The 57,671-nt window shown below is 40.2% G+C and carries 54 protein-coding genes (1 of these 54 running past the window's edge); 29 read left to right on the top strand and 25 right to left on the bottom strand.

The features are described from left to right. On the top strand, window positions 1–441 hold the 3' portion of the coding sequence (locus CYJ36_RS12135; protein WP_101567545.1) for an ROK family transcriptional regulator. The gene continues 720 nt to the left of window position 1, outside the view; only the last 441 of its 1,161 coding nucleotides appear in the window; the start codon falls outside the window, past its left edge; its stop codon occupies window positions 439–441. Between the two features lie 36 nt (window positions 442–477). Further along, a complete protein-coding gene (locus CYJ36_RS12130) occupies window positions 478–1,359 on the top strand; it encodes a sugar phosphate isomerase/epimerase family protein (protein ID WP_101567544.1) in 882 nt (293 codons plus the stop codon). A gap of 242 nt (window positions 1,360–1,601) precedes the next feature. Here CYJ36_RS12130 and yhfH read toward each other — a convergent pair whose 3' ends face one another. Next, window positions 1,602–1,736, bottom strand: coding sequence for a protein YhfH (gene yhfH / locus CYJ36_RS12125; RefSeq protein ID WP_070879296.1), 135 nt, complete (start codon window positions 1,734–1,736; stop codon window positions 1,602–1,604). Between the two features lie 151 nt (window positions 1,737–1,887). On the opposite strand from yhfH, the gene CYJ36_RS12120 reads away from it, so the two are divergent. The 3 genes from CYJ36_RS12120 (at window position 1,888) to CYJ36_RS12110 (ending at window position 4,096) form a co-directional block, all read left to right on the top strand. Further along, window positions 1,888–2,628: an MBL fold metallo-hydrolase gene (locus CYJ36_RS12120; protein WP_101567543.1), complete on the top strand. Its 741-nt coding sequence runs from the start codon at window positions 1,888–1,890 to the stop codon at window positions 2,626–2,628. Window positions 2,629–2,640: 12 nt separating this feature from the next. Next, a complete protein-coding gene (locus CYJ36_RS12115) occupies window positions 2,641–3,630 on the top strand; it encodes a lipoate--protein ligase (RefSeq protein WP_101567542.1) in 990 nt (329 codons plus the stop codon). A gap of 274 nt (window positions 3,631–3,904) precedes the next feature. After that, entirely contained in the window at window positions 3,905–4,096 is a 192-nt protein-coding gene (locus CYJ36_RS12110) for a hypothetical protein (protein WP_257962465.1), read from the top strand. Between the two features lie 367 nt (window positions 4,097–4,463). Here CYJ36_RS12110 and CYJ36_RS12105 read toward each other — a convergent pair whose 3' ends face one another. The 4 genes from CYJ36_RS12105 to CYJ36_RS12090 form a co-directional block, all read right to left on the bottom strand. Beyond that, window positions 4,464–4,562 (bottom strand): YjcZ family sporulation protein, encoded by a 99-nt coding sequence (locus CYJ36_RS12105; RefSeq protein WP_101567541.1) that lies wholly within the window; start codon window positions 4,560–4,562, stop codon window positions 4,464–4,466. A gap of 63 nt (window positions 4,563–4,625) precedes the next feature. After that, window positions 4,626–4,733 (bottom strand): YjcZ family sporulation protein, encoded by a 108-nt coding sequence (locus tag CYJ36_RS12100; RefSeq protein WP_101567540.1) that lies wholly within the window; start codon window positions 4,731–4,733, stop codon window positions 4,626–4,628. Between the two features lie 853 nt (window positions 4,734–5,586). Continuing rightward, window positions 5,587–5,892 carry a YqfQ family protein gene (locus tag CYJ36_RS12095; protein ID WP_219621093.1) on the bottom strand — a complete coding sequence of 102 codons (306 nt, stop codon included), beginning with the start codon at window positions 5,890–5,892 and terminating at the stop codon, window positions 5,587–5,589. A 236-nt stretch (window positions 5,893–6,128) separates the two neighbouring features. After that, window positions 6,129–6,620 (bottom strand): hypothetical protein, encoded by a 492-nt coding sequence (locus CYJ36_RS12090; RefSeq protein ID WP_101567538.1) that lies wholly within the window; start codon window positions 6,618–6,620, stop codon window positions 6,129–6,131. 384 nt (window positions 6,621–7,004) lie between these two features. Here CYJ36_RS12090 and CYJ36_RS24075 point away from each other — a divergent pair, with 384 nt between their 5' ends. The 4 genes from CYJ36_RS24075 to CYJ36_RS12075 all read left to right on the top strand — a co-directional run bounded on the left by CYJ36_RS24075 (window position 7,005) and on the right by CYJ36_RS12075 (window position 10,114). Continuing rightward, a complete protein-coding gene (locus tag CYJ36_RS24075; protein WP_219621092.1) occupies window positions 7,005–7,178 on the top strand; it encodes a hypothetical protein in 174 nt (57 codons plus the stop codon). 114 nt (window positions 7,179–7,292) lie between these two features. Next, window positions 7,293–7,511 (top strand): spore germination protein, encoded by a 219-nt coding sequence (locus tag CYJ36_RS12085; RefSeq protein ID WP_101567537.1) that lies wholly within the window; start codon window positions 7,293–7,295, stop codon window positions 7,509–7,511. 270 nt (window positions 7,512–7,781) lie between these two features. After that, window positions 7,782–9,326, top strand: coding sequence for a fatty acid--CoA ligase family protein (locus CYJ36_RS12080; RefSeq protein ID WP_101567536.1), 1,545 nt, complete (start codon window positions 7,782–7,784; stop codon window positions 9,324–9,326). A 17-nt stretch (window positions 9,327–9,343) separates the two neighbouring features. Further along, window positions 9,344–10,114 (top strand): enoyl-CoA hydratase-related protein, encoded by a 771-nt coding sequence (locus CYJ36_RS12075; RefSeq protein ID WP_101567535.1) that lies wholly within the window; start codon window positions 9,344–9,346, stop codon window positions 10,112–10,114. A 29-nt stretch (window positions 10,115–10,143) separates the two neighbouring features. On the opposite strand, the gene CYJ36_RS12070 is transcribed toward CYJ36_RS12075, so the two are convergent. Next, window positions 10,144–10,683: a short-chain dehydrogenase gene (locus tag CYJ36_RS12070; protein WP_101567534.1), complete on the bottom strand. Its 540-nt coding sequence runs from the start codon at window positions 10,681–10,683 to the stop codon at window positions 10,144–10,146. 162 nt (window positions 10,684–10,845) lie between these two features. Between CYJ36_RS12070 and CYJ36_RS12065 the strand changes: the two genes are divergently transcribed. From CYJ36_RS12065 to aceA, 5 genes are all read left to right on the top strand, one after another. After that, entirely contained in the window at window positions 10,846–11,397 is a 552-nt protein-coding gene (locus CYJ36_RS12065) for a helix-turn-helix domain-containing protein (protein WP_101567533.1), read from the top strand. A gap of 19 nt (window positions 11,398–11,416) precedes the next feature. After that, a complete protein-coding gene (locus tag CYJ36_RS12060) occupies window positions 11,417–12,136 on the top strand; it encodes an AzlC family ABC transporter permease (RefSeq protein WP_101567532.1) in 720 nt (239 codons plus the stop codon). Beyond that, window positions 12,126–12,431, top strand: coding sequence for an AzlD domain-containing protein (locus CYJ36_RS12055; RefSeq protein WP_101567531.1), 306 nt, complete (start codon window positions 12,126–12,128; stop codon window positions 12,429–12,431). The genes CYJ36_RS12060 and CYJ36_RS12055 overlap by 11 nt, the downstream gene beginning before the upstream one ends. Before the next feature lie 74 nt (window positions 12,432–12,505). Next, complete coding sequence (locus CYJ36_RS12050) at window positions 12,506–13,774, top strand: M48 family metallopeptidase (RefSeq protein ID WP_101567530.1); 1,269 nt, start codon at window positions 12,506–12,508, stop codon at window positions 13,772–13,774. A gap of 570 nt (window positions 13,775–14,344) precedes the next feature. Further along, window positions 14,345–15,628: an isocitrate lyase gene (aceA, locus tag CYJ36_RS12040; RefSeq protein WP_101567528.1), complete on the top strand. Its 1,284-nt coding sequence runs from the start codon at window positions 14,345–14,347 to the stop codon at window positions 15,626–15,628. 85 nt (window positions 15,629–15,713) lie between these two features. Here aceA and CYJ36_RS12035 read toward each other — a convergent pair whose 3' ends face one another. Continuing rightward, window positions 15,714–15,947 carry an IDEAL domain-containing protein gene (locus CYJ36_RS12035; protein ID WP_101567527.1) on the bottom strand — a complete coding sequence of 78 codons (234 nt, stop codon included), beginning with the start codon at window positions 15,945–15,947 and terminating at the stop codon, window positions 15,714–15,716. Between the two features lie 564 nt (window positions 15,948–16,511). On the opposite strand from CYJ36_RS12035, the gene CYJ36_RS12030 reads away from it, so the two are divergent. Then, on the top strand, window positions 16,512–17,084 hold the full coding sequence (locus CYJ36_RS12030) for a competence protein ComK (protein ID WP_257962464.1): 573 nt from the start codon (window positions 16,512–16,514) through the stop codon (window positions 17,082–17,084). Here the strand turns inward: CYJ36_RS12030 and CYJ36_RS12025 are convergent. Then, a complete protein-coding gene (locus tag CYJ36_RS12025; RefSeq protein ID WP_101567526.1) occupies window positions 17,081–17,443 on the bottom strand; it encodes a hypothetical protein in 363 nt (120 codons plus the stop codon). The two genes, CYJ36_RS12030 and CYJ36_RS12025, sit on opposite strands and share 4 nt — an antisense overlap. Window positions 17,444–17,622: 179 nt before the next feature. Between CYJ36_RS12025 and CYJ36_RS12020 the strand changes: the two genes are divergently transcribed. After that, window positions 17,623–18,240 (top strand): TVP38/TMEM64 family protein, encoded by a 618-nt coding sequence (locus CYJ36_RS12020; protein WP_101567525.1) that lies wholly within the window; start codon window positions 17,623–17,625, stop codon window positions 18,238–18,240. An 18-nt stretch (window positions 18,241–18,258) separates the two neighbouring features. Next, complete coding sequence (gene lepB / locus CYJ36_RS12015; protein WP_101567524.1) at window positions 18,259–18,762, top strand: signal peptidase I; 504 nt, start codon at window positions 18,259–18,261, stop codon at window positions 18,760–18,762. A 2-nt stretch (window positions 18,763–18,764) separates the two neighbouring features. Here the strand turns inward: lepB and CYJ36_RS12010 are convergent, their stop codons facing one another. Both CYJ36_RS12010 and CYJ36_RS24070 read right to left on the bottom strand, forming a co-directional pair. Then, window positions 18,765–19,877 carry an MFS transporter gene (locus CYJ36_RS12010; protein WP_101567523.1) on the bottom strand — a complete coding sequence of 371 codons (1,113 nt, stop codon included), beginning with the start codon at window positions 19,875–19,877 and terminating at the stop codon, window positions 18,765–18,767. Further along, window positions 19,870–20,055 (bottom strand): hypothetical protein, encoded by a 186-nt coding sequence (locus CYJ36_RS24070; protein WP_101567522.1) that lies wholly within the window; start codon window positions 20,053–20,055, stop codon window positions 19,870–19,872. The genes CYJ36_RS12010 and CYJ36_RS24070 overlap by 8 nt, the downstream gene beginning before the upstream one ends. Before the next feature lie 41 nt (window positions 20,056–20,096). On the opposite strand from CYJ36_RS24070, the gene addB reads away from it, so the two are divergent. The 4 genes from addB (at window position 20,097) to CYJ36_RS11985 (ending at window position 31,982) form a co-directional block, all read left to right on the top strand. After that, on the top strand, window positions 20,097–23,609 hold the full coding sequence (gene addB, locus CYJ36_RS12000; RefSeq protein WP_101567521.1) for a helicase-exonuclease AddAB subunit AddB: 3,513 nt from the start codon (window positions 20,097–20,099) through the stop codon (window positions 23,607–23,609). Further along, window positions 23,590–27,294, top strand: a complete 3,705-nt coding sequence (addA, locus tag CYJ36_RS11995; protein WP_101567520.1) for a helicase-exonuclease AddAB subunit AddA — start codon at window positions 23,590–23,592, stop codon at window positions 27,292–27,294. The genes addB and addA overlap by 20 nt, the downstream gene beginning before the upstream one ends. A 150-nt stretch (window positions 27,295–27,444) precedes the next feature. Further along, window positions 27,445–28,626: an exonuclease SbcCD subunit D gene (locus tag CYJ36_RS11990; protein WP_101567519.1), complete on the top strand. Its 1,182-nt coding sequence runs from the start codon at window positions 27,445–27,447 to the stop codon at window positions 28,624–28,626. Next, entirely contained in the window at window positions 28,623–31,982 is a 3,360-nt protein-coding gene (locus tag CYJ36_RS11985; protein ID WP_101567518.1) for an SbcC/MukB-like Walker B domain-containing protein, read from the top strand. The genes CYJ36_RS11990 and CYJ36_RS11985 overlap by 4 nt, the downstream gene beginning before the upstream one ends. Window positions 31,983–32,274: 292 nt before the next feature. Here the strand turns inward: CYJ36_RS11985 and CYJ36_RS11980 are convergent, their stop codons facing one another. The 9 genes from CYJ36_RS11980 to CYJ36_RS11940 form a co-directional block, all read right to left on the bottom strand. Then, a complete protein-coding gene (locus CYJ36_RS11980; RefSeq protein WP_101567517.1) occupies window positions 32,275–32,493 on the bottom strand; it encodes a spore germination protein in 219 nt (72 codons plus the stop codon). Window positions 32,494–32,543: 50 nt separating this feature from the next. Further along, a complete protein-coding gene (locus tag CYJ36_RS11975) occupies window positions 32,544–32,924 on the bottom strand; it encodes a spore germination protein GerPE (protein WP_101567516.1) in 381 nt (126 codons plus the stop codon). 1 nt (window position 32,925) lies between these two features. Continuing rightward, window positions 32,926–33,102 (bottom strand): spore gernimation protein GerPD, encoded by a 177-nt coding sequence (locus tag CYJ36_RS11970; RefSeq protein ID WP_101567515.1) that lies wholly within the window; start codon window positions 33,100–33,102, stop codon window positions 32,926–32,928. Further along, window positions 33,099–33,716: a spore germination protein GerPC gene (gene gerPC / locus CYJ36_RS11965; protein ID WP_101567514.1), complete on the bottom strand. Its 618-nt coding sequence runs from the start codon at window positions 33,714–33,716 to the stop codon at window positions 33,099–33,101. Before gerPC ends, CYJ36_RS11970 begins: the two co-directional genes overlap by 4 nt. A gap of 82 nt (window positions 33,717–33,798) precedes the next feature. Further along, the gene (locus CYJ36_RS11960) at window positions 33,799–34,020 is read right to left on the bottom strand and encodes a spore germination protein GerPB (protein ID WP_101567513.1); all 222 of its coding nucleotides are present in this window, start codon (window positions 34,018–34,020) and stop codon (window positions 33,799–33,801) included. A gap of 14 nt (window positions 34,021–34,034) precedes the next feature. After that, a complete protein-coding gene (locus CYJ36_RS11955) occupies window positions 34,035–34,256 on the bottom strand; it encodes a spore germination protein (RefSeq protein ID WP_101567512.1) in 222 nt (73 codons plus the stop codon). 201 nt (window positions 34,257–34,457) lie between these two features. Then, window positions 34,458–35,312 carry a carbohydrate ABC transporter permease gene (locus CYJ36_RS11950; protein WP_101567511.1) on the bottom strand — a complete coding sequence of 285 codons (855 nt, stop codon included), beginning with the start codon at window positions 35,310–35,312 and terminating at the stop codon, window positions 34,458–34,460. A gap of 19 nt (window positions 35,313–35,331) precedes the next feature. Then, window positions 35,332–36,219 carry a carbohydrate ABC transporter permease gene (locus CYJ36_RS11945; RefSeq protein WP_101567510.1) on the bottom strand — a complete coding sequence of 296 codons (888 nt, stop codon included), beginning with the start codon at window positions 36,217–36,219 and terminating at the stop codon, window positions 35,332–35,334. Between the two features lie 77 nt (window positions 36,220–36,296). After that, entirely contained in the window at window positions 36,297–37,538 is a 1,242-nt protein-coding gene (locus CYJ36_RS11940) for a sugar ABC transporter substrate-binding protein (protein WP_101567791.1), read from the bottom strand. A 490-nt stretch (window positions 37,539–38,028) separates the two neighbouring features. On the opposite strand from CYJ36_RS11940, the gene bglX reads away from it, so the two are divergent. From bglX to CYJ36_RS11920, 4 genes are all read left to right on the top strand, one after another. Further along, window positions 38,029–40,215, top strand: a complete 2,187-nt coding sequence (gene bglX / locus CYJ36_RS11935; RefSeq protein ID WP_101567509.1) for a beta-glucosidase BglX — start codon at window positions 38,029–38,031, stop codon at window positions 40,213–40,215. After that, complete coding sequence (locus CYJ36_RS11930) at window positions 40,199–43,546, top strand: GH36-type glycosyl hydrolase domain-containing protein (RefSeq protein WP_101567508.1); 3,348 nt, start codon at window positions 40,199–40,201, stop codon at window positions 43,544–43,546. Before bglX ends, CYJ36_RS11930 begins: the two co-directional genes overlap by 17 nt. A 121-nt stretch (window positions 43,547–43,667) precedes the next feature. Further along, the gene (locus CYJ36_RS11925) at window positions 43,668–44,633 is read left to right on the top strand and encodes a LacI family DNA-binding transcriptional regulator (protein ID WP_101567507.1); all 966 of its coding nucleotides are present in this window, start codon (window positions 43,668–43,670) and stop codon (window positions 44,631–44,633) included. A gap of 278 nt (window positions 44,634–44,911) precedes the next feature. Then, entirely contained in the window at window positions 44,912–47,035 is a 2,124-nt protein-coding gene (locus CYJ36_RS11920; RefSeq protein WP_101567506.1) for a type IA DNA topoisomerase, read from the top strand. 652 nt (window positions 47,036–47,687) lie between these two features. Here CYJ36_RS11920 and CYJ36_RS11915 read toward each other — a convergent pair. Continuing rightward, a complete protein-coding gene (locus tag CYJ36_RS11915) occupies window positions 47,688–48,530 on the bottom strand; it encodes an alpha/beta fold hydrolase (RefSeq protein WP_101567505.1) in 843 nt (280 codons plus the stop codon). A gap of 449 nt (window positions 48,531–48,979) precedes the next feature. Between CYJ36_RS11915 and CYJ36_RS11910 the strand changes: the two genes are divergently transcribed. Together CYJ36_RS11910 and CYJ36_RS11905 are read left to right on the top strand one after the other, a co-directional pair. Beyond that, window positions 48,980–50,539 carry an alpha/beta hydrolase family protein gene (locus CYJ36_RS11910; protein ID WP_101567504.1) on the top strand — a complete coding sequence of 520 codons (1,560 nt, stop codon included), beginning with the start codon at window positions 48,980–48,982 and terminating at the stop codon, window positions 50,537–50,539. 89 nt (window positions 50,540–50,628) lie between these two features. After that, complete coding sequence (locus tag CYJ36_RS11905; RefSeq protein WP_101567503.1) at window positions 50,629–51,081, top strand: ASCH domain-containing protein; 453 nt, start codon at window positions 50,629–50,631, stop codon at window positions 51,079–51,081. Between the two features lie 400 nt (window positions 51,082–51,481). Here the strand turns inward: CYJ36_RS11905 and CYJ36_RS11900 are convergent, their stop codons facing one another. The 4 genes from CYJ36_RS11900 to CYJ36_RS11885 are packed head-to-tail and all read right to left on the bottom strand — an operon-like array spanning window position 51,482 to window position 54,931. Next, on the bottom strand, window positions 51,482–52,168 hold the full coding sequence (locus tag CYJ36_RS11900; RefSeq protein ID WP_101567502.1) for an ABC transporter permease: 687 nt from the start codon (window positions 52,166–52,168) through the stop codon (window positions 51,482–51,484). Between the two features lie 18 nt (window positions 52,169–52,186). Continuing rightward, the gene (locus tag CYJ36_RS11895; protein WP_374702807.1) at window positions 52,187–53,080 is read right to left on the bottom strand and encodes an osmoprotectant ABC transporter substrate-binding protein; all 894 of its coding nucleotides are present in this window, start codon (window positions 53,078–53,080) and stop codon (window positions 52,187–52,189) included. Between the two features lie 37 nt (window positions 53,081–53,117). Then, window positions 53,118–53,771 (bottom strand): ABC transporter permease, encoded by a 654-nt coding sequence (locus CYJ36_RS11890; RefSeq protein ID WP_101567500.1) that lies wholly within the window; start codon window positions 53,769–53,771, stop codon window positions 53,118–53,120. A 17-nt stretch (window positions 53,772–53,788) separates the two neighbouring features. Continuing rightward, window positions 53,789–54,931 (bottom strand): betaine/proline/choline family ABC transporter ATP-binding protein, encoded by a 1,143-nt coding sequence (locus tag CYJ36_RS11885; protein ID WP_101567499.1) that lies wholly within the window; start codon window positions 54,929–54,931, stop codon window positions 53,789–53,791. A 453-nt stretch (window positions 54,932–55,384) separates the two neighbouring features. Here CYJ36_RS11885 and CYJ36_RS11880 point away from each other — a divergent pair, with 453 nt between their 5' ends. Further along, the gene (locus tag CYJ36_RS11880; protein ID WP_101567498.1) at window positions 55,385–55,927 is read left to right on the top strand and encodes a GbsR/MarR family transcriptional regulator; all 543 of its coding nucleotides are present in this window, start codon (window positions 55,385–55,387) and stop codon (window positions 55,925–55,927) included. Between the two features lie 145 nt (window positions 55,928–56,072). Then, complete coding sequence (locus CYJ36_RS11875) at window positions 56,073–57,236, top strand: DUF418 domain-containing protein (protein WP_101567497.1); 1,164 nt, start codon at window positions 56,073–56,075, stop codon at window positions 57,234–57,236. On the opposite strand, the gene CYJ36_RS11870 is transcribed toward CYJ36_RS11875, so the two are convergent. Next, window positions 57,233–57,436, bottom strand: a complete 204-nt coding sequence (locus tag CYJ36_RS11870; RefSeq protein WP_219621091.1) for an aspartyl-phosphate phosphatase Spo0E family protein — start codon at window positions 57,434–57,436, stop codon at window positions 57,233–57,235. The two genes, CYJ36_RS11875 and CYJ36_RS11870, sit on opposite strands and share 4 nt — an antisense overlap. Between the last annotated feature and the right edge of the window lie 235 nt (window positions 57,437–57,671).

The raw sequence follows: 57,671 nt of genomic DNA, 5'->3' as shown, positions 1-57,671 counted from the left end.
TTAGAATTTGGACATATGACTTACGAGCCAGGCGGGATTCCATGTTGGTGCGGAAATTCTGGATGTATAGAAAGGTATGCTTCAGAGCAAGCGATACTCTCTAAATTAGATATGCTTTCTATTGAACAAGTAATGGAAAATGCTGAAAATCAGGATGAGATAGCTATACAAACTGTAAAAACAGCCGGGAGCCAAATTGGAGTTGTATTGACATCATTTTCGAATATGTTTCATGTCCAAAAAATAATCATTGGAGGCAAATTGGCGACTGAAGATTTGCCTCTCATCCAAAAAATCCGTGATCATGTGAATACGCATTCGTTCCTGGCAAAGCAAAGAAACATTGGTATTGAAGGTTCTGTATTAAAAGATCAAATAGGAATAGTAGGAGCAGCCAGTATAGCTATTTTGTTTGGCGTTATCCAAAATAATGATAGCTGAATTGTAAATTCAGAGTGTCAACAAAGGATGAGGAACGTGAAATTTGGATTTTTAACAAACGCTTTAGTAAATAATGGACATACAGATATTCATTCCATCATCGAATGGGCGAAGCAGGAAGGCTTTGACACGTTAGAAGCAGGACCATCTATCCACTTGCTGGATTTAGAAAGTGCTTTAGAAGCAACAGGAATGAATGTATCAGCTTTAACCTATTGTCGAAATTTTCTTTCTGAAGATCTTGAAATGAGGGAAATGCACCAGAAAGAGCTGTTTTCAAGAATTGAAGCTGCAGGTCGGCTTGGAATTCCTTTAGTTGTGACGTCGACAGGGATCAATTCTTCTTCGTTGGCTGATTCTTATGATGCGTATGATGCTATTCGTTCAAAACCGGCCAATAGTTTGAAAGATATCGTTTCTTTTTTTTCATATGCAGGAGAGCTTGCAGAAAAGGCAAATGTCAAAATTGCATTTGAAAATTGTCCCCTTATGGGAAATACGGCTATTTCTCCTGAAATATGGAGCCGATTATTTGATCAGCTTGATTCTTCTTGTTTTGGACTTGCATATGATCCTTCCCATCTAATTTGGCAAGGAATCGATCCGTACATTCCGGTGAATGAGTTTGCTGATCGCATTTTCCATGTTCATGCAAAAGATACTGAGATTGATTACGATCGATTAAACAGAACAGGAATTTTGACTGATTTTTCATGGTGGCGCTATCGATTACCGGGATTGGGTGACTTAGATTGGTCCAAGTTTATTCAGGAATTAATCAAAATCGGCTATAATGGAGCTGTAAGTATAGAACATGAAGACCCTGTCTGGGAGGGGAGCCTTCAAAAAATCAAAGACGGACTTCTGCTTGGCAAAGACCATATCAAAACATCTTTATCTGCTGCACTCACAAAATAATGGCTGAAGCTATGTAAAAGACCAAATTCTATTGGTCTTTTTTCATGCTCTTTTTAAGATAATTGTTGTTTTTAATTTTAATATTGAAATGGCAAATTCTTATTCTCGCAGTAGAAAAGAACATGTAGTACTTTAAATGTAAATCTATTAGGTATTTCAAGTATCTGTGCAATAAACAAAAAAAAGAGAAAGAACGAGTGGTTCTTTCTCCAATTAATAGGTATTGGTAGGATGGACAGTGGTTAAATGTGATTGATTTTCATGCATTTATCGCATGTATTGCCATAACACTCATGCTGTTCTTCAATTTTGTCCCCGCACTCCAAGCATTTCTTTGCAGGCAGGTTTTTGAAAAATTCAGTCATTTTAACTAACATTGGTATCCCCTCCAAGTTGTTGTTAATGTCATTGTATTATAACAGATAGCACTATGTCAACATCTGTTTTGTAACAATATCATAAAACATGCAATTTTTTATAAATATGGGTATATTGAAAGATAGGAAATGCAGAAGAGGGAGGAAGCACATGAAGATTACGGTTGTTGGTTTTTGGGGCGGTTTTCCCGCTGTCAATGAAGCTTCTTCGGGTTACTTAATTGAGTCTGAGGGATTCCGCCTGCTGGTTGATTGCGGAAGTGCTGTTCTATCACAGATGCAAAATTATATAAAGCCTGAGGAATTAGATGCTGTTGTGCTTTCCCATTATCACCACGATCATGTCGCAGATATCGGTCCGCTTCAATTTGCAAGGCTGATTGCATCATATCTTAAGAAGACGGATCGTGTATTGCCCATCTATGGACATGCATTTGATCAGAGTGAATTCGCAGGACTTACATATAAAGATGTAACAAAGGGAATTGCCTATAATCCGAATCAGCCGATTCAACTCGGTCCTTTTACAATCGGATTCTTAAAAACGAAGCACCCGGTCCCATGCTTTGCGATGAAAATTTCTGACGGAGCTTCAACCGTTGTGTATACAGCTGATTCTAGTTATTTGGAGGAATTCATTCCTTTTTCTCAAAATGCGGACTTGCTCATATGCGAGTGCAACTTTTACGGAGAGATGGACGGATCTGGTGCAGGTCATATGAATAGTTATGATGCAGCTAACATTGCGAACCGTGCTTGTGTAAAGGAACTGATGCTGACTCATTTACCGCATTTCGGAAATCATCAAGATTTACTTGCAGAAGCTCAGTCAATTTATAAAGGACCTGTCCGCCTTGCTGCTTCTGGTTTAGAATGGACACAGGATAATTAGGAGGAACGAAAGATGCTATTTATCGATAATAAAGGAATTACAGATCCAAGAATCAATCTTGCAATAGAAGAATATTGCCTTAAAAATTTAGACCCTGAACAAACTTACTTGCTTTTCTATATTAATGAACCTTCCATCATCATCGGAAAAAATCAAAATACAATCGAGGAAATTAATACGAAATATGTAGAAGATAAAGGACTTCACGTTGTGCGCAGGCTATCTGGCGGGGGAGCTGTTTATCATGACTTGGGCAATTTGAATTTTAGTTTTATCACGAAGGATGACGGTGACAGCTTTCACAACTTTAAAAAATTCACTGAGCCGGTTACACGTGCATTGAAACGCCTTAATATTGATGCAGAGCTGAGCGGCAGAAATGATATTTTAGCGGAAGGAAGAAAAATATCAGGCAATGCACAGTTCTCAACGAGAGGCAGAATGTTCAGCCACGGCACGCTGCTGTTTGATTCAGAAATGGAAAATATCGTTTCTGCATTAAACGTTAAAAAAGATAAGATTGAATCCAAAGGCATAAAATCGATCCGCAGCCGTGTGGCAAACATTAGCGAGTTTCTTGAAGAAAAAATGACGATTGAACAATTCAGAGAGATGCTGCTTCGCTATATTTTTGATACAGAAGGCGAGGTACCTCAGTATAATCTGACAGAAGCTGATTGGGAAAAAATCAATCAGTTATCTAAAGAGCGCTATCAAAACTGGAACTGGAATTACGGCAAATCGCCAACCTTTAACCTTCAGCATTCACACCGCTTCCCTATTGGCCAAATTGATGTCCGTTTGGAGGTTCATAAAGGAATCATTGACAACTGTAAAATCTTCGGTGACTTCTTCGGTGTTGGAGATGTTGCAGAAATTGAAAACCGTTTACAAGGGCTGCAGTATGATCGCACGACGATTGAAATAGCACTCAGAGACCTTGATATTAAGCATTATTTTGGGAATGTGGAAAAAGAACAATTTATTGATCTGCTGTACTAAGAAAGCGATTGGATTTTTTCCAATTGCTTTTTTTTGAGAATATTTCATATTTAGGAGCCAGCCAATGATAGAAAATAGAAAATCACAAAACACAGTATTATGTCTAACTGGGGTACAGACAACATTTCGGAAATTTTGTACGTTAGCACTTCCCAATAAGGGACAAGGACTCTAATTTTGGCACTTTCTTATTGGGAATGAGTTTTGGTGCTAATTTTAGTGGTATTTAAGGTATGAACCTTTGTAGAAAATAAAGAACCGAAAAGGGTCGTTTATGGGGCTATCCCTAGCAGCGGTTGGTCATACGTTAATCATGAATCCAGACTGGGTAGAAAAGGTTCAGAATGGAAAAGAAGCTAGAATTGAGACAACAATTAAGACTTCAAAAGTAAGCGAGCTTGAGCTTCCAGAAAAACTTTGGAATATAATTCAAGATTCAGGTCCGTGGTTTAAGATCGAAGAATAAATCGTAATAGAAAAGTTTACGGTTCTTTTAACGGAATAAGGCATTGTCAATAATAACTTGAACAATTATCTGAATAGCGAAACTTAAAGTTTAATTCTCCGTATAAACATTAAAGATGTTCCTTTGAAGGAGGTATAGATGTGTTGAGTGAAATTACAAAAGTAACAACATTGCTAATGGGCGTAGACTCTGTTAGACATGGGAGGGTTGACCTCCATGAGACATGTGGACCTCCACCAGTGCAACCATACTTTTACTATGTAACCACTTTTTGGAAAGGGTTGGTTAGGCAGTTATAGTACGAAGTTTTAAATAAAGGACAGATCACTGGAATCTGTCCTTTACATTCAGGATTTTTGTCGTGGAATTAGTACCCTCCGCTATACGAACATCCTACAATAACAAGTAGAACGAAAATAACCACTACAAACGCAAACACTCTTCCAGAGCCATAACCTTCAGACATGTTCTGCACCTCCTTTGTACTTGTTTAAAATACCTGTTTTAAATATATATTTGGCGTTATTATTTAAAAACAGAATGCTGCACCTACGATAATTAAAAGAATGAACAACACAATGATCAACGCAAAACCGCCGCCGTAGCCTCCGCCACAACCTCCGCCGTATCCGTACATGTTCTCACCTCTCTTTTTTGTTTAGAGCTTATTCGCTTTCTCTAATAATGTATGTATTAAGAAGAAGTTGGCTTAGACAAATGTTCAATTTAAAAGAAATTGTATGGTTGTCTATGAGAGTTATTTATCACTATGATATTAATGCCTATATTTAGAGATATTGTTGCAACAAACGACAGCATTCATCTATAAAAATACAGTCAAAAATCAACGTTCAACAAAAATTACATGATTTTTCTGTTATAATACCTCACAACAAAGCGAATAAAATAGATAAAAGCATATGTATCAAACATATGCTTTTACCTTTGTAAGTGAAAAAGAGGTTCATTATGAGTTACGGAGGAACCATAGATACTTGCGTTGGCTTACTATAAAATACGGCATAAAACTAAAAAGGATTGGACGATTATTGAGGAAATAGCGGATATTTGAAAAGATAAGCAGAGTTAATCAAGAACATATAACTATAAATTATCTAGACTTATTCTGGGTTCCAAAATAAGGTAAGGATGTTTCGGTTTTACAATATATGTTAAATTCCATTGGTATTTAAACTGGTTATAATACGTCATATAACTTCTTATTTCCTTACCTTATGGTTTCGCCTTGCCTCCTTATTCTTTGAGCTTGGGTTGTCCCTTTTAAAGCAGAAGCGCTGATGCTCCCCATTTGCAAGGAGAACGAAAAACACGTATAGGCAATCGGTCACGAGGATTTCCTAAATTGAATGGCAGCTAGCCAAGAAAAAGAGAGAAAAAAGAAAAAGGAACATTCAAAATCACAAAATGGAAAATGGAATTAGAAGCCATTTTTGAAGTCGTACGAAACATCTCCCATTCATGTATTTCGATTATATATATAGCAAAGGAACATTGGTATTCGCTTTTTTGTTTTTAGAGGTTTCAGTACTGTTAATTGTATTTTCGTGTATTCCCTTTTCATCATTTGCCTGCATTCCTTTATATAATGCCAAAAGTGCAGGCAAATTACGGACAAGAGGTGCATATTGCTGAATTGTTGGAGCAAATTGTTTAGCTTTTTCTAATGCGTTTTGAGAATTGGTAAGGAAAAAAGAAATGGCATCTGGGTCCTTAAAGGATGAAAAAATAGAACCATTATCATTCAATTTTCCCATTTTAGTATCGTTATTTTTCATTAAGTTAGGAAAAATACCGCTATTTGATCTTTGTTCTATATGCTTTCTACTTCCGAAAAGGTTTAACCCTTTACCCTGTATTACACCTGTATGGTTTAATCTACGCACGTTATTTAAACACCTCCTGTTTCCAAAGAAATTCTTCATGAATTTCTTGGCCTCACTTAACCTTACTGCCTAGATATATTTAGGATTGTTTTATCATACTTGAAGATTTAAGTTTATAATTCTTTTCACTATTTTGCTTTTTTGCTACCTTCCTTGGCCTTAAACTTATTAACTACTTGTTTAACTAATGGTGAAATGTCATTTATTATCGGTTTATATATATTAATTGTTTCAATCAAAGTATCAATGGTTGCCATGAGCTCAATAACATTCTTATTGCTCATAATATCTCCAACAGGATTGGGGGAGATCTCATTACGCTCAGCATCGTTACTAAATAAATCATGATTCAATTTGGTATCTAAAGATTCATGATTCGTAATTAACTTCTGTGAATCATTCACTTCTTCCGTTTTGGTCTTACTGCTCTTAGAATTCCCAAACATGAATTGTGAGAACTTGTCAATATCCCCATCATCATTCTGTTTCAGAATACGATCACTATTTCTTCTTCTGTTGAAAAACCAATCATTATTCCGATTTGAATTGCCACTCGGTAAGGAACCTTCTGTTGTTGTGCTACCTTGGGAAGTTTCATTAAAGTCAATATTATCTTCCACTATTATCCTCCCTTTCTTTTTAGTGTATCCTATGATTTTTCATGTTGCCAAGTTTGGACATTTCAAAGTTTTGATTAGTTTTGTTTAGATTTCAATAATTGGTGATATCCTCAGTACAACATAGGCACTTGTGCCAGCCTTAAGAAATAGGCCATTTGTGGAAGTTAAGCATTTCATTTGGTCATATTAAGAAAACTATACACTCTGATTGTATTAAAAAAGGCAGAAAGTAATGGTACCCCTTTGTTGCATAAGAAGTAGCAAAGTAAAAGGCAAATAGCTCTAATCAAATTGAAGTAACGTATGACCAGCAAACCGATCTCGAATGTCATCAAATATAAGAGATTTACAGGATTAGAAATAATTTAGATCGACCGTCTGACATTGCGACTGTTGCAAGCAAGAGATGAAATGATGCTCCTTCCGACAAATAGTCTTACACCTGATATGGTAAGAATCACATCTGTTGGAAATACAAGAACATGGTTTGTAATGATTTTTAACGTGAACACTACTCCAGGTATTCAATATACGGTGCTGCCATGCTTTGTTACCTAGAAGGTAGAATGGGATAATTTCTATTATATAAGAGTTGTATTGGGTGTTTTTAATAGACAAAAACTTTAGACCTGAATAAGATAGCTATATAATTAGCGGAAGAGGAATGAGACTATGCCTTCAATTTTAGGTACTATTAATATCAATCATGTATCTGGCGGGGTTATGAATTTTGGAGATTCTTTTAATATCTCCCCTAAAAATGTGTCTAAAACGATTTCTGGTTCCGGCGGAGGTAATTCAGGAAATCTTATTTTAGTTAGTAATGGTATTAGCAAAACCAATAGTGTAGATCCTGATGTGAATGATCAGAACGCAGCAGTAAGTATTTAATATTTTAAACATCACGAATTTCTAATAATCCGAAATGATAAACGCTATTAAAAACGATATCAGAACTAATATCATATAAAGATCCTTCGAGAAGTTTTGGACTAAATTGAAACAATAGACCGGATCCTTATATTCGGTTTTTTAATTTTTCGAAAAACTAAATAGAGCCGTTTGTTGAGAAATTTTCATCCATAAAATATAATAGACTTATAGTTTTAAATTTTTTGAAAATGAATGGCTATTCATTCATTTTCTACAAGGGGTGGGAGAATGAATTTATCTTCACAGCTGTCTTTATCCGCAAAAACGTATAGAGACAAGCCGGCATTTATCTTTGAGGGGAAAGAAACATCCTATGGGGAACTGGATGTTTTAATCAACAAGTTTGCAGATGGTCTTCAGCAGCTTGGAGTGAAAAAAGGAGATCACCTTGCATTAGTGCTTGGAAATTCACCTTATTTTGTTATAGCACTATATGGAGCGATGCGGGCTGGCGCTACTGTCATTCCTGTCAATCCAATATACACACCGGATGAAATCGGGTATATTTTGAACAATGGTGATGTAAAAACAATCGTGACATTTGATTTGCTGCTGCCGTTAATTGAAAAAATGAATCCTGCTTTGCCTGGAGTGGAGCATATTATTTCATGCGAGACGCCTGAATCTAAATTGGATGCTTCAGCACTTTCAATCAGCACAAAATTGAAATCGTTTACAAATTTAATTTCATCTTCTGTTTCCGAGCCAGTGCCGGTTGAATTGGACGAGGAAGATGTTGCCGTTATTTTATATACTTCCGGTACTACCGGAAAACCTAAGGGCGCAATGCTCACTCACAAAAACCTTTTCAGCAATGCGAGTGATGTAGGTTCTTATTTGAAAATGAATAATACGGATAAAGTGGTTGCTACTTTACCGATGTTCCATGTTTTCTGTTTAACAGTTTCATTAAATGCTCCATTAATCAGCGGGGCAACGCTTTTAATCGTGCCGCGCTTTAGTCCTGCGGAAATTTTTAAGCTGGTCAAAACTTATGAAGCTACTTTATTTGCCGGAGTGCCGACGATGTACAATTTCCTCCTTCAGCATGAGGGGGGGAATGTAGAGGACCTGGAATCTCTCAGACTTTGCATTTCAGGCGGAGCTTCAATGCCAGTTGCTTTATTAAAAGGGTTTGAGCAGAAGTTCCAGGTTGTTGTTTCAGAGGGATACGGGTTATCTGAAGCTTCTCCTGTTACAAGCTTCAATCCGCTTGATCGTCCGCGTAAAGCTGGATCAATCGGCACTAACATTCTTAACGTTGAAAATAAAGTTGTTAATGAACTTGGAGAAGAGGTTCCGTGCGGACAAGTTGGCGAGCTGATTGTAAAAGGGCCAAATGTGATGAAAGGGTATTATAAAATGCCAGAGGAAACGGCCCACACGATTCGGGACGGCTGGCTTTATACAGGAGATTTAGCGACGATGGATGAGGAAGGCTACTTTACGATTGTTGACCGCAAAAAAGACATGGTCATTGTCGGCGGCTACAATGTTTATCCGCGCGAAGTCGAGGAAGTGCTTTACAATCATCCTGGTGTTGTTGAAGTTGCAGTTGTAGGGGTTCCGGATCCAAACCAGGGAGAAGCTGTGAAATGTTTTGTTGTTTTGAAAGATCAATCACTGACAGAAGAAGGATTAAAAGAATACTGCCGCGAACATTTAGCTAAGTACAAGGTTCCAAGTACGATTGAGTTTTTGGAAGAGCTCCCTAAAAATACAACAGGGAAAATTTTGCGCAGAGCCTTAAAAGATCAAGTCCTTCAAAAATAGTCAGGAGGAATTTTGTTTTGAACAGCATTTTATACACAGTGGAAAAGAATCTGGCGGTTGTCACGATAAATCGCCCGGAAGTGTTTAACTGCTTTAACTATGAAACACTGCTTGAACTTGAAGCAGCAGTTGAAGACATTCGTACGAACAGGGAAGTGCGAGCGGTTATTTTTACAGGTGCAGGAGAAAAAGCATTTTGCGCAGGGGCCGACTTAAAAGAGAGAAAGACACTTACAGATGAACAAGTAAAGCGTAATCTTTATAAAATCGGAGAGGTGTTCACAAAGATAGACACCCTCCCGCAGCCGACGATTGCAGCGATAAATGGATATGCATTCGGAGGAGGCATGGAGCTTGCTTTGTCTTGTGATTTTCGGCTGATTGCTGAAGGAACGTCAGTGGGATTGACGGAAACCGGACTTGGGATTATTCCAGGTGCTGGCGGAACACAGCGTCTTCCCCGTATCATAGGCGAGGCAAAAGCAATGGAGCTTATTTTAACTGCGCGTAAAGTCACATCTCAGCAAGCACTTGAGTATGGACTTGTTTCGAACGTAGTCCATGATGTGATGGAAGCTGCAGCAGGACTGGCAGAAGAAATGCTGCAAAATGGTCCAATCGCCCTTCAGCAGGCGAAATTTGCCATAAAACAAGGTATGAACGCAGACCTTCAAACCGGCCTGCATATTGAGCGGAAGGCATATGAAGTCACGATTCCGACTGAGGATCGCGTAGAAGCTTTAACAGCCTTCGGCGAAAAACGAAAACCTGTTTTTAAAGGGAAATGATGAAAAGCGGCCTAAACGGGCCGCTTTTTCTATGGTCTTTTATCCCATGGCTCTACAATGCCAACCACTGCTTTTTCGGAATCTTGCTTGATGCTTTCAATGACTCCTTCACAAATTTCTTTATGTGTAAGCCACCTTGCTTGGCCTCCTTCTATCAAATACCCCAAAATGATAGACCGGTATAAGCAGTTTGCTCCTATTGGAAAATATAATTCTCTAGAATTGCTGCTTCCTTGAATATGGAACAGCCGCCAGTGAGGAGCTGCCTTTGACACTTCTTCATCAATAATTGTTAATGCATCAGATGCATAGGAATGAATCCAGCTGACAACAAGAGTAATGGGGCCGTATTGTTCAATTGCTTTCATCATTTGATTTCTTAACTCATTGCCATCTTTATAATCGAATATCAGACTGTTAACATTTTTCATCCTAGCATTAAGTTTATGATGCCGATTTTCCTGTCTTCCTATAACAGATACCATGTCGGCATGCTGTCCAAGCCAGACAGATACATCCGCAAGCATGCCTGTGCCCCCAACAACTAATCCATGAGAATTCATGTTCATTTAAAGCACCCCTTTCATAATTGTACTCTTCTTTAAAAACGAAAAAATCATGATATTGAATGAGTATCTCTTGGGCTTTAGTCTTAGAAATATTAAAATTTTCATATTGTTCAAAATATAATACAAATGTATACTATATAAAACAAATAAAAGGGAGGACCTATGAAATCATTACAGGAACAAATCGGGATGAATTTAAAGAACGTTCGTAAAATGCGGCAATACAGCCTTGATCAGCTGTCAGCTGTTACCGGAGTCAGCAAGGGAATGCTTGCGCAAATTGAAAAAGGCCAATCAAGTCCAACAGTCAATACGCTATGGAAAATTGCAAATGGACTAGGGGTATCTTTTTCTTCCCTAGTAGAAGAAGAGCAAACGAGTGTTTCGATTGTACGCAGGACAGATAAGACGGCTGTATCAGATCTTAACGAATTATATAATGTCTTTTCTTACTTTCCTTATGATCAGCAAAAAAGATTTGAAATTTTTTTGCTTGAGCTGCTGCCTGGATGCAGGCATGTTTCCGAACAGCATCTCAGCGGGGTAGAAGAGTATTTATTTGTGAATGAAGGAGAGATGGCTGTATCTATCGGTGCAGAGCATTATGAATTAAAGAAAGGAGATTCCATCAAATTTGTTGCCAATCGCGAGCATGTGTATGAAAACAAAGCTGATCAGGCAGCAACTTGTTTTTTGCTGATTTATTATCCGTAATGAGAAAGGGGCCAAGAGGATGGCAACGACAGCATTTTTGAATAAGCAGTCACATTTTTCAGGAGGAATGGCAGCTGGCCTTAGCATTGCTATTGGGTATATGCCTGTTGCTCTTACATTTGGTCTGCTTGCAAATGATACCGGTCTTACTCTTTCAGAAACGGTATTAATGAGTATTTTCGTTTTTGCAGGTGCAGCCCAATACATATCGCTCAGTCTCATCGCAGCAGGCACGGGAGCTTTTGAAATTGTGTTTACCACCTTTATTGTAAATATAAGGCATTTTCTAATGTCAGCTTCTTTGAATGAAAAGGTTGAAGAAGACAGCCTGTGGAAAAAAGCACTGTATTCATTTGGGATTACAGACGAAACATTTTCGGTTGCTTCTGTAAAAGAAGGGCATGTTTCTGCTGGATATATGTTTGGCCTTATTTTTATTTCCTATTCAAGCTGGGTTGTGTTTTCAGGAGTAGGGCATCTTATAGGAGCCAATTTGCCTGAAACGCTGCAGGAAAGCATGTCTGTTGCTTTATATGCGATGTTTATCGGTCTTTTAGTTCCTTCCATGAAAAAACAGCGAAAAGTTGTATTCTTAGCAGGTGCTGCTGCTATTTTTAATTCCTTATTTTACTTAACGGGACTGCTTTCGACAGGCTGGTCAATCGTTTTGGCAACCTTGTTGTCAGCTGTTTTAATTGAGCTTGTGTATGCAAAGGAGGAAAAGCGGAATGTTCAGTAATACGATGATGATGATCATCGGCATGGCTGCCGTCACTTATTTGCCGAGAATGATTCCGCTTGTTGCTCTAAGCGGAATTGAATTGCCTGTTTTTGTTCAAAATGTATTAAGAAATGTTCCATATGCGACACTTGGGGCTTTGATCGTTCCTGGCGTTTTTTTCATTCAAGAGGATATTTGGTTCGGAATCATCGGTGCAATCGCCGCATTTGCCGTCGCTTATTTAGGGTTGAATGTCATTGTTGTTGTGATGGGTTCCATCCTTACGCTGCTCGGTTACGGTCTCTTATTTTAACTTGAATTTCATGTTCTATCTCTCTTTGTTTAGAACTAAACTAATACAAAGAGCTTGTTCGAGGGGGCATCATCATGCGCAAATGGCTTACTGTATCAGTCCTGATTTACTTTTTATATGGCCTGTTCGTTTATTGGTACATCTATATGGGTGCCGATTCTACTCTGCCTGCCCAGTTTAAGGGAGGCTCAGCAGATCCCAATACGTTTATGAACAGCCGGGAGCTTAGGCTTACGGGAGAATATTCGCAGCTTCGGGATTTTTTCTTTTTTATTACCGCTCCGTTTGAATGGTTTTTATTTTTCATCATTCTTGTGATTGGCTTTTCAAAAAAAATTCAGCATTGGTCTGAAGGCATTTCCCGTTATTTTATCATTCAGACAGCTGTTTATGTGTTCTGGCTTTCTTTTATTGTCACCCTGTTTTCTTTTCCGATTGAATGGCTGCGTTATAGAATTTCGCTTTCTTATCATATTACAACGCAAACCTTTGGGAGCTGGATGAAAGACCAATTGATCGATTTCTGGGTCAATTATGCATTCATGATCTTAATTGTAGCTGTTATCTATTGGCTCATCCGCAAGTTTTCAAAAAAGTGGTGGCTTTATGCCTGGGTGCTGTCCATTCCGTTCAGCCTGTTCTTAATGTTTATTCAGCCTGTTTTAATAGATCCTCTGTATAATGATTTCACACCGCTTAAAAACAAGGAGCTCGAGACGAAAATTCTCGCGATAGCCGAGAAAGCAAACATTCCTGCCGAGCATGTATTTGAAGTGAATATGTCTGAAAAAACAAATGCTTTAAATGCATATGTAACAGGTATTGGTGAAAACTCCAGAATCGTTCTCTGGGATACAACCTTAAACAAGCTTAGCGAAGAAGAAATCCTGTTTATTATGGCACATGAAATGGGACATTACGTTATGAAGCATATCTATGTCGGAATTGCAGGCTATCTCGTCCTGACACTGCTCGGTTTATATTTAATCAATCGATTAATGAATTTTTCAATCAGACGTTTTGGCCACATTTTGAATATCAGCGAAAAACAGCAGCTTGCATCATTGCCATTGTTCCTGATGCTCCTTGGAATGCTGACCTTTGCTTCAGATCCCTTTTCAAATATCATATCGCGCCATCAGGAAAAAGATGCTGATATCTATGCGATCGAAATGACAGAAAACCAGGAAGCTGCTGTCCATACGTTTCAAGAACTGGCGAAAGCAGGCTTAAGCCAGGTGAATCCGCCAGGCCTGGTGAAAATTTTCAGATACAGCCATCCGACCATGCTCGAGAGAATCACATATCTTGAGGAATGGGGCAGCGGGGAGCCTGAAAACTAAGCGCAATTAAACGGCTAAAGGCAGCTGGAAAAGAGACATTTTTCCGTTTCTAGTATGAATGCAATTGTTTGTTTTATTAACTTAAACAGGGTTTTTGCCATTCAGATAGGCAGAAGCTCATTTCCGATTAAAAAGCACAGGTTCCAGATAATAAGATGGCATAGAGAGAGGCCAATTTTCGATAGAAAACTAAGAAACAGCGCTGCTTCCTTATGGAGCAGCGCTGTTTTATATGTTTCAGCACAGAGGTTTCCTGCAAAAAGTGATTTACTTTCCAAAATGAATCTGTTGCTTTCCAGATTGCCTCGCTTACTTGCAAAAACCATACAATTACTTCTGTTTTACTCAAAATACTTTCTTTTTTCAAAATAAATCCAAGTCCAAAGTAAACTTTTTTAAATTAGACCAACCAAAAACCCTCATCTATCAGGCATCTAACCTCCTAATCTAAAAATATTCAAAAAATTTAAAAGAAAAAGATTCCATTTTCAATTAATCTGTTATATATTAATACTATAAAATTCAATCTGTATTATAACAAATAATACAAACCACTGGAGGGATAAGGAAATGAGTAACGAAAGAGTGCAAAAATTAGAAGAAAGCTGGGCAATGGATCCAAGATGGAATGGAGTTGAACGTCCGTATTCAGCTGAGGAAGTTATTCGTTTACGCGGATCAATTGATATTGAACATACTCTTGCACGCAGAGGATCGGAGAAATTCTGGAACCTGCTGCAGACAGAAGATTTTATACATGCACTGGGTGCACTTACAGGAAACCAAGCTGTTCAGCAAGTAAAGGCAGGATTGAAAGCGATTTATTTAAGCGGATGGCAAGTAGCAGCAGATGCGAATCTTTCCGGACATATGTACCCGGATCAAAGTCTGTATCCGGCAAACAGCGTTCCTGCAGTAGTGAAACGCATCAACCAGGCGCTTCAGCGTGCCGATCAAATTCAGCATCTTGAAGGAGAAGGAAACATCGACTGGTTCGCCCCGATTATCGCAGATGCAGAAGCTGGCTTCGGCGGACAGCTGAATGTATTTGAACTTATGAAAGGCATGATCGAAGCTGGAGCAGCAGCAGTCCATTTCGAAGATCAATTATCTTCTGAAAAAAAATGCGGACACCTTGGAGGAAAGGTATTGCTTCCAACCCAAACAGCTGTTAAAAACTTAATCTCTGCTCGTCTTGCAGCTGACGTAATGGGAGTGCCAACATTAATCATTGCTAGAACAGATGCAGATGCAGCTGATTTAATTACAAGTGATGTAGATCCGTCAGATCAGGCATTTATCACAGGTGAGCGTACACCGGAAGGATTCTTCCGCACTGCAGCAGGCATTGATCAGGCAATCGCACGAGGTTTAGCCTATGCTCCTTATGCAGACTTAGTATGGTGTGAAACATCCGAACCAAACTTAGAGCAAGCAAAGAAATTCGCTGAAGCTATTCATGCTAAATTCCCTGGCAAGCTGCTTGCTTACAACTGTTCGCCATCTTTCAACTGGAAGAAAAAATTAGATGAAAGCACGATTGCCCAGTTCCAAAGAGAAATTGCAAAAATGGGCTACAAATTCCAATTCGTTACACTTGCAGGCTTCCATGCACTAAACTACGGCATGTTCGAGCTAGCCAGAAAATATCGTGACCATGGCATGGCTGCATACTCAGAGCTTCAGCAGGCTGAATTCGCAAGCGAACAATATGGCTACACAGCAACAAGACATCAGCGTGAAGTCGGCACTGGCTACTTTGATGAAGTTTCACAAATTATCACAGGCGGAACTTCTTCTACAACCGCTTTAAAAGGATCAACAGAAGCAGAACAATTTACTGCTAATCATTAATTGTAAAAAGCCACCGCATAAAACGGTGGCTTTTTAATAGGCACTTAAAACATAAAAGCAAGCCCTTTTTAAGGAGGGCTTGCTTTTAAATGATTAAACGCAATTCAGCATATTCTTTGGCTAACTTTAAAAATAACGGTTTGTCGTTTCGGTCCAAGGACTCATCGATCTTTTCCTGAAGGAGGGACAGTTTCCGGGTTAACACAGCTTCATCCAACACCATTTGAATGTAAATATCAAGTACGGTTTCCTGCTTCTTTTCCATCTTGAATGTGTTGCGGGACTTCATGATCTCGGTATACGTTTTCCTGTTTTTCACGAAAGATCACCCCTGATGCCTTTTTTTAATTATATGGATAAAAGGCCTTTAAATCAACTAAATTATTTAAATTTTTAGAAAATTAATTTCTGCAAATTCTGCACCCTTTTAATCACGCCTGCAAGAGGTAATATGTTGATCTATTAAGGCAACAAATGCCCGAATATTCTCGGACTTATGGTAAGAATGCGGCGTGATAGGATAAAACCGGTTATTTGATGTTCATTCCAAGTTTCCGTTTTGCCACTATATAATTTATCAATGAATTAATGAGTTTTATCAGTGTAAAAAGCAAATTTATCAGTATTAACAAAAAAATGAAACAGAGTTGATGGCTGCGCCTATCTTTACTATCGCTCCACTTTCAATAGTTATATCTGGCTGCGTTGATTGATTCCAGCGGCTGATTGCCAATAGACTAACGGACAGTAAAACCCCGCTTATTGAAGTTTCACTTTATTATTTTCAAGTTGTTAAAATATTGTAAAATTGTAGAAAAATAAGGATAAATATGCTAGATTTAATATGGTTCTATATTCCTATTAAACTAAAGAGGTGAATTGTTTGGGAACTGATTATGGAGATTTTTTAGATCATTATGTGGCTAATCGCTTTACGATGGCGATCTTGCCTCTAGTAAAGAATGGGAAGCTGTTTTCCAGGGTCATTGAAGCTGAGAAAGAAGTGATTGTGAAGCTAAGCCCTCAGGAAGTTGTGAACCGCAGCTGTTCTTATTTTGGATCAAGCTATGAAGGCAGAAAAGCAGGGACGCGGGATTTGATGGGGATTACGCATAAGCCGCCAATTGTTGTTGATCCGGGTAATTATATGTTTTTCTTTCCTACGGCATCTTCCACGCGGCAGCAGTGTGCATGGATTTCACATGCTTATATTCAGCAATATTCAGCTGCTGATTTTGATAATACGGAGGTAATGTTCACAAGCGGTAAATGTGAAACGATTCCCGTTTCTGCAACCTCTTTTGAAAACCAGCTGTATCGGACTGCTCAGCTTCGGACAATTATTTCTGCGAGGATTGAAGAAGAGCATCGAAAAATGAATTTGCTGCTGTTTCCAAAGGAAAAGCAGACAAACCTCATCTACGAGCAAATTATCCGGGAACTGGGCAAACCTTAATTTTTCATCACCTTAAATAAATATTCTTCCATCAGCTCGCAAACTTTATTGCGTATCCTCGGATTGAAATAATTATGCTGTTCCTCATAGCCTTTAAAGATAAAAGAATACATGGTGAATGCCTCATCTCTTTGTACCTGACTGACTTTGATGCTGTTTTTTTTCAGTTCGCGGCGAACAACAGTCAGATCCTTCTGGGCAAGCTTTAATGATTCTTCCACAATGTGAAGGTAAGGCTGCTTCAGCTTGAATGGACTTTGTTCAATGATTGATAAATCACGGTTGAAAATAGAAATGGTCATCGGCAGGTAAATGGACATTTCAATTGCATCTCGAAGATCTGATGGAATTCTCGTCATCAAAAAAACCTCGCTTTAACATAATGAAAAGAACGTATGTTCGATTTTTATTTTACTTTATCAGTATATGAATTGCAAGCCTGCTTTATGTATGCTCCTGCAAAATGTCCCGATGTTTAAAGTTATAGCACAAACGTGTAAAATAATAGCATAGATAAAGATATTAAGGAGCTTACCGTATGGAACTCGAGGCATTTCTGGATTATTTTACAATTGAAAGAATGATGGAATTTTTTAAAGATTACCGCTCGTTTGGTCCGCTGCTCGGCATAGGACTGCCACTGCTTGAAGCGTTTCTGCCATTTTTGCCATTAGTTGTTTTTGTTGTAGCAAACGCCAATTCATATGGTTTATGGTTCGGATTTATCTATTCATGGATTGGAAGCAGTCTTGGCGCAATTATTCTTTTCCTGCTCATTCGAAAGTACGGGCAAGAGAGGTTCTTCAGGGTTTTCAGCCGAAATGCTACTGTGCAAAGAATGATGGGCTGGATTGAGAGGCACGGATTTGGACCGCTGTTCTTATTGCTCTGTTTTCCATTTACGCCATCTGCTGCTGTAAATGTAGTTGCAGGTTTATCAAAAGTCAGCATTTGGCAGTTCTGTTTGGCTGTACTGTCCGGAAAGCTTGTGATGATTTTTTTAATCAGTTTTATCGGCTATGATTTGCGCGCGATGATAACCCAGCCTGAGAGAACTGTCATTGCAGTGGTCGTCATCTTTTTACTATGGTTGATAGGCAAGCAATTGGAGAAGCGATTAAATGTTAAAATGCTTGAAAAGAAAAGGGATCATTAGACAGATGGAGGAGTCAGGATGAGAAAAAGATACTGGTTTTTTACAACTGTGTTCACGTTCTTGCTCATTATTTCCATTAAAAATCTGATATTTGTTGATTACAGGGTAGAAGGCGGTTCGATGCAGCCTACGCTTGAAGAAGGACATGAGCTTTCAATTAATAAGGTCAATCATTTTCTTTTTGACATAAAGCGTTTTGATATTGTTGTATTTAATGGGCCAGGGGGTAAGGACGCTTATATTAAAAGAGTCATCGGTTTGCCCGGAGACGAGCTCTACTATAAAAATGATCAGCTTTTTATTAACGGTAAGGCTATTGATGAGCCGTATTTAAAAACCTTGAAAAAGGCTGTTCCTTTTGGAAGATTAACAGGTGATTTCACATTGAAGGAAACGACTGGGAAGGAGACAATTCCGAAAGATTTCCTCTTTGTCATTGGCGACAATCGCCGGATAAGCCATGACAGCCGCCATTTTGGTCTAATCCACAAAGATGATGTAATTGGAAAAGTGAAAGAGTGAAGCTATTTCCTGACGGTAAATAGTACGGCCATGCTGTAAAAGGCTGAGAACAGCAGCAGGATTTCATGAAATGATAAAATGTTGGCGATTATAGGCCCTGCGCTTGCCCCAGCTAAAAGCAAGAATGAATAGAGAGAAATGGCAGTTGCTCTTTCACGGCCAGCGTATTCTCCGATTAATGAAATGACCGCTGGGATGCAAATGGAAAGCGATGCAGTGAAAAGCAAAGAAAGACCTGTTGCAAAGTACAGATTATGGCTCAAAAATGAGACAAGAAAAGAAGTGATAATTCCGAGCATGGCGTACCTGACGGTGGTTTTTTTGCCATATTTCAAAATCCACTTCACGCTGATGAATGAAAATAGTGTCCCTGCTAATCCGCAAGCTTTGCTCCAGAACAGTGCCTCGTCAGAAGCAGCTCCTCCGAACTCTCTGTGAAAACCATCATAGTAAGCAGTAAATGACATAAGCATAATGAATGTTAGCAAGTAACAAATGAGCAAGTTTTTATTTTGAACAATTGACTGGACAGAATAGAAGAGTGGATTCCTCTTTTTCTTCCTTTGTTTTTCCTCAATCAAAAATCCCATTCCAACCGTAAGAATCCCGTACATGCATGCAAAAAAATAAAACACAGCTTTCCAGTCGAAAGCTGAGATGATCACAGAACTGATCAGCTGGCCGAGAATACCTGACATAAGAAAGCCTGTATTGATGAGAGAAATAAGCCACGTTCTGGTTTTTTCATTGAAGGTTTCAAAGCAATAGGCATACGCGACAGGTGCAAAGCATCCTAAAAAGAATCCTTGAAGAGAGCGAAGCGGAAGAAATGTTATGGGCGAAGCAAATGAGAGCAAAACTGTGACAAGAATGGAGCAGCAGAATCCTCCTATAAGAATCTTCTTCCTGCCTGCTCTTTCGGTTAATGGTCCAAAGCATAATAGTCCAGCGGCATAGAAGAACGTAAAAAAACTGCTGCCAAGGACAGCTTCATCAAATGAAATCCCGATGCCGGCTGCTGTCTCGTGATAGATTGGGATAAGAATATAGATGTTGCTTGCGACCATGACAGCCGATAAGAAAAAAAAGAATGAAAGCAGATGGATTTTAGTCATATTCCTGCCCCCTTTCTTTAAAGTATGCAGCTGCCCAGTGTGCTGTTCGTTCGCTGATTCTGCAAAACTTGGAAGGGGTGCGGGAATGGTATTCCCATGTGTTTTCAAGTAAAATAAACATAGAGAATAAAAGAGAGATAGCAGAAAAATCAATTAATAAAAAGGCATATTGTTTCATATGTCTTTTTCTTTGTCATATATAGAAAGGGGCCTTGAAGTGTGGGAGTAAGATTTGTTTTAGGGAGATCCGGAAGCGGGAAAACACATCGGCTGTTAAATGAAATTCGCACAGAGCTGTTTCATCAGCCTGAGGGAGATCCGATCGTTTATTTGGTGCCTGATCAAATGACGTTTGGGATCGAATATGAGCTGATCAAAACACCTGATTTGAGCGGGATGATGCGGGCTCAAACGTTCAGCTTCAGCCGTTTGGCCTGGAGAATATTGCAGGAGACCGGCGGAATCAGCCGTTATCATATTTCTGGCACAGGCATTCAGATGATGCTGCGCAAACTTGTTGAACAGCATAAGCAGGAGTTTGAAATTTTTGCAAAAGCGAGCAGTAAAAGCGGATTTATTGAACACATTGAGGCGATGATTACAGAGCTAAAGAGATATTGTCTGACACCGCAGGAAATGGAAGATAAGCTTGAGAAGATGACAGTAAACGCAACCCGTCAGGAAAAGGCGCTTGCAGATAAGCTGCATGATGTTGTGCTGCTGTACAAGCAGCTTGAGCTAGAGCTAAGCGGGACTTATGTTGATTCCGAGGATTATCTACAGCTTATGGCGAAAAAAATCCCCGAATCGTCATATATACAAAAAGCTGATATTTATATCGATGGATTTCACAGTTTTACACCGCAAGAGTATGAAGTGATCGCAGCATTTATGAATCATGCGAAAAGTGTAACCATTGCACTGACAGCAGACAAGCCGTTCCATGAGCATTTGCCTCACGAGCTGCATTTATTCAGAATGACCGGAATGACCTATCACAAGCTCTCAAAGCTTGCGGAAGAATCAAAGATGGAAGTGGATGACGTTCACGTTATAAACGAGATGCCGAGATTTATTGAACGGCCATCTCTTGCTCATTTGGAAAGATACCTTGAGTCACGTCCTGTAAAGCCATATGAGGGCGAAACGAATGCTGTGATTGCACAAGCGTCCAATCGCCGGTCAGAGATTGAAGGGGTTGCCCGGAAAATTCGCGGGTTCGTGATGGATGGAGGGTATCGATACAAGGATCTTGCGGTTTTAATTCGAAATATCGGAGATTATCAGGACTTGATTGAGCAGGTATTCAGAGATTATAAGATTCCCTTTTTCATTGATCAGAAGCGTTCCATGCTGAATCACCCTGTCATTGAACTGATTCGCTCGGCATTAGAAGTCTTGAACGGAAATTGGCGCTATGAATCTGTTTTCCGCTGCATTAAAACAGAGCTTCTTTTTCCAATGGATGCAAACAAACAAGAGATGCGGGAGAAGATGGACCAGTTTGAGAATTATGTTCTTTCATATGGGATTCAAGGCAGCAAATGGACGAAGGACGAGCGCTGGGTTTACCGGAGATATTACTCATTGGATGATGAGTATGTCAGAACAGATGAAGAGAATGAAAAGGAAGAAATGGTGAATCAGCTGCGGGATCTTGCAGCAGGTCCTCTGAAGGCTTTAGCTAAGCGGATGAAACGCGCAGACAGCGGTGTCAGTATGGCAGAAGCATTATACTTGTTTCTCGAGGAGCTGGATATTCCTTTGAAGCTTGAACAGCTGCGTTTAGACGCTGAACAAGCAGGAAGACTTATCGAAGCAAGAGAGCATGCTCAAGTATGGAGCGCTGTGACCGGAATGCTTGATGAGTTTGCTGAGATGATAAATGACCATTCGATTTCACGTAAATTATTTTCTGAAATGATTGAAACAGGCCTGGAAGCTATGAAGTTTGCCTTGGTTCCGCCAGCGATTGATCAAGTCGTTATCGCCAGTTTAGAACGATCACGGCTTTTAAACGTCAAAATCTCGTTTGTTGTAGGGGCGAATGATGGGATTCTTCCGGCAAGACCTATGGAAAAAGGCGTGCTGACAGAGGAAGACCGGATGTCCCTGCATTATCAGGGGATTGAGCTGGCACCAACTGCACGGGAGCAGCTTTTAGACGAAAGCTTTATCATTTATTTAGCATTGTCAGCAGCTTCACATGAAGTGTATCTCTCTTATCCGCTTGCAGATGAAGAGGGGAAGTCCCTGCTTCCTTCTATACTTATAAAAAGATTAAAAGATATCTTTCCGGCAATCAAGACAGAAACCTTTATAAATGAACCCGAAGAACTGCCGGAAGATGAACAGCTATCCTTTATCGTAAATGAAGATGTCACTCTTTCGTATTTAACCTCACAGCTGCAGGCATGGAAAAGAAGCTATCCAATCAGCCCAATCTGGTGGGATACATATACGTATTTCACAGAGACCGATCAGAAAGAAACACTTTCAAAGGTTGTAGGCAGTCTCTTTTACCGAAATGAAGCTGAGCCGCTGCAAACCGGGATCAGCAGAGAGTTATACGGCGAGCACATTCAAGGCAGTGTTTCACGCATGGAAATGTTTAAAGCATGTGCCTTTTCACATTATGCAACACATGGTCTTAAACTAAAGGAACGTCAATATTTCCGTTTAGAAGCGCCTGATATCGGTCAAATGTTCCATTCCGCCTTAAAGCTGATTTCCGACAGGCTTCAGCAATTAAAGCTTGATTGGAAGGACTTGTCGCAAGACCAGTGCGCGCGTCTTTCCCATGATGCGGTTGAAACACTGGCACCAAGGCTTCAGCGTGAAATACTGCTTAGCTCAAATCGTCACCACTATTTAAAACGAAAGCTTATCAGCATTATTACAAGAGCTTCGTCAATATTAAGCGAGCATGCGAAAGCGAGCGGGTTTGCACCAGCAGGACTTGAGCTTGCCTTCGGAAAAGGCGGGCCATTGCCTCCAATCCGTTTTCAGCTGGAAAATGGCTGTACGATGGAGCTGATCGGAAGAATTGACAGAGTGGATAAAGCGGAGAGCTCTAAAGGGGTTCTGCTACGGATTGTTGATTTTAAATCAAGCAATAAAGCTCTTAATCTTTCAGAAGTGTATTACGGACTTGCACTGCAAATGCTGACTTATTTAGATGTCATTATTACACATTCAAAAAGCTGGCTTGGAGTGGAAGCTACTCCAGCAGGCGTCCTTTATTTCCATGTACATGATCCAATGATTCAGACTGCCTCTCAGCTGCCGCAGGATAAAATCGAAGAGGAAATTTTCAAGAAGTTCAAAATGAAAGGTCTCTTGCTCGGAGATGAGGAAGCTGTAAGGTTAATGGATCAGACATTGGACAGCGGACTTTCAAAAATTGTCTCAGCCGGCCTTAAAAAGGATGGCGGCTTCAGATCTGACTCGGCCATTGCAAGCGAAAGCGAATTTGACTTGCTCCGCGGACATGTGCGCAATGTGTTTCAAAGCATTGGGACAGATATTACAAATGGGGTCGTTGATATCGCCCCGTATAAAATGAAAGATAAAGTTCCTTGTACATTTTGTTCTTTTAAATCAGTGTGTCAATTTGATCAATCGTTAGCGGAAAATCAATATCGCATGCTGAAGGATGACAAAAATGATGCCATTCTCCAAAGATTACGACACGAAGCAGGGGGGGAAGAGAATGATCGAGAAACCGAGTGACAGCCAATGGACAGATGATCAATGGAAAGCGATCGTCTCAAGCGGACAGGATATTCTTATAGCAGCAGCTGCAGGATCAGGAAAGACAGCGGTGCTTGTTGAGAGAATCATCCGTAAAATCATATCAAAAGAAAATCCGGTCGATGTCGATCGATTATTAGTCGCTACGTTTACAAATGCTTCTGCAGCAGAAATGAGAAACCGGATTGGTGAGGCGCTTGAAAAGGCATTAAAGGAAAATCCGTCTTCCCTGCATTTAAGACGACAGCTGTCGCTGTTAAATCGTGCAGCAATCTCTACTCTTCATTCCTTCTGCTTAAACGTTGTCCGAAAATATTATTACTTAATTGATTTGGATCCTGGTTTTCGAATTGCAGATGAAACAGAGGGCCAGCTTTTAATAGACGAGGTGCTCGATGATATTTTTGAAGAGCAATATAGTCTTGCAGATAATGATGCCTTCTTTGATTTAGTTGATCGCTATACAACGGATAGAAGTGATACAGATTTGCAGACGCTCGTTCGTGCGCTCTATCAATTTTCAAGATCGCATCCTAATCCTTTGAAATGGCTTGATGAGCTGTCTGTGATGTACGGTGAGGAAGAACGACTTGAGGATTTACCGTTTTTCCCTTATTTGACTGCGGATATCTCGGTGCAGCTATCAAGCAGTCTGGAAAAGCTGCAGAGGGCGCTTGCATTAACTGAAAAACCAGGCGGACCTGCACCCCGGGCAGAAAATCTCGTTGATGATATTCGTCAAGTTCAGGAATTAATGGATGCTCAAGATTCATGGAAGGAATTAGGGAAAAGAATGGCCTTGACGTCGTTTTCCAGAGCCAAGGCATGCAAAGGTTCTGAATACAGCAAGGACTTTCTTGAACAGGCTACAGCACTGCGTAATTCAGCAAAAAAACAAATCGAACAGCTTCAAGAAGAGCTGTTTGCAAGATCCTATGAAAGTCACCTGCAGGATTTGCGTGAATTAAAGCCCGTAATCGAAACCCTGGTCTCTCTTGTAAAGATGTTTGGAGCACGTTTTGATGAAATGAAAAAACAAAAAGGGATCGTTGATTTCTCGGATTTGGAACATTATTGCCTTCAGATTCTTGGTTTAGAAGATGAAAAGGGAAATATACAGGCAACTGAAGCTGCTCTTGATTATCAGCACCAGTTTGCCGAGGTTCTTGTGGATGAGTATCAAGATACAAACCTCGTTCAAGAAACCATTCTTAAACTAGTAACCAAAAGCGAACCGGGAAATTTGTTCATGGTTGGCGATGTAAAGCAATCCATCTACAGATTCCGGCTTGCTGAACCGTTCTTATTTTTAAGCAAATATAAAACCTTTTCAAAAGATGGACAAGATACCGGACTCCGCATCGATTTATCAAAAAATTTCAGAAGCCGTTCAGAAGTGATTGATGGCACTAACTTTCTTTTCAAACAGCTGATGGGAGAAAAGGTTGGGGAAGTCGCCTACGACAATGATGCCGAGCTGAAGCTTGGTGCCTCTTACCCTGATTCTGAAAAAATGAGGACTGAACTTCTGATTGTCAATCGAGGCAAAGATGAGGAAGAGGACGAATCAGATGAACCGCAATTTAATCCTGAAGAAATGCAAACCGTCCAGCTTGAAGCGAGAGTGATGGCGAAAAAAATTCGCACAATGATTCAGGATAAATTCCAAATCTATGACCGGAAAATCGGCGGGACTCGAAATATCATGTATCGTGATGTTGTCATCCTGCTCCGCTCAATGCCCTGGGCGCCGCAGATTATCGAGGAATTCAAACAAGAAGGAATCCCTGTTTATGCGAATCTGTCAGGGGGATATTTTGAAGCTACAGAGGTAGCGATTATGATGTCGCTTTTGAAAATCATCGATAATCCATATCAGGATGTTCCGCTTGCAGCCGTTCTTAGATCTCCAATTGTCGGGCTTGATACGAACGAAATGGCCATCATCAGGACGTATTCGAAAAAAGGAACTTATTTTGAAGCGTTAAAACTATTTATGAGTGAAGCATCTGCGGAAGACGAGACGCTTAGTAAGAGATTGCAATCATTTTATAATCAGCTCCAAAATTGGAGAGAGCTTGCGCGGAAGGGATCTGTCTCTGAATTAATCTGGCAGCTGTACCGTGATACGAAATTTTTCAATTATGTCGGCGGAATGCCAGGCGGAAAACAGCGTCAGGCTAATTTGCGGGCGCTTTACGATCGGTCTCGTCAGTACGAAGCAACCACATTCCGCGGATTATTCCGTTTTCTCCGCTTTATTGAGCGCATGCAGGAGCGCGGAGATGACCTTGGAGCTGCAAGAGCACTTGGAGAGCAGGAAGACGTTGTCCGTTTAATGACGATTCACAGCTCAAAAGGACTTGAATTTCCGGTTGTATTTGTTGCAGGTCTTGCAAGACAGTTCAATATGATGGATATGAATAAAAAGTATTTATTAGATAAAGAGCTCGGCTTTGCAACAAAGCTGATTCAGCCGTCTCTCCGCATCAGCTATCCAACCTTGCCGCTTGCAGCAATGAAGAAAAAAATGAAGATTGAACTGCTTTCAGAAGAGCTTAGGGTTTTATATGTTGCTTTAACAAGAGCGAAGGAAAAACTCTTTTTAGTAGGTTCATTGAAAGATGCTGGAAAAACACTGTCCGATTGGCAAAATTCTATGACACATGAAAAATGGCTTTTGCCAGATTTTGAGCGGGCGCAGGCTAAATCTTATTTAGACTGGATCGGTCCTGCTTTAATTCGCCATCAGGATGCTGAGCGATTGCGGGAAAACAGTGAGGAAACAAGCCCGCATCTTTTAAGTCATCCCTCTAGATGGGAAGTCAGCGTAATTGGTGAAGAAGAGCTGTATGACATTCAAAAAGAGGAAAAAAAGTACGATCAGGATATGCTTTCTGCGCTGAAAAATCTGGAGCCTGTAGCGCCGCAATCAGACTATCAGGATCAAATTAGATCTCAGTTATCATGGACGTACTATCACGAGCTTGCTACGGTTTTCCGTTCAAAGCAGTCTGTGTCAGAAGTGAAACGGCAGCAGGAATTCAGAGATGATTATAGCGATGAAATAATCATCAGAAGTCAGAAAGATAATTTCATGTATGACCGACCAAAGTTCATGCAGAAAAAGTCGCTTACTGCAGCGGAAAAAGGAACTGCGATGCATGCAGTGATGCAGCAGCTGAACGTAAGAGAACCTGTAACTGAAGAAAGCACCAGCCGTAAAGTACAGGAGCTTATTACAAAGGAAATCCTTACGAAAGAGCAGGCAGACAGCATTAACACCAAGTCAATCGTTCAATTTTTCCAAACGGACATAGGAAAAAGGATGCAAAAAGCGGATCGGATACAGCGCGAGGTTCCATTCAGCTATGCACTCCCTGCAGAGGAACTGTACGATGAGGCTAAAGGTGAGCAGGTACTGATTCAAGGAGTAATTGACTGCTTATTTGAAGATGAGGATGGCTATGTTTTGCTTGATTATAAAACAGATGCCATTCACGGCAAGTTTGCGGGCGGATTTAATCAGGCCAGATCTATTTTGGCGGAACGTTATCGAGTTCAGCTTGATCTTTATGGAAAGGCAATCGAAAAAATAACGAAAAAAACTCTTTCAAATAAAGTACTTTACTTCTTTGATGGGGGACATGTACTTGAAATATAAGGGAGAAGAAGAGGCTGATGCTTCTTCTTTTTCTAAGCATTATCCTTCAATATGGATGCTTGTGCATATAAGCACGATGTCAAAATAAATACGAAGAGAGTCTGTATTCGAAAAACAGGCTTTTCATAAAGAAAGGCTGGGGAAAGTTCTATGAGGATTTTACACACTGCAGACTGGCATTTAGGCCGTTCGCTCGAAGGGAGGAGCCGTCTTAGTGAGCAAGCGCAATTCTTAGATGAACTATCACAAATCGTGATTGATGAAAAAATTGATGCAGTTATTATGGCGGGAGATGCCTTTGATACGGTTAATCCGCCGGCAGCTGCAGAACAGCTTTTTTACGAAAGTATCGCGAAGCTATCGAATGGCGGCAGCCGTCCTGTGATCGTGATAGCTGGAAACCATGATAATCCTGAACGGCTGCAGGCAGCTTCGCCCCTTGCTGACACACAAGGCATCCATCTGATCGGCTATCCAACCTCGCATGTCTTAAGTGTGAACGTACCATCGGCAGAGCAGTCAATCATGATGGCGGCCCTTGCATATCCTTCAGAGGCAAGATTAAAAGAAGTGCTCTCAGAAAGTCATGATGAAATCCTTTTGCGTAATTCCTATGATGAAAGAATACGAGATTTATTCGCCCATATGGCAGGGCAGTTCAGAAGTGATACGGTTAATCTTGCTATGAGTCATATATACGTCGCAGGAGGCAGCTCTACTGATTCAGAACGGCCGATTGAAGTAGGAGGGGCATATACAGTTGCAGCCTCAAGCCTGCCGGAAAAAGCACAGTATGTGGCACTTGGGCATTTGCACCGCCCGCAGACATTAAAGCGTGCGAACACGATTGCAAGGTACTCGGGGTCTCCGCTTGCCTATAGCTTTTCAGAATCAGGCTATGCAAAATCGGTCTCGATTTTGGATATAGAGCCAGGCGGACAGGCACAAGTATCAGAGGTCTTGCTGTCAAGCGGAAGACCCCTGGTGAAATGGCGGGCACAGGAAGGCTTGCAGCAGGTGCATCAATGGCTTGATGATGGAAAAGACCAGCATGCCTGGATTGATTTAGAGGTTCATCTTACAGATACATTGTCGCTTGAAGAGATTCATAGACTGCGAAATTCTCATCCGGGATTTGTGCATATACGACCTGTCTTTGAAAAGAAGATGAACGAACAAAGCCGGGAAAGCAGAGCAAATCTGCCGATAGATGAGCTTTTCGCCAAGTTTTATGAGCAGCAGACCGGGGGGGCGCAGCCGGACAGCGAAACAATGAAACTCTTTTTAGATATGATTCATGATGAGCCGGAAAGAGAGGAGGACGGAGAATGAAGCCGATATCACTAACGATTTCAGGATTGCATAGTTTTAGAGAAAAGCAAGTCATTGATTTCAGCTCTCTTTGTGAAGGCGGTGTGTTCGGGATTTTTGGTCCTACAGGCAGCGGAAAGTCCTCCATTCTCGATGCGATGACCCTTGCTTTGTATGGAAAAGTGGAACGTGCAGCCAATAACACTCAAGGGATATTAAATCACGCTGAGGATACAGTCCATGTATCCTTTACGTTTGAGCTTGAAAATGCAAGCAGCATGAAACGATACTCTGTTGAAAGAATGTTTAAACGCACAGATGAGCAGCGGGTCAAAACAGCCTTATGCCGAATCATAGAACATACAGAAGAAACGATTGTTCTTGCTGACAAGGCAGCAGAAGTGAATGAAAAAGTTTACGCTCTTCTCGGTTTAACGATTGATGATTTCACGCGGGCTGTTGTGCTGCCTCAAGGAAAATTTGCTGAGTTTTTGTCCTTAAAGGGTGCTGAAAGAAGACAAATGCTGCAGCGCTTGTTCCATTTAGAACAATATGGGGATGAGCTCGTAAAAAAACTCAGAAAAAGACTTGCTCATGCAAAGGGACAGCAGAATGAACTGACGGCTGAGCAGGCAGGACTTGGGGATGCATCAGCTGAAGCAGTCGGGCTTGCTGATCAGGATTTGCAAGGCGCCAATCTTCTTTTGCAAAAGAGACAAAAAGAATACGATCAAACGCTAAAAGAGTATGATGAATGCGAAGAAGTGTGGCAGCTGCAGCTTGAAAAGTCGGAGTATAAAAACATCCAAGTAATACTCGATCAGAGGGAAACTGAAATCACTATGCTTCAGAATCGTCTAATGAAGGCTGAAAAAGCGGAATATGTAAAGCCTTATGCAGAGGCGCTTCAAACAGCAGAGCAAGAAAAAAAGGATAGCACCATTCAAAAAAATGATCTTCATAAAGAATGGCAGCATCATAAACAGCGATATGACGAGATCCTTAAGTCTTACGAGCAAATAAGGGAGATGAAAGCATCCGAAGAGCCTCAATTAATTGCAAAAAAAGAACGGCTTTCACAACTGAAAACACTGGAAGAGGAACTAAAAAAAGATCTTGCAGATATAAAAGAACTTACTGAAAAAGCAGAAGTAATCTCTAAGGAGCTGCAGCAGTGCCAGAACGAGAGCGGGAGGGCAAGTGAATTACTGAAAAAGGCTGCCGAAAAACAGAAGGTGCTTAAAGAGAACATTGAACAAAACACCGTGTCTGTTCAAGAACGGGAGAATACCCGAATGGCATCTGAACAAATATTTGTCCTTGCTAATTTGGAATCAGCTGTTCTTGAACGGAAAAAAGCGGCCGAGAAAAAAGAAGCCATTCTTCAAAACGTCAAAGAACAGCTTAGTGAAGCAAAGCAGAAGCTTGAAATTGATGAAACAAAAATCAAGGAATGCTACGCAGATGTTCAGCGTTTTTATAATAGAAGCTGCGATCTGTTAAAAAAGCAACAGCAACAATCTGATTCACTGAAACTTAGACTTTCAGAGGAAAAAAGCAAAGCAGAAAAACAGCGTGATCAGAAAATGGCGGTACAGCTTGCCAAACACCTTTCAGGAGATAATCCTTGTCCGGTATGCGGTTCAATCCATCATCCAGCGCTTGCCAAGGAAGAGGAAACATTAAGTTCATCTGCTTCCATCATTGAGGAACTAGAACGGAAAACAGCAGAAGGTATGACAATCAGCGCCAATCTTCAGCATTTACAAGAAAAGTGGGAAGAGCTTTCAAAAGAAATGGTGGATTCTTACTCATTTTTATCAGGGGAAAGTATTTCTGAGAGTTTTGATGAACAAATCGATGCGGAAATTGTAACAGAGTATAAGGCGCTGAAGCAGGATTTCCTGCAAACAAAGGAACGATTCCAAAAGCTGCAGAACAGCGCTAGATCCTTGCAAGAGCAAATCAATCAGCATTTATATACACAGAAAAACAATGAGGAAGAATATAAAGAACTGGTCGAAAAACATGGTTCAATCATCTCTGAATATCGCACAGCTCTTGATAAGTGGAAACTTCAATTTGGCGATCTTACGTTTCAGCAGGCAGAAGAAAAACAGAAGCAAATTAGAGAACAGGATGCATCACTTGAAGATTTAAAAGCGAGGGTGCAAAAAAGCATTGAATTCATTGAAGAAAAAGAACAGCAGCACAAACAGCTTGAGCAAGAAGCCGTTCAATTTAGAAACACTCAAATTGAACTGACAGCTTCCCTGCATAATAAAGAGCAGGCTGCTAATGAGAAGCAGGCAAGGCTAAAAAAAGAAACGGGTAATAATGAAATCACATTTTTACTTAAGGAAACAGACCGTAAGCTGACAGAATTAATTCAGCAAGAGCAAATGCTGTATAAAGGCTGGCAAGAAGCAATGGCGGATGTTCAGAAGGCGGAAAGCGACTGCCATGCAGCTGAAAAGGCATTTGATCAGGCAGTCTTGCGCAGTGTGCAAGCCAAGGCAAAATGGGAAGAAGTAAAGCTTGAGACCCCATTTGCGGAAATCAAAGATGCAGTAAATGCGCTAGTACCGACCGTTGAAAAACAGAAAATGAAAGAAGAAATTAACACTTATCAGGATAAAAAGAAACAAGTGCTGGCGGACTTAAAACGTATAGATGCAAAATTAAAAGAGCGGAACGTAAGTCCTCTGAAATGGAAAGAAATTCAGCAGCTTAAATCAGAAGGCAAGGTGCTGATTGATCAGGCTGCTGAAGAAAGAGGAGCAGCAGCAAAAAACTTGCAGCTTCTAAAAGATAAGCATAAGCGCTATACGGAAATTGAAGAAATGCGTAAAGAGCTTGATGCCCTCACCGGCAGGCTTGAAAAGCTGCAGTCTGTGTTTAAAGGAAATGGATTTGTTGAGTTTTTAGCAGAAGAACAGCTTCATATCGTCAGTGAGGATGCTTCTGAACGATTAGGACTGCTGACAAGGCAGCGTTACGCAATAGAAGTCGATTCCGGCGGCGGCTTTATCATGAGGGATGATGCAAACGGAGGGGTAAGACGTCCTGTCACCAGCCTATCAGGCGGAGAAACGTTTTTAACTTCTCTGGCACTGGCATTATCACTATCGTCACAAATCCAGCTTAGAGGCGAATATCCTCTGCAGTTTTTCTTTCTGGATGAGGGATTCGGCACACTTGATGCAGAGCTGCTGGACACGGTTATTACCGCGCTTGAAAAATTGCAATCCAACAACCTTGCTGTTGGCGTCATCAGCCATGTTCATGAGCTTCGGGCACGATTGCCGCGCAAGCTGATTGTTTTGCCGGCAGAGCCTACCGGACAAGGAACAGTTGTTCAGCTTGAAGTGATGTAGTCTTTCGATATGGTAAATTTAGCAGATGTATTCGCTTTTTTTAAACTAATAGAACTTTTATAATTTCTATGTCTAGCTCCAGAGCCTGACTCCTCGGACCGAACAGAAATGAAATTGACGTGTTTACAAGTTATTGGAAAGAAAAAAGATTCATTTCCATGTCTAGCTCCATCGCCCAGCCCTTCGGTCAGAAAGGATCCGCCAAAAAAGTCAAACCCGGACTTTTCTGTCGGATCCTTATCTGCCTGTCAGGGCTAAACGGGCGCTTCTGCTTTTCTTGTAACACGTCATTTTAATTATTGGCTAACATATTTTGATCATTAATATCCGGGTCAATTGCATTGGTTGCACTTACAATGTTGTTGACGATGATAAAGTCCCCTGTATTAGCCCCGCCGGAACCTGATGCAGTCTTAGAGGAGCTCTTGGGCGAAAGGTAAAATGAGTCACCGAAGTTTACGACTCCGCCGCCAACAGAATTAATGCAGATTGGGCCTATAATAGCTGGCATGAACGAACATCCTTTGTCTTTCTGTCATACTCACAGTCTATGCATTTATACTATGATGGTTCACTCCTGCTTCGCAAATGCCTGATATGCTTGACTCTTGCTTCTGCTGAGATGGTATTTGTGGAACCGAATTGGACAACAGCAGACGAAGAAATCGATATCACTTTAACGGCACCCACTCGTATCGTCGGATTTTCATGATAAAATTCGGTCTGAATATTTTCAGTGATAAGAGGCTTTGGGAGCGGTTCTTCATATATAGAATATTGCCTTAAATCTCCTTCATTGTCATAAAATATTTCTTCTTCCCTTTGAACCGCATAAACTTTTACCAGTGGAACAATATCAATGCTGTCACCAATCTGAAAAATAGAGCTGATCCCAACGGAGTTGACATACGCCTTGTCAACGATTGATAATCGATTCTGCATTTTATTGTGGAGCAAGAGGTACAAATGGACCGATAATCAATGATTCAGGCGGCGTATCAAAAACAGAAGATAATGTAATGCAGTTTGCATCTCCTATAAGGAAAACACTGGAACTGGCAACACCTGTGACTCGAATAGTTCCAACGCAAATTTCTTTATTTACGACTGTGAATTTCATGGATTGGTGTCAACTCCTTCTGACGGCAGGGCATGGATAAAGTGTGAAATGGACCGTTCCACATCCTGCTTTACTTTAGAGGTATTTTCTTCGATTTGCTGGCTGATTGGCACGGCTTCACTGTATTCTCCCTGCTTTAAATAGTACCTGATACGGCTGTCAATTTGCTTGCGGATATCTTCAATGATAAATTCCTTATGCGCAACATCCAGCTCATAATTATGCTGTGAAGCAAGCTGTTCGATATATCGGACACAATCTTCGTTCATAAATGCCATCAGCCTTTCCTGGACGGCTTTGAATATTTCTTCCTCGCGCTTTCTGTTGTTTACTTGAAGTTCTTGCTGCTCCACTTCAAAATTTTCTATTTGATCTGGAACTGTTGGATTCAATCCGATATTTAACGTTCCTTCTAACGTCTCTACTTTAAGCTGGTCAAACTTATATTCGATTCTTTCAATCGTTGTAGAGGGTCGCTTTTTTAATTCTCCGATTTCAGCCATCATAGCGGAAATAGAGGATTCAAGCTCCTTGATTTTCTGATCCTGTGACTGAACGATGCAGTATAGGTTCTGCACATATTGCAGCATTGATTGATCATAGTACAATTTCATTCACCCCGCTTATAAAATCCCGTTCAAACGAATCTAGTTATATATATGCTCCGTCCTTAAGTTGGGTGAATGCCTATTAAGATTAAATTGGAGCAAGAGGAACGAGAGGACCTTCCGGCGGTGTCTGAATCTGCCCTCCAGCCCCGACAGCTGCTGGGGCAGGTGTTGTAAATGCTCCAGTATTATAAAGATTTGAAAGAGGCTTAATAATACCTGCGCTTCCTATTTGAAGAACCGAAGAGTTGCTGACTGCTTCTATTTTCAAGTGATTAATTTGTATCGTTTGGTTAATGTAAAAATTCATGTTATTCACCTCTTTTATGCATTGCCGACTAATGGCTGGTCAACTACATCATTATCATACGTATTCGTCACACTATTTTGATTGTAAATATTCAAACCGTCCCCAGTGTTAAATGACCCAGCCCCGGCAAAGGTTTTTACCTCGCTGTATGGTGAAATGGTAATGACGTCCCCGACATGAACGATGCTGCTAGTACCGACGGAATTTACTTTAAATGCTCCAACAATGGCTGGCATATCAAACATCCTTTGCTTATTGCTAAGTGAAAAGTCAGAAAAGTGCACTACATTGTATTACCTTTAAATTATCGTATGAAAGAGAGGGAAACTTGTGATAAATGCGGATATATTTAGTGGGTTAAGATAGAAAAAAGACCGGCAATAATTGCTGGTCTCTTCTTAAAAGGTTAGAAAGTCTGTCTGCTGAGGCTTCTCCTTCTATTTCATGCCTGAAATCGTATAGCCTTCAATGATGTGCTTTTGAAATAAGATGAAAATGATAATTATTGGAACGACCATAAATGTGGATCCAGCCATTTGTAAGGCGAAGTTACCGCCATATTGGCCTTTTAATAAAGATAAGCCGACTGAGAGGGTGTACAGCGCTTCATCATTTGCAATAATCAATGGCCATAGGAAGCTGTTCCAGCCTGCAATAAATGTCAGGATACCTTGAACGGCAAGGATTGGTTTGGAAATAGGCAGGACGACTTGTACGAAGACGCGAAATTCGCTTGCCCCATCCAGTCTTGCCGCCTCAAGTAATTCATCTGGTATTGTGGACATAAATTGCCTGAACAGAAAAATGCTGAAGGCTCCAACAAGACCAGGCAAGACAATTCCTGCCATAGTATTTGTCAGCTGCAATTGATTTAAAATTAAATAAACAGGAATCATAGTGACTTGTCCAGGAATCATCATAGTTGCAAGCACCATATAAAAAATCTTTTCTCTTCCTTTAAAATTGAATTTTGCAAATGCATATCCCGCCATGGCATTTAAAAATAATCCGGCAAATGAGAAGAGAACCACAATAATTGTGTTTTTTAAGTACACGGTAAAGTTCATATTCACAAACAAATTTACAAAGTTTTCTATTGTAAATTCACTTGGCCATAAGGTTGGCGGAATTTGCATGACTTCGCTTTCTGTTTTAAAAGCGGAGAGGATCATCCAAATAAATGGAATGGAAATAAAAAATCCGCCAATTGTTAAGGTGATGCCAAGGATCCATTGTTTATACCGTTCTTTTGCTGATAAGTAAACCGGCTGTTTTATCGTCTTTGTTTTCATCGTTTTCACCTCTTCATCCTCAATAATCGACATCTTTTTTCTGTAATTTGAATTGAATCATTGTCACAATGATGATGGCGATAAACAAGATAAACGATCCTGCAGCGGCATAGCCGAAGTTGCTGAGCTGAAACCCATTGCGGTAGATAAATAAGGCGACGGAGGTAGTGCTGTCAAGCGGTCCGCCCTTAGTCATAATAAAGGGCTCTTCAAAAAATTGCAGCCAGCCAATCATTGTTGTAATCGATACAAAGAATATTGCATATCGGAGCAGAGGGAGTGTTATTTTCGTTAACTGCTTCCAATCACTTGCCCCGTCAAGCTGGGCCGCTTCATAATAGGTTTTCGGAATACCTTGAAGAGCTGCCAGAAATATGATCATATTGATGCCGATTGCCCGCCATAAAGCTAAAGCAATTAAGGATACTTTAGCCATCACAGGATGCTGCAGCCATGGCACGGGAGGAATATGAAGAAGCTCCAGCATGTAGTTGAACAAGCCGAATTGAGGGTTATATAAATAACTCCATACGACTGCTACTGCCACAACATTTGTAATGGAAGGCATATAAAAAACGGCTCTGAATGCTTTGAAAATACGGGCTTTTCCATAATTAATCAGCAGGGCAATTCCGAGAGAGCAAACAATAACAAGCGGAACCCCAAACACTACATAAAAAAGGGTATTAAGGATGGACTTTATAAAGATCTCATCACTTAAAACAGCCGTATAATTTTGGAATCCAATAAAGTTTATCGTTGACCAATCTGCAAGGCCTGCTAAATCAATATCCGTGAAACTGATGATTAATGCCACTAAGATTGGCAGCAAAGAGAAAAAGAACAACAGAATAATCGCAGGCGCTATGAAGAAATATGGTGTTTTGTTGGTAATGATGCTTTTCAAGCGAATCCCTTCTTTCACTTTGGCCGAAATGATAGGCGAGAGCTGACATTCTGACTGTCAGCTCACCCGTTTTCACCTTATTTACTTAAAATTTCTTCAGAATTCTTGTTGAATTGATCTAATTCTTTTTCTACATCTTCACCGCCGCGATAAATCTTCTCAAAGCTCGTTAAATAGGCTTGTGCAATTTTTTCCCATTCTTTTATTACAGGCATAGGTTGAGAATTTTCCATTTGCTCTCCAAACGTTTTGTATAGAGGGTTGTCTTTTAAAGCTTCATCTTCCCAGGCTGCTTTTGTTGATGGCAGCGAGTTCGTCATTTCCATCCACTTTAGCTGAGTTTCAGGTTTATTCATGTAAGCTAAGAATTTTAATGAAGCGTCTTTATTTTTTGTATGTTCAAAGATTGAGAGATTTGAACCGCCAAGTGCAGAGATATTATTTTCTTTTGCAGGAAGAACAGCAGTCGCCCATTTTCCTTCGAGCTCTGGAGCCTGATCATTAATTAGTTTTATCATCCACGGACCGCTTATGAACATTGGAAGAATAGCGTCCTCGCGAAATCCTTGAATGATATCAATTCCGAGCTCATCTTTAGGAGCAGAGCCATCCTTGAAAAATTCATTTAAGTACTCAACAGCCTCTACAAATTCTGGTTCATTAAACAAAGGCTTATTTTGATCATCCAGCAAAGCTGACCCATTTTGTCTTGCAAACATGAATGATAAGCTTTGTTCCTTCGTATCAAGGCTTATTCCATACTTGCCTTCGCCGCGTTCAGCCAGTTTTTTTGCTGCATCACGAAGTTCTTCCCATGTTTTGGGAGCTTCGTCATAGCCTGCTTCTTTTAATAGATCTGTTCGATAATAGAGAACACGTGTATCAATGTACCATGGCAGACCAACTGTTTTATCCTCAAATTTTGTTGTCTCTACTGATCCTTCATAGTAATTTTGCGGATCAAGTTCTGGATAATCTTTGATGTAAGGTGTTAAGTCCATTAATGCATTTGCAGCTGCAAACTCAGGAATCCAGGTTGTCCCCATCTGCAGAACATCCGGCCCTTTTTTTGAAGCAACGGCTGTTAATAATTTATCATGAGCTGTCTCCCAAGGGATCGCTTGAACCTTTACGTCTATTTTCGGGTTTTCTTTTTCAAATTCAGCAGCAATCTTCGGAAGTGATTTTGCTTCTTCACCCATACCCCATACAGTAACTGTCGTTTTATCAGATGATGCTGAATCGCTTGAGCATCCGGCCAGAACTCCAGATACAAGTAATGTACCTAATACTGCAGTGCTAATCCATTTTTTACTCATTACTCTAAACGGCTTCTTCTTCATATCATTTCCCCCTGTCATTAAATCATTGTAAGTATCAATGGTCTCCCGTATTGCAAAAACACTTTTGAATTATTAAACCTTTACGATGGAAAGATTTAAATCATCCTCCTTAATTGAAACGTTTCTATAAGGTGTAAAAAAATATAAATGAACGTGTATCAGCTGTCTTTCTCCGTATTCTGTAAAAATTGAAATTGAGAAAATTGTAGAAACGTTTCGATAGGGTTATTATAATCAACAGTGTAATCGTTTTCAATACAAAAATTTTAGTTTTCTGTATTTTTTGTTAAGAAATAGTGTTATTTCCTATTGTTTTCTTATTGGAATTTATTTTTTTCAGCTGAAAAAAGGGTTTACTAGCGATTGACTCATAAAATGAAAGCGTTTATAATCCAGATAAACAAGGAAATCGAAACGTTTTTATTTCCGGTAGCCATGAAATTTTCTAATAATTGGAGGAAGAGAAATGGGGAAGCAGAAACTAAGGTCTATTATCCAAAAGATGACACTGGACGAGAAAATCGCCCAATTCATTCAGTTGGCCACTCCTTTTTATAAAGGGGCAAACAGTGAAGGGGAAATCACAGGTCCTATGGCTGAAATGGGGATTACCAAGGAAGTTGTTCAAAATAGCGGTTCCGTTTTAGGTGCTTCAGGTGCAAAAGAGATTATGGATATACAAAAAGAACATATGAAAGAAAATCGATTAGGAATTCCTCTTTTATTTATGTCAGATGTTGTTCATGGATTTAAAACCATTTTCCCTGTTCCTCTTGCTATTGGATGTTCTTGGGATACAGAATTAGCAGAAAGAAGTGCTGAGATCGCAGCTAAAGAGGCAGCTGTATCCGGTGTGCATGTAACTTTTGCACCAATGGTTGATTTAGTGCGAGACCCAAGATGGGGACGAGTAATGGAATCTACTGGGGAAGACCCATATCTAAATAGTCAATTTTCAAAAGCCTTTGTTCGGGGATTTCAAGGGCTTGATTTATCATCAGATCTTCTTCGTGTGGCTGCCTGTGTCAAACACTTTGCAGCATACGGTGCTCCTGAAGGTGGGCGGGATTACAATACAGTAGATATGTCAGAACGGATGCTGCGTGAGTATTACCTGCCTTCTTATAAGGCTGCACTTGACGCAGGATGTGAAATGGTTATGACTGCTTTTAATACGGTAGACGGCATTCCTGCAAGCGGAAATAAAAAGCTGATGCGTGATCTGCTGAGAGACGAATGGGAATTTGACGGTGTCCTTATCTCGGATTGGGGGGCAGTCAAGGAACTGATTCCGCATGGTGTTGCAGCGGATGAATCAGAAGCAGCAATGAAAGCATTACAGGCAGGAGTCGATATTGAAATGATGACTCCGTGTTACGTGAACCATTTAAAACAGTTAATAGAAGATAGATTAATAGATGAAACAATTGTAGATGAAGCGGTTATGAGAATTTTGGAGCTGAAGCAAAAATTAGGCTTATTTGAAAATCCGTACCGCGGTGCAGATGAGCAGCTGGAAAAGGAACTCGTATTCTGTAAAGAGCATCGAGTGGCAGCCAGGGAGCTTGCCGCAAAGTCTTGTGTTCTGCTGAAAAATGACAATGTATTGCCGCTGCAGTCCAACCAGCGCATTGCGCTGATTGGTCCATTTGCAGACAGCGGGGATCTTTTAGGACCTTGGTCCTGGAAAGGTTCAAGAGATGATGCTGTAAAACTGAGTGATGGATTTCGAATGAAAATTGATTCCTCAAAGCTTCTGACTGCTAAAGGATGCGATATTGAAACTGGAACAGAAATCCAGCTTGAGGAAGCACTGAATGCTGCACAGAAAGCAGATGTAATCGTACTTGCTGTAGGCGAACATTCTGGAATGAGCGGAGAGGCATGCAGCCGTTCATCAATTTGTCTTCCTGAAATTCAGCTTGAATTAATTAAGAAGATAAAACAGCTTCATAAACCGATCGTAACGGTTCTCTTTAATGGCCGTCCACTCGATCTGCACGGAGTCATTGACCAATCGGATGCAGTCCTTGAAGCATGGTTTCCAGGAACCGAAGGCGGAGCAGCAATTGCTGATTTATTATACGGAGATGTTAATCCCTCAGGGCGACTCTCCATGTCATTTCCATATTCGGTCGGACAAGTGCCCGTCTATTACAATTCCTTTAATACCGGACGTCCTAAAGGGGATGGAGAAGAACCATATGTTTCGAAATACCTGGATATACCTAATGAACCTCTTCTTCCTTTTGGATTCGGTTTAAGCTATACGAGTTTTGCTTATAGCGAAGCCAGTCTATCTGCAATAACCATGACAGAAAAAGAGACCTTGCAAGTATCCGTGAAGGTTACAAATACAGGTGAAGCACCAGGAGAAGAGACGGTGCAATTATACATTCAGGACCTTGCAGGAGAGGTCGTCCGTCCATTAAAAGAACTAAAGGATTTTCAAAAGGTTTCATTAATGCCAGGGAAAACAGCAGAAGTGACGTTTGAATTAACTGAAGCGATGCTCCGCTACCATCATGCAGACTTATCGCATAAAAGTGATGCAGGAATGTTTCATGTCTATTTAGGTTCAAACAGCCAGGATGTTATAGCTCTTGCGTTCGAATTAGTGAAAGAGGGGAAAAACCATGACAACGATGATTGATTCAACTTTTGAAATAAAAGCGGGAGATAGTTGTTTCAGCTTTTTAAATAGCGGTGATATTAGGGTAGCAACCCATAAAAGTACTATGATTAATCAATGGATTGCAAATCCATTAGACGGTTCATTAAATAACCTGTATTTACGATTGCATACAAAAGATGAAATACGGTTTTTCCCTATGATTGGTGTTCATTCAAAGAGCACAGTGTCATTTACAGATTCAAGGGTTATTTGGGAAGGCACAGCAGAAAACGTTTCGTTTCAAGTCACTTTTCGTTTAACTCGGAAAGGGATATGGTTTTGGGATATCGTTCTCGAGGGAAAAGACGTAACTGCAGATATTATTTACGGACAAGATTTAGGCATTGCAAACATGGGCGCTGTGCGTACAAACGAAGCATATTTATCCCAGTATATTGATCATCAGGTGTTTCATCATGAACGTTTTGGCTATGTACTCTGCTCACGTCAAAATCAGCCTCAGCACTCGGGTTTTCCGTATATTCAGCAGGGAGCCCTGACAAAAGCAGCTGGCTACTCAACTGATGGTTACCAATTTTATGGTTTAAATTATAAGGAAACAAACATTCCTGAAGCTTTATTGAAAGATTCTCTGGCAAATGAAGTCTATCAGTATGAATTTGCCTTTACAGCTCTTCAATCTGAAAAAGTGAAATTAGCGGGAAAATCACATTTTGTATTTTATGGGCTATTTAAAGAAAATCATCCTGACGCAATCACAGCGCTGGAATATGAAACAGAGATTATGGATGCATGGAATGAAAGCAAAGCGGTAACCATTCAGGATGCTCACGCTGTTGTTGAAAAGGTTTCAATCTCTTCTGGTATCGGTGCACCATTATATGCTGCATCCATGACGAAAGAAGAAATTGACATGTACTTTCCGGACAGGCATCAAGAAGAATGGGATGGAAACACACTTCTTTCCTTCTTTACTGATACACATGAGCATATTGTTTTAAAAGAAAAGGAGCTGCTTGTCGAACGTCCTCATGGACATATTTTGATGACAGGGAACAATGACCGGATATCTGATCCAATCATGACAACCTCGTCCTTTATGTACGGTGTTTTCAACTCACAGCTTGTGATTGGCAATACATCATTTAATAAAATGCTAACGAATGCCCGCAATGCTCTGAATGTAATGAAAACGTCAGGACAGCGTATATACATTGAAATAGAAGGTGTCTATCAGCTTTTGACGATGCCATCGATGTTTGAAATGGGCTTTAATTATGCACGCTGGTACTACAAACTTGAAAAAGATATGCTTGTTATTACTAATTTTACGACAGTCGATTCACCGGAAGTTCATTTGCATGTCCGTTCTGGAAATGGAATAGCCTATCGATTCCTCGTTACAAACCAGGTATCAATGAATAATAATGAATATGACGCCCCTTTCCATATGGTGAGAGATGGCCAAACACTTTCATTTTATGCTGATGCTGCTTCAGATAGTGGAGGCACTTATCCGGATTTAACCTACCGTCTTCATACCGATGGAGCGGAGATAACCTTAAAAGATGAAAGCATGCTTGTGAAAAATGCAGATCCGCGTTCAGCATCGCTGATTGTCCTCGAATTATCTGCATCGAGTGAATGGAACATGATTGTTACTGGTCATTTGTACGGAGAAGAAAGACCTTCATTCATCGTTGATGCAGAATCAGAAATCGAACGATATCGTGCGTTTTATATGAATGTGATGAATGGATTTCATCTATCATTAAGCAATGAAGGATCTGAGGAAGTTGAAAGGGTTAATGACCTTGCATGGTGGTATACACATAATATGCTTGTTCATTACTCAGTTCCCCATGGGCTTGAACAGTACGGAGGCGCAGCCTGGGGTACTCGTGATGTCTGCCAGGGACCTGCCGAATATTTTATGGCAACTCAAAAATATGATTCTGTACGGGAGATTCTAAAAACGGTTTATTCCCATCAATATGAAGATGATGGAAATTGGCCGCAATGGTTTATGTTTGATAACTACTTTAAGATTCAGCATGGGGAAAGCCACGGTGACATTATTGTCTGGCCGCTGAAAGTATTAGGAGATTATCTTGCTGTAACGAAGGACATTAGTATTTTAGATGAAAGGGTTCCATATACCATTCGGGGATCCTTTCAATTTACGGATGAAGAAAAAACAATTTTCGATCATGCAAAAAAGGAAATTGACTATATCAAACAGCATTTCTTGCATGATACCTTTTTGTCTTCCTATGGGGATGGGGACTGGGACGATACCCTTCAGCCTGCAAATGCCAATCTGAAAAAGTACATGGTGAGCAGCTGGACAGTTGCTTTAACCTATCAGGTTATCAGTCAATTTTCTAAAAGTTTATCAGAAGTGGATGGACAGGAGGCTGAAAGTCTTTTAGCTCTAGCTGAAGGAATAAAGGCCGATTTCAACAAATATATTCTGCAGTCTGATGTGATTCCTGGATTTATTTACATGGAAAAAAAGGGTAATGAAGAGCTCATGCTGCATCCAGACGATACAAAAACAGGCATCAGCTACCGGCTGCTTCCAATGACAAGAAGCATGATAAGTGAACTGCTTACACCGGAACAGGCAGAAGCACATTATCAGCTTATCAAACGAGAGCTTTACTGCCCTGACGGCGTAAGGTTAATGAACCGCCCTGCAAAGTATGCAGGCGGGGTCAGCACTCATTTTAAGCGTGCAGAGCAGGCAGCAAATTTTGGCCGTGAGGTAGGACTGCAATATGTCCATGCCCATATTCGATTCGTTGAAGCAATGGCTAAGCTTGGGAAGGTCGATGAGGTTTGGGACGGTCTATCAATCATCAACCCGGTTGGCATCAGACAAGTAGTTCCAAATGCTGAACGCCGTCAAAGCAACGCTTACTTCAGCAGTTCAGATGGAAAGTTCAATACACGTTATGAGGCGCAAGAGAGATTTAAGGAATTGCGTGATGGAACTGCCGCGGTAAAAGGCGGATGGAGAATCTATTCAAGCGGTCCTGGAATCTATATGAATCAATTAATATCTAACTGTCTGGGAATCCGTCAAAGCGGAGGTGACTTAGTGATCGATCCGGTCATTCCGATCCGGCTGGATGGTTTAAAATTCAAATTTGAATACATGAATCAGAACGTGACGTTTACGTATCATCTTAAAGGTGAAAGCACTATGCGTGTTTTGTTAAACGGGAATGAAATGGACTCAGAACCGCTTGGAAATCAATACCGGACAGGCGGAGTTCGCATTGCTAAAGCAGAACTTGAAAAAAGATTAAAGACTGGCTGCAATCAGATCGAAATCTTCATGTGAGGGAACAACGGCGGTTCGTTTTGACCGCCTTTTTGACTGTGTATGGACAGGGATATAAGAATTTACCCAAAAAGATTGTATAATATATGTAATGTAGAAGGATGAGATTGGAGAGAGTTTCTTGGTCAGTATTAAAGATATTGCTAAACAAGCAGGTGTTTCCATTTCGACAGTTTCCTATGCCTTAAATGGAAGTCATAAGGTCACAGAAGAAACATCCGCAAAAATTTTAGCCATCGCCAAAGAATTGAATTATATTCCTAACGCTGCAGCGCGAAATCTTAAGAAAAGAGAGACGAAAGTTATCGGTGTTTATTTAACCGATTTCAGCGGCGCATTTTACGGACAATTATTGCAGGGGATTCTAGAATCGCTCAGCAGAAATGGATATGGGTTAATTGTGTGCAGCGGGGATCATTCCCACCGGTTTTTGCCTGAACGCATGATTGATGGTGCGATTATATTAGATTCAACTTTTTCAAATGAAGAGCTGGTAACATACGCTGATCGGGGACATAAGATCGTGATATTTGACCGGCAAATCGATCACCCTAATATTAATCAGGTTTTATTGGACAATAAAGCGGGAGCGACGCTTGCGATTGATCATATCATTGAAAAAGGGCATAGGAAACTGTATGTATTGACAGGTCCAAAAGATTCATTTGATTCCAGACAGAGGATGCAGGCAGTAAGACAAGCGGCTGAACGGTATCCACACATTGAATATATGGAAATTGAAGGTGATTTTAACAAGGAAACAGGAGAGCGTGCTGCTGAACAAATCATCAATGAGTATGATCAGACTGCTGCAGTTTTTTGTTTAAACGATGAAATGGCCATAGGCATGTACAATTACCTGGCTAAAACAGAATATAGAGTAGGGGAGCATATCCATATCATCGGATTTGATAATATCGAAGTGGCACACCATACACAGCCTCGATTATCCACCATTGACTATTCTAAGCGTAAATGGGGTGCATTAGCTTCTGAGCAATTACTGAAGCTGATTAAAGGTGTTCCCGTTGAAAGTGAACGAATTTATGTTACTTTGATTGAAGGAGAATCAATTGGTGAAGCTTAAAACCTTTGATGCGGTGAAATTAAATAAGAGGCGGGAATGGGAGAATCAGTCAGGATTCATACTATTCCCGCTCTTTTTATCGAACAAAATCGAATTTTCCGGGTTCAAAAATGGGGTAAAACCGGAAACCTAATACAGAAAAATCATTTTTGGTAGCTGGTGTTCATTTCTTATATATTCCTTTTTCAAGGAAGATGTTTCATACTGTATATAGACTGTTTTTGCAGGAGAATAACGGCTCCCAATCTATAAAGTTTGAAAAGAGGTTTAATTCCAGCATGTCTCGAGTTTTAATATTAGCAGAAAAACCTGATCAAGGCCGCAAATTAGCTGCCCCATTTCCCTTTGTAAAGAAGGAAGGATATTTGGAGATACAAAAATGTTCAGTCTTTCCAAATGGTGCTAACGTCACTTGGGCGATCGGCCATTTAGTTGAGCTGAAAAATCCGGATGAATACAAGGACGAATGGAAAAAATGGAGGCTTGAAACGCTTCCGATCATACCAGATCAGTTTTTGTATAAGGTAAGTAAAGGAAAGGCAAAGCAATTCAAGATTGTAAAACAGTTATTGAAAGAAGCGGATGAAATCATCATTGGGACAGATCCAGCCCGGGAAGGCGAAAATATCGCACGGCTGCTGATTATGATGGCAGGTGCAAACAATAAGCCGGTGAAGCGTCTTTGGACTTCATCTTTAACCGAGAATGCCATCAAAAAAGGCTTTAGCGAATTATATGACGGAAGCAAAACGATTCATCTTTTTCATGAAGCACAAGCACGCCAAATCTCAGACTGGCTCGTTGGTCTGAATGCCAGCAGGCTGTATACGCTCCACCTCCAGAAAAAAGGGATAAGAGATGTATTCAGCGTCGGGCGTGTTCAGACTCCTGTATTAAAATTAATTTATGACCGCCAAAAGGAAATTGAGAATTTCAAACCAGAGCCCTTTTTCGAGCTGCAGGCATCATTTAAGGTTGATAAAGGCGAGTACAAAGGCAAGCTCAAAGGCCGTTTTAAAACTTCAGAAGAATTATTTGCAGCTGTGTCGCCTGATATTAACGAAAATCAAAAAACATATGATGCTCTCGTTAAAAGTGTAGACATTGCAGAAAAGCGTGTATCATCACCAAAGCTTCATAGTCTTTCCACACTCCAGGCCAAGCTGAATAAGCAGAGGAAAATGAGTCCGAGCCAAGTTTTAAAAACGGCTCAATCCCTCTATGAAAAAGGATACATTTCCTATCCGAGGACTGATTCGCAATACATTACAGATGAAGAGTTCAGTTACATCAAAGCAAACATCAGCCATTATCAGCAAGCTGTTTCGGTTTCCTTTAACCCTGTGCGTTTCACTCCTTCTAAGAGATATGTAGATTCTAAGCGGGTAAGTGATCATTATGCCATTGTTCCAACTGAAAAGAAGGTAAGCCCAGCAGTCTTTAACTCGTTCAGCTATGAGCAAAAATCAGCTTATGAAGAAATCGTCAAAACCACACTTGGCATGTTTATGGATGATTATGTTTATGATGAAACAACAATCACTACCTCAATCGGAAAAAATGATTTTATCAGCAAAGGCAAAACATTGAAAAATGCTGGATGGAAGTCACTGTATCAAAAAGAAGCAGAAGAAGCGGATGATAAAAAAGATGATCAGATGCTCCCAACGGTTGTGCAGGGGGAAGAAGCAAAAGCATCTGTGGGAGTGAAAGATGGCATGACGCAGGCGCCAAAGCCGTATACACTGGGCCAGCTGATCACTCTTATGAAAACAGCTGGCAAACATGTGGAAGATAAAGAAATGAGAGAAGCGTTAAACAGCACAGAGGGACTTGGGACAGAGGCAACTCGTTCTGGAATAATTGATACTCTGTTAATGAGAAAGTTTATAGAGGTCAAAAAAAATGAAGTATTTGTCACAGATAAAGGTGTAATTCTCTGTGAGGCAGTAGAAGGCACCCTCCTTGCAAAGCCAGAAATGACAGCTAAGTGGGAGGTTTACTTAAAAGGAATCGGCAGCGGAGAAAAATCAAAGGATGTTTTCATAGAGACAGCGAAAAAATTCTGTTTTACGCTGCTTGATCAGGCTAGTGCCAGTATGGATAAATTAGAAGTAAAAGCTCAGCCGGCAGTTGAAACAAGAGAGAAGATTTGTTTTTGTCCTGCCTGTAAAACAGGAGGCATTCTGGACCGCAAAACATTTTATGGCTGTTCAGATTACAAAAGCGGATGCAAACAGACATTTCCGAAAAAACTTCTCGGGAAAAGCATTTCTGCTTCTCAAATCAGGCAATTGTGCGAAAAAGGAAAAACAAACAAGCTAAAAGGTTTTAAAGGAAAGAAAACGTTTGATGCCAGTCTAGTTTTGAAGGAAGGGAAAATAGAGTTTTCCTTTTCATAAAATTTGGTTTCGCATAATATGATCTTTTTCTTGGTAAGACGCAAAGTGTTGATAGAAGCAGGAAATCCAGTCTTAAAAAAGCCCATAAATGAGAAGGGATATTGTCCTGTTTCCAATTCAGTTCTAGACATGTGCAGGTAGCTACAATGTAAATGATAATCTTTCAAATGGACAGGCTCTAACCGTTTATCGCGGCAGGGCATGTCCTTTTTGTTTGTGAAAATTAACTCTGCATATGTCTCTATATTAAATTGCCTCTTTTATGGATTATCTTTTGTATCCCTTAAGGAAAAACACTTTTCTGCCATCGTAACAATTCCCAAAATAAATACCTCTCAAGTCTTAATTTAATTTAAAACTTGAGACGGTCTATATATATTAGGATTTATAGGATTATAGATCATGAGATAAGAAACAGTTATATTTTTACATTTTAAATAGAGAGCACTTACTTAAAAATTGTTAGTTAAATTCGAATTGTAACTATGCGGCCGGGGTAAATCCAGCAAAGCCTATTGCGAGTTGAAAATGAGTTTACTTGAATGCATTATTTATTGACGGTTTTTAATAAAAAAGGAGCACTTACGTTAGAGAAAAACAGTTCAAAAAGGCAGCCGTCTTACGTAACGGCTGCTTCATTCCCGCATATTCTTTATCGTGAACTAAGTTTTACAACTGAATCTATAATTTGGTCCCAGTCTTCACTATGAATCTCATGCCCTGATCCATCTAGAGGCACTAATTCAGCATGAGGGATAGCTTTCGCAAGTGCAAGCCCGTGCTCAAATGGAAGAGCTGGATCTTCCGTGCCGTGAATAATGAGTACAGGTACTTTGATCTCACTCATTCTATCAAAATAAGCGTCTCCGCCTTGCAGCATGGCATGATTAAATCTGCTTGGCAGCTGTATGGCACGGTCAGCCTCCCTTTCTGCCAGTTTATACATTCTTTCCTGCTCATTAGGTTTGGAACCGGCTAAAGTTTTCCATCCATCCGCTAGATAGGGAATGACCGCCTCTCGATTTGACCAATCTATGGAAGCGCTCTTTGCATGGTGATCCAGTATGCTCTGATCCATTGGAGGCAGTTTTTCCATCTCAGTCCCGAACACACTTGATGCAATTAGCGTTAGCGTCAATACGCGTTCCGGATATCTCAAGGCAAGTATCTGGCCGATCATGCCTCCCATTGACATTCCAGTAATATGAGCCTGCTCTATGGAATAAGAATCCAGGACACCTGCCGCATCATCAGCCAGGTCCGTTATTGTATAGTTGGAAGTACCAGGATCATAAATGGTCGATCGTCCCAGATCCCGATGATCGTACCGAATAACAAACCTCCCCTGGTCAGCGAGGCGGAGACAGAATTCCTCATCCCACCAATCTAATGAAGACATCGCTCCCATGATCAAAAGCACAGCGGGATCCAAAGAATTTCCAAAACTTTCTGTGCATATATCCACATTGTTTATTTTCAGTATCTGTTCACTCATATTTTACCTCCGTATTATTTATTATCCATCGCCGTTACAAAGGCGCAGATCAATAAACTCTTTTAGGAGCATGATTGGCCTGCCCCTTTAATTATCGCAGTCGTACCCACTTGATAATCATGACGAGGCCTCCTTTTAAATGTTATTTAAAACGGGAATCATCCCTATATTTATTACTATAACATAGGGCATTTCCTCTAATACCAAAATTTTCTTGTATTTATTTATCTCATCATGCCGCAATGCAGTTAATCCTTTAAGTTTAGGTAGGTGAAAATAAAAATTTTAATATATAAATGCCTGTTTTTTGAATGGAAAGCTCCTTAATTTACATTATTTTCAATATACTGTAATTAAAAGTTAATATTTAGGTAATATATTAAAAATGTTGTTCAGTTATAAAAGTCTCTTTAGATGAAAGGTACTGTTATAGCAAAATCTCCTGCGACATGAGAAACGATTCATCTCTTAAAACTATATTTACATATGAGGCAGAAACTGTTCCAAATAAGGAGAGTGCTCTAAGTCTGATGAGAACCTTTGAAATTTTATTAATCAGCCTCAATGTACTGACACTTGTCATAACCCTGGGGAAAAGGGAAAAAGCAGGAAAGCTGCTCCTTGCAATGAGTGGAACAGCTCTGATTTTTTTAGTACAGCAGCTTACCGTTGAGCATTACCGCTGGCAAATGGTGCCTGCTTATACGCTAACGTTTTTTTTGCTTTTATGGTCTGCTTTGCAGTTGCGAAGTCACTCATACAGGTTACGGCATCCCGGCTTAAAGGTTACCGCTGTTATTCTTGGAACGATTTATATGGTTGTTGCAATTGGCCTGCCGGTGTTACTGCCTGTTTTTGAAATAGCTAAGCCAAGCGGTCCCTATGCGATTGGAACGGCCACCTACCATTGGATAGATGATAAAAGGGCGGAAAAGCTGACCGAAGATCCTTCCGACAAAAGACAGCTGATGGTGCAGATCTGGTATCCAGCAGAACCGTCCGGGGATGAAAAGATATCCTCCTACATTCCAGATTTGTCCGGATTGAAGACGGCTGTTCAACAAAAGTACGGGGTCCCTGGCTTCTTCCTAGACTACCTTCGCAGCGTAAACACTCACGCCAGCATCAAAGCGAAAATTTCCCACGCTCAGCCGAACTATCCGCTGCTGCTGTTTGCACACGGTTTTCCGGGAACCCGCTATACGAATACGTCACAGGTGGAGGAGCTAGTAAGTCACGGTTATATCGTTGCTTGTATCGACTATTCCTATCACTCTTTAGCGACTGTGCTTCCTAACAAAAAGCTTGTTTTATTGAGCGACAACGTACCAGAGCTGACCGATTGGGATAGTTGGGATCAACTCATCTCTGAAACTTGGGTGCCAGATTCAATCTTTGTTCTGGACCAATTGGAGCAGCTAAACACTAAAGATCCGAACGGCATTTTGAAGGGGAAAATCAATCTTGCACGTGCGGGTATGTTCGGCCACTCCTTCGGTGGTGCGGCCACAGCACAAACGCTTCTAGCGGATTTGCGGTTTAAAGCGGGGATGAATATGGATGGAACGCTATTCGGAAAAGGGGATTTGAAGGACGGCCTTAAACAGCCGTTTCTCATGATGAATGTAAAAACTGCCGAAATTAACAGGGCCGATGAACCGAACAGAGAGGAGTTGCTGCAGATAGGGATGACCCGTGAGGATTTTGACTTTATAGCCAAAGAAATTCCGATGCGCAAAAACAATCTGCTCAAAAACGGTGGCTACAGTGTGATGATTGACCAGATAGATCATCTGAGTTTTACCGACCTGTATTTGCTGTCACCATTTTTTTCATGGAATCAACAAATGACTCCCCGTAAGGCGCACACAATCATCAATGACTATACACTAGCTTTTTTCGATAAACACTTAAAAGGAAAAAAAGACACCCTTTTTGACAGACCGTCTTCCCCTTTTCCTGAAGTAAAGGTATTTTTACCAGCTATAAAAGAAATAAAACGACCTTGAGCTATCAGTTTACCTTTAATAGACAGATTATTCATTAATTTCCATAATTCTTTGCTGCAATATATTTTAAAGGTATAGGAGACAAAATAATGAATCAGTTAGCTAGAACGTATTGGAATGAATATTGGGAGAGTCAAGGCAAAGAAAAGCCTAATTCTGTTAGTGCGTGGCCATTTGGAGCTAATCCTGATCATTTAGCACAATTAGTGATTGACGGGATAAAAACAGCTACATGTTCAGGACTTATTTTTTACGAAGAGGAAAATGTACAATTACCTTCAGTTGGGGATTATAGCGTCATTTTAAATAGTAAGGATCTGCCTGTTGCAATCATTAAAACAGTAGAAGTTGAAATTAAGCCGATGAACAAAGTTCCTGAAGATTTTGCTATTGCAGAAGGAGAAGGGGATAGAACATATCGTTATTGGAAGGAAGTTCATGAAGAATTTTTTAAAGAAGAGCTAAGTAAAATAGGCCGTGAATATACAGAAGATATGATGTTAGTTTTTGAGCGTTTTGAATTGATTGATAGTAAGAACTAATAAATTTTTATATATGACAAGTACCAATGTATTAATTAAACAAAACCAGTAGTTAGAAAGCCATCGTAATCTTAAACAATGGGAGCGCTGCGTATATGAAGAGGTGTCTTTTTGTATTGGACGATTTAATGTCAGTCACCATATCTTTAACGAGCCGCCACTAACACCATATACCCACTGCCTGCCTAAAGAAAAACCTTTAAAAAACAGTCCAACCAGAAATAACTGATGACCTTTAATATGAAAGGGCGCTTGTTGAACCAGAAACAAAAGGGCGATCCATATTATATATGAATAATATGGATCGCCCTTTATTTTTATGAATTTTAACGATTTAGGTCTTGGGTTTTTTTGTACCTTGAAATATGTTTATTTATTATCTGAAAGTGTAACGACAATATCAAGATGAAGAAACTTCAGACGCTTCTGTTCTCAGTTTCTTTTTAGATTTTATCGGTGAAAGGATTTTTTCAAGCCAGCCTAAGAGCACATCTGCGAGAACAGCCATGAGAGCAGTTGGTATAGCTCCTGCCAAAATGATCGCTGTGCCATTCGTGGCATTGGTTCCGCGGACAATAATATCACCCAAGCCTCCAGCACCTACAAAGGTTCCGATTGCTGTTATACCGATAGCGATAACCAGTGCCGTTCTAAGGCCTGCCATGATGACAGAAAGAGCAAGCGGCAATTCAACCATTGTCAGAATCTGAAGCTTCGTCATTCCCATAGCTTTTCCTGATTCTAAATAGGCGTGTTCAATGCTTACAATGCCAGTGTATGTGTTTCTGATAATAGGCAGAAGAGAATAAAGAAATAATGAAAGGATGACCGTATTGACTCCAAGGCCCATAACAAGCATTAAGACAGCGAGCATAGCAAGTGCAGGTATTGTTTGAATGACATTTGTTATAGAAAAAACCCACTTGCTGATCTTTCTATATCTTGCAATATAGATACCAATCGGGATGCCCGCTATTGCTGCAAATAACACTCCGTAGGCTGACATAAGAAAGTGACGGTAAAATTCAGTGAGCACGTATTCTCCATTCTGGGAATAATACATCAAAAGCTGCTCCAGAGTTTTCAAATCAAAGCACCTCCCATTCTACTCAAAATAATTGTTCTTTTTTAAATATTCTTCAGCTACTACTGACGGTTCTTTTAAGTTTCCGTCTACTTCATAATTTAGTTCTTGCATGGTTTCTGTGTCGATCTTGCCGATCAGTTTGCCTACGATCCCCTCAATTTCAGGATGTTCTTTCAATACTTTTTCCGGTATGACAGGAGAGCAGTCATACGGTGGAAAATATTTTTTATCATCTTCTAAAATTTTGAGGTCATAAGCCTTTATTCGTCCATCAGTTGAAAAAGCGAGGACGATATCCATTTTTTCGTTCTTAACTGCGTCATAGACAAGGCCAATCTGCATTGGGAACGTTTTTCCGAATTCAATGCCATATGTATCGACAAATCCCTCGTAGCCGTCGCCTTTTCTTTTCAGCCAAGCATTATCTACACCGAGCTTATAATTTTGAGCACTTTGTTTTAAGTCAGATACTTTTTCAAGCTGGTTCTCTTCAGCCAGCTCTTTTGTAACTGTAAACGCATAGGTATTATCAAAGCCATAAGAGTCGAACCATTTGTATCCAAATTCCTTTTCAAATTCGTCCTGAACAATTTTTAAGGCTTTCTCAGGATCTTTGACAGCGTCTTTTCCTAAAGTACTTGTGAGATCGGTACCAGAATAACGAGTGGCAGAAATATCAATATCCCCTCCAAGCATAGCCTGATGCTGGACATAGTTTGATCCGAGATTTTTAATCAGCTCTGTATTTAAATCGGTATTATGTTCGATCAATTGTGAAATCATATTTGCAAGAATCTCAGACTCAGTCAAGTTTTGAGCACCTATTTTTATAGTTGACTCTGATGCTCCGCTTAATCCTGGCAGGGAGCATCCGCTTATGAGGATAGAGAATAGCAAAACCGTTGCTATGATTAACTTATGTTTGTTTTTTTTCAAGACAGCCAACTCCTTATGAAACTTCCTTCATCCCTTTTATTCCGTTCGGTGTTACTTTCTCTTCAGCTATAGAAAGACCGTAATCAATTATAATAGCGAGTATAGTAACAGGCACTGCACCGCCAATGATGAATTCCGGCTGATATAAATTAAGACCAATGAAGATATAGTCTCCCAGGCCGCCTCCGCCGATAAAGGATGCGAGTGTCGCCCAGCCGATAAGATAAACGGTAGAAGTGCGGATTCCAGCCATGATAATCGGAATCGATAAAGGAATTTCAACGAGCCGGATTTGTTCCCATACAGTCATACCGACCCCTTTTCCTGACTCCAATAGGTTCTTGTTGACACCTCTTACCCCTGTGTAGGTGTTTCTTAAGATCGGCAGGACTGAATAGAAAAATAGTGCGACTATAGCTGGAACCTTGCCAACTCCAAGCAGCGGAATAAAAAAGGCTAAAATAGCGAGACTCGGCAATGTCTGAATAATACTCACAACGCCAATAATCACACCCGCTCCCTTTTTCATTCTTGTTAACGCAACGCCAAGCGGAACTGCGACAAGAATGCCCAAAATTACGGCGATTAGTGATATATATAAATGCTCCCATGTTTTGTAAAGCATTTCCCCGCCATTCGTTTGCAGGAATTCAATTATTTGATCCATTTGGACGCCTCCTCACATTAGGTTGTCGTAACGCTGATTTCATCTTCGCCCCAAATGGAGTCATACACAATATCAACAAGACTTGCTCTTGTTACAATTCCAACGAGACGTCCGTTCTCATCGACGACAGGCACATATTTCATTCCTCTTTTTAAGATTTTTCTTACAGTATCACGTAAAAGAGTATTTTTAAGTACCGTATATAATTCAGTTTGTAATACATCTCCGACTAAATTAGCTTTTTTACGATTAAGGTCAATCAATTCAACATCTATGTAGCCTTTTAAAACGTGGTTTTCATCTACAACCAGCAAGGAATCAACACGATGCTGCCTCATAATCTGAATCGCATCAGAAAGTGATTTATCGCTTGTCACTGTAATCGGATTAGGATTCATCATCTGCTCAACCCGTTCCAAGTTCGGTCTAGCCTGTAGCAGTCGCTCTTTTCCAATGAATTCCTCAACAAATTCGTTAGCCGGATTTCTTAAAATGTCATCTGGTGTACCAACTTGAACAATTTCGCCATCGCGAAGGATCACAATTCGGTCTGCAAGCTTTATAGCCTCATCCATATCATGTGTGACAAAGACGATTGTTTTGTCTAGAGTTCTTTGAAGATTTTTAAATTCTTCCTGCAGAGAATCGCGTGTAATTGGATCGAGGGCACCAAATGGCTCGTCCATCAGGATTAACGGGGGATCTGCTGCCAGCGCACGTAAAACTCCAATTCTTTGCTGCTGGCCTCCGCTTAACTCATATGGATACCTGTTTAAATATTCAGGACCCATATCAACCAGTTTAAGAAGTTCTTCTGCCCGGGCTCTCTTTTTATCTTCAGGCCATTTTAACAACCTTGGTACGAGCGTAATATTCTGCTGAATGGTCATATGCGGAAACAAGCCGATTTGCTGAATAACATAGCCGATTTCACGTCTGAGTTCCACTGGATCTTTATCGAGAATATTTTCCCCTTCGATAAAAATGCTCCCTTTTGACGGCTCTATCATGCGATTAATCATTTTCATTGTTGTTGTTTTACCGCATCCGCTCGGTCCGATAAAACAAATAAATTCACCTTTATCAATATGTAAGGTAATATCTTTTACCGCATACTTTCCTCCCTTGTAAATCTTTGAAACCTTGTCTAATTTAAGCAAATGGAAACACCTCCGTGTAATGAATCAAAAAACTAGTATGAAGTCTTCACTCTCAACCAAGTATAGAAATATACCTATAAAATAAATAATCAAACGTCAATAAGTCGGTGTGAGAGGGAAAGTCCTATGAATTGAACTGAGCTAAAATGTTGTCTGCCTTTTTCTGGTCCTTAACCTGGCTCCGCTCCTTTTCCACAGAAAAAGCAGATGTTATAAAACAGAAAGTTTTCTAAGTATAGTAAAATTATAAAGTAAAGTTTGTGAAATATAAAGTTTACGAAATGCACAAATAACATAAAAATAATATACTGTATTAACTTCAGGTCAGTTTATCTCATGTTTATTAAAAAATGCTGGCTCTTACGGCAAATTCCTGTTCTTATCAGTATTACAACATAACTAAAAAATATGTTATTTTTACAGGGAAACTTGTGATTGAAGGGAAGAAAACCAATGAATGATAGTGCTCTGAATACAATTGAACATGTAAATGATCAATTCATTGAGAGAATCGCCGAGAATATGGCTGCTTTTGGGGTATCTGGAACAGTGGGAAGGGTGCTCGGCATTATTTATATGAACCGTCATCCTATGACATTAGATGAATTATCAAAAGCTACCGGAATGAGCAAAACGCGTATGAGTCAAGTTGTAAGGGAAATGCTTGATTTAAACATTGCTGAGAAAGTATTCGAAAAGGGCGTTCGCAGGGATTTATACAACGTAGAGCAAGATTACTATCAGACATTTATTTCATTATTTTCTGCTAACTGGAGTAAGGCAGTAACGAAAAACAAAATGGCAGAAAAAAAAATGCGTAAAGAATTGCTTGATGCATTAGAGAGTGAGGGACTTTCAGAAGAAGCAGAAACGAAGCTGAATTCTCTGCTTGCTGAAACAAAGCAATGGCTCGAGTATTATCAATGGATGGAAAATCTTATTGATTTTTTCGAAAGTGAAGAGATTTTTAAACATGTTCCAAAACCAATAAAATAGCTGAAAAAAAGATATCATAGATGAAGAGAAGCCGCTTATAAAATAGCGGCTTCTCTTTTCTGACTTTCATACAGGGATAAGCTCAAAGCTGTCGAACAATTAAAGGAGAAAGAATGGATAAGGAAGATATAAATAGGAGGTTCATATGGATGCATTTAAAGCTGTTGCTAAAAAAGACCGGCTTCATTCGCTGGATATCTTAAGAGGGTTTTCTCTCTTGGGGATTTTACTTGTGAATATGAAATCGTTTCACGAGCCAGTTTTATATGAAAGCAGTTTTGTAAGCAGTAAATATTGGTCTGACCGGCTAATTGAACAATTTATTAATCTATTTGCACAAGCTAGCTTTTATCCGCTTTTTTCGTTTCTTTTTGGGGCAGGGACTGTCATTTTTTATGAAAGGGCGAAGGAAAAAGGACAATCATTTAACCGTTATTACTCTAAGAGGCTGATTGGCCTGCTGATTATCGGGGCTATACATGCAGCATTCATTTGGCATGGAGATATCCTAACAAATTATGCTATCATCGGTTTTATCTTTATGATTTTTCTTAAATGGAGCGCTGACCGTCTTTGGAAGTGGGCGCTGTGGATATTAATTTTGCCGAATGTATTAATGTCGCTGCTTCTATTCTTTGCATACGCAGGGGAACCTGCAAGTCTTAGCTTGAACGAAAGCGGTTCACAGCAATCCATTCAGCAATCACTGGAAGTCTATCAAACAGGCAGTTTTTTAGAAGTTACTCAGCAGCGCTTGACAGATTGGGCGTATGTTAACAATCCTGCAAATGGAATTTTTCTTGTATTGTCCATTCTTCCGCTTTTTATGCTTGGTGCTTCTGCTTATAAAAGAGGCTGGTTCCATCAGTCCAAGGTTCAGGAATGGAAACAGGCTGCACTGTTATCAGGTGCTGCAGCAGCTGTATTTAAAGGGCTTCCTTATTATTGGGAAGAAAATGTGCTTACCCAGCATCTTCAATTATCTATTGGCGGACCTGCCCTAACGCTTTGTTATGTATCAATCGGACTACTTGTCCTTGATAAATGGCAGCTTAAACTTTCACCCATTAGAGCAACCGGAAGAGGATCGCTAAGCAATTATCTGCTGCAATCTTTCATATGTACACTCCTATTTTATTCTTATGGACTTGGCTTTTACGGGGAAATAACTGAACTGACAGGGCTGATTCTTGTTGTCATTATTTACGGTGTACAGGTAGCTTTAAGTCACATTTGGTTTAAGCGGTTTCCGTTTGGACCTGTCGAATGGCTGCTCCGGAAATGGATTTATTTTTCATTTCGGGCTTAAGCAGATTGTGAATGTCTAAGATCGCTAAGGTGCTTTTTCATTTGTTTGAGAATTAATGCATCTAGTTCTTGGCTGCAGCGTACGGTTTCTGAGGAGTTGAGTCCATGTTCTTTTGCAGCATCTAACAGCATTTGTCTGTGAATATCTATTTCATTCATTGCCATGATCATTTCTCCAACTTTCACTGTTTTTAGTGGCAACAATATAAAGGAAAGCGATTGCACTCGCTGTGAATTCCGAACCTCAAAAAGCATGTCTACAAGGTAATAAACCTATTATACACAGCGATATTTAAAATGGTTGACTTTCGCTAAAATAACAAAAAACATTACAGAATTCTACAAAATGCATTTATAAAAGGAGCATTCCTGTTAGAAGGATTTTCGGGCACTTGAACAAAAAAGAGCCCTCTTGGTATGATACGGGGTGTCAAAT

It is taken from the genome of Bacillus sp. UMB0893, from assembly GCF_002858905.1.
Lineage (GTDB): Bacteria > Bacillota > Bacilli > Bacillales > Bacillaceae > Bacillus_P.
This window is presented reverse-complemented; position numbering and strand designations above follow the sequence as displayed.

What these genes read in the sequence shown, in the direction of transcription:
- yhfH (WP_070879296.1), bottom strand. Translation starts at nt 1,736, where the DNA reads ATGTTAGTTAAAATGACTGAATTTTTCAAAAACCTGCCTGCAAAGAAA.
- CYJ36_RS12120 (WP_101567543.1), top strand. Translation starts at nt 1,888, where the DNA reads ATGAAGATTACGGTTGTTGGTTTTTGGGGCGGTTTTCCCGCTGTCAAT.
- CYJ36_RS12115 (WP_101567542.1), top strand. Translation starts at nt 2,641, where the DNA reads ATGCTATTTATCGATAATAAAGGAATTACAGATCCAAGAATCAATCTT.
- CYJ36_RS12110 (WP_257962465.1), top strand. Translation starts at nt 3,905, where the DNA reads ATGGGGCTATCCCTAGCAGCGGTTGGTCATACGTTAATCATGAATCCA.
- CYJ36_RS12105 (WP_101567541.1), bottom strand. Translation starts at nt 4,562, where the DNA reads ATGTCTGAAGGTTATGGCTCTGGAAGAGTGTTTGCGTTTGTAGTGGTT.
- CYJ36_RS12100 (WP_101567540.1), bottom strand. Translation starts at nt 4,733, where the DNA reads ATGTACGGATACGGCGGAGGTTGTGGCGGAGGCTACGGCGGCGGTTTT.
- CYJ36_RS12095 (WP_219621093.1), bottom strand. Translation starts at nt 5,892, where the DNA reads ATGAAAAATAACGATACTAAAATGGGAAAATTGAATGATAATGGTTCT.
- CYJ36_RS12085 (WP_101567537.1), top strand. Translation starts at nt 7,293, where the DNA reads ATGCCTTCAATTTTAGGTACTATTAATATCAATCATGTATCTGGCGGG.
- CYJ36_RS12080 (WP_101567536.1), top strand. Translation starts at nt 7,782, where the DNA reads ATGAATTTATCTTCACAGCTGTCTTTATCCGCAAAAACGTATAGAGAC.
- CYJ36_RS12070 (WP_101567534.1), bottom strand. Translation starts at nt 10,683, where the DNA reads ATGAACATGAATTCTCATGGATTAGTTGTTGGGGGCACAGGCATGCTT.
- CYJ36_RS12065 (WP_101567533.1), top strand. Translation starts at nt 10,846, where the DNA reads ATGAAATCATTACAGGAACAAATCGGGATGAATTTAAAGAACGTTCGT.
- CYJ36_RS12060 (WP_101567532.1), top strand. Translation starts at nt 11,417, where the DNA reads ATGGCAACGACAGCATTTTTGAATAAGCAGTCACATTTTTCAGGAGGA.
- CYJ36_RS12055 (WP_101567531.1), top strand. Translation starts at nt 12,126, where the DNA reads ATGTTCAGTAATACGATGATGATGATCATCGGCATGGCTGCCGTCACT.
- CYJ36_RS12050 (WP_101567530.1), top strand. Translation starts at nt 12,506, where the DNA reads ATGCGCAAATGGCTTACTGTATCAGTCCTGATTTACTTTTTATATGGC.
- aceA (WP_101567528.1), top strand. Translation starts at nt 14,345, where the DNA reads ATGAGTAACGAAAGAGTGCAAAAATTAGAAGAAAGCTGGGCAATGGAT.
- CYJ36_RS12025 (WP_101567526.1), bottom strand. Translation starts at nt 17,443, where the DNA reads ATGACGAGAATTCCATCAGATCTTCGAGATGCAATTGAAATGTCCATT.
- CYJ36_RS12020 (WP_101567525.1), top strand. Translation starts at nt 17,623, where the DNA reads ATGGAACTCGAGGCATTTCTGGATTATTTTACAATTGAAAGAATGATG.
- lepB (WP_101567524.1), top strand. Translation starts at nt 18,259, where the DNA reads ATGAGAAAAAGATACTGGTTTTTTACAACTGTGTTCACGTTCTTGCTC.
- CYJ36_RS12010 (WP_101567523.1), bottom strand. Translation starts at nt 19,877, where the DNA reads ATGACTAAAATCCATCTGCTTTCATTCTTTTTTTTCTTATCGGCTGTC.
- CYJ36_RS24070 (WP_101567522.1), bottom strand. Translation starts at nt 20,055, where the DNA reads ATGAAACAATATGCCTTTTTATTAATTGATTTTTCTGCTATCTCTCTT.
- addA (WP_101567520.1), top strand. Translation starts at nt 23,590, where the DNA reads ATGATCGAGAAACCGAGTGACAGCCAATGGACAGATGATCAATGGAAA.
- CYJ36_RS11990 (WP_101567519.1), top strand. Translation starts at nt 27,445, where the DNA reads ATGAGGATTTTACACACTGCAGACTGGCATTTAGGCCGTTCGCTCGAA.
- CYJ36_RS11985 (WP_101567518.1), top strand. Translation starts at nt 28,623, where the DNA reads ATGAAGCCGATATCACTAACGATTTCAGGATTGCATAGTTTTAGAGAA.
- CYJ36_RS11980 (WP_101567517.1), bottom strand. Translation starts at nt 32,493, where the DNA reads ATGCCAGCTATTATAGGCCCAATCTGCATTAATTCTGTTGGCGGCGGA.
- CYJ36_RS11975 (WP_101567516.1), bottom strand. Translation starts at nt 32,924, where the DNA reads ATGCAGAATCGATTATCAATCGTTGACAAGGCGTATGTCAACTCCGTT.
- CYJ36_RS11970 (WP_101567515.1), bottom strand. Translation starts at nt 33,102, where the DNA reads ATGAAATTCACAGTCGTAAATAAAGAAATTTGCGTTGGAACTATTCGA.
- gerPC (WP_101567514.1), bottom strand. Translation starts at nt 33,716, where the DNA reads ATGAAATTGTACTATGATCAATCAATGCTGCAATATGTGCAGAACCTA.
- CYJ36_RS11960 (WP_101567513.1), bottom strand. Translation starts at nt 34,020, where the DNA reads ATGAATTTTTACATTAACCAAACGATACAAATTAATCACTTGAAAATA.
- CYJ36_RS11955 (WP_101567512.1), bottom strand. Translation starts at nt 34,256, where the DNA reads ATGCCAGCCATTGTTGGAGCATTTAAAGTAAATTCCGTCGGTACTAGC.
- CYJ36_RS11950 (WP_101567511.1), bottom strand. Translation starts at nt 35,312, where the DNA reads ATGAAAACAAAGACGATAAAACAGCCGGTTTACTTATCAGCAAAAGAA.
- CYJ36_RS11940 (WP_101567791.1), bottom strand. Translation starts at nt 37,538, where the DNA reads ATGAGTAAAAAATGGATTAGCACTGCAGTATTAGGTACATTACTTGTA.
- bglX (WP_101567509.1), top strand. Translation starts at nt 38,029, where the DNA reads ATGGGGAAGCAGAAACTAAGGTCTATTATCCAAAAGATGACACTGGAC.
- CYJ36_RS11930 (WP_101567508.1), top strand. Translation starts at nt 40,199, where the DNA reads ATGACAACGATGATTGATTCAACTTTTGAAATAAAAGCGGGAGATAGT.
- CYJ36_RS11920 (WP_101567506.1), top strand. Translation starts at nt 44,912, where the DNA reads ATGTCTCGAGTTTTAATATTAGCAGAAAAACCTGATCAAGGCCGCAAA.
- CYJ36_RS11915 (WP_101567505.1), bottom strand. Translation starts at nt 48,530, where the DNA reads ATGAGTGAACAGATACTGAAAATAAACAATGTGGATATATGCACAGAA.
- CYJ36_RS11910 (WP_101567504.1), top strand. Translation starts at nt 48,980, where the DNA reads ATGAGAAACGATTCATCTCTTAAAACTATATTTACATATGAGGCAGAA.
- CYJ36_RS11905 (WP_101567503.1), top strand. Translation starts at nt 50,629, where the DNA reads ATGAATCAGTTAGCTAGAACGTATTGGAATGAATATTGGGAGAGTCAA.
- CYJ36_RS11890 (WP_101567500.1), bottom strand. Translation starts at nt 53,771, where the DNA reads ATGGATCAAATAATTGAATTCCTGCAAACGAATGGCGGGGAAATGCTT.
- CYJ36_RS11880 (WP_101567498.1), top strand. Translation starts at nt 55,385, where the DNA reads ATGAATGATAGTGCTCTGAATACAATTGAACATGTAAATGATCAATTC.
- CYJ36_RS11875 (WP_101567497.1), top strand. Translation starts at nt 56,073, where the DNA reads ATGGATGCATTTAAAGCTGTTGCTAAAAAAGACCGGCTTCATTCGCTG.